Origin of the sequence: Roseibium sediminis, assembly GCF_008711325.1 — a bacterium.
Lineage (GTDB): Bacteria > Pseudomonadota > Alphaproteobacteria > Rhizobiales > Stappiaceae > Roseibium > Roseibium sediminis.
Genome location: NZ_VXDB01000028.1, coordinates 1 through 43,134, shown reverse-complemented (window position 1 = coordinate 43,134; position 43,134 = coordinate 1). Strand labels below are relative to the sequence as shown.

Below are 43,134 nucleotides of genomic sequence, written 5' to 3'. Positions count from 1 at the left end.
CCCAGGCTAATCATGCACTAACATTCAAACTGGACCGCTTAGGTGGGGCTGATCAGCCTATCGTAGATGAAGCGATTGACCTGATTAAAGAATGCATTGCCCAACGGGGACTGGAAAATTGCCAATATGCTGGCCCTGATACTGATGGCCGAATAACATATCGATCCCAAAATCTAACTGAGCCATACGATAGATATAGATATATAAAGAATTCTTCGAAAGGTGGAATTAGTATTATTCAAGATAAGGACGTAACTTTTATTTACTTTTTCGCTTATGACTTAAGCATATTCAAGGGTTCTAGTCTTGACGAAAACGGATTGTACAATGGAACCGGCGTTAAAGACGAAGGATATATACTCGTTTGCGAACTGGGTTGTAGTTGCAATGAAAAATTCAAAGGATGAGGTCGTGATATGACAGATTCAATTGCTTGCTCCAGTTCATCGGGATGGTTACTACCCTAACAAGACCACCATGCGCGGGATCCGAACTCTCATCTCCCTCGTCACACTTGGCCCTGACCAGAGCGTCCGTAAGCCTTTGAATTCGTTAGATCCGAGACACAAGGCCGAGGATGTTGGCAGAGGCTTTGGGCCCAGCAAAAATCGCCCTCACCGGCTATCGTTGTCGAACTGCCACTCACGCTGTTGACGGATCTTCTCGCCGATCAGGCAGTCATAGGGTTTTGAGAAGGTGATCTGCGCCTTCCAGACCTTCGGCTCGGCGGCATGGTTACCGATTTCGAGCACCAGCTTGCGCCGCACAGCATCCGGGAACTGCGGCCAGTTGGTGACCGGAACGACGAAACTTCCCGGTCCTCCGATCACGCAGCGCCGGTAATACTCATCCAGATCGTCGATATTGTACTGCGATCCGAGACCGCCACTGGTCATCAGCGGCAGGCCGTTGATCACGATGCCTCTGGCAACTGCCATGTCCCGCGCCTCGGTCACGGCCAGGCCCTGATTGTTGGGCCCATCGCCGGAAATGTCGATTACGAGGCGATCAGCGGGAAAAGGCACGTCGTTCAGCAGCAGCATTCCGGCCTGAATGGCCCCGGAAATGGAGGTGCGGCGCGCGCCGAGACTGTTTTCCTCCAACAGGCGGTTGGCAATGGAAACCGCATCAGCCTCGGTTTCAATAACCGTCCAGTCGATGATCTTCTGAAAATGATGATTGCCAGCCCATTCGAAGAAGGTCACGCCGATGCGACCATGCACTCCCTGCCCGATGGCACGCAGAACCTCCGGGCTGGAGATTGCCGCCGCATACCCCTGCCGCTGGATACGCAGTTCGTCAAAGGACATGGACCGAGAGACATCGACCGCCAGAACCAGTGCCACATCGACAGGCTCAGCAGCCTTTGCCGGGAGCCCCCAGCAAAGGACAAGCATGGCAGAAACAATCAGGCGGCATGGACCCATCTTGCGCATGACGGCAAGATTACCCCAAATTTGCCGCCCCGCCCAACAGGCTTTTGGGGCGACCTACCCCCGCCGACGGCCCCGGCGGCGACCGGAACCGCTGTCGGCTTCACGGGCTGCATCCGCTTCAAGATTTGGCGGAGAAACCAGCGGACCGATTTCCGCGATGATGGCTTCCAGTGTCGGGGGCTCGCCCTTCACATGGGCATCGAGCGCGGCGCGCATGGCAACGAGGTGACCGGCAGAGGTACCGCAGCAGCCGCCGATGATCCGCGCGCCTGCATCCAGCGCCATGTGGGTGTATTTGCCCATCAACTCCGGCGTTCCAGTGTAGACGACCTCATCGCCCCTGATTTGCGGAATGCCGCAATTCGCCTTGGCAACAACAATGGCCGAAGGATCGGCCTCCGTGATTTCGGAAATGGCCGCAAGAAGATCGGACGCCCCGACGCCGCAATTGGACCCGATAGCCACAGGCTCACAGGCGAACTCGGACTTCAGCTGCGCCATGCCCTTCGGAGACAGGCCCATCATGGTCTTGCCTGCGGTATCGAAACTGGCGGTGATCACCAGCGGCACGCCCTTGCCTTTTGCAGCTTCTGCAGCCGCCTTCATTTCTTCGGGCGCGGACATGGTCTCCACCCAGAGAATATCTGCTCCACCTTCGATGAGGCCGTCGATCTGCTCTGCAAAGGCCTCGACAGCCTCTTCATAGCTGAGTGCGCCGAGTGGCTGGAACAGCTCCCCGGTCGGGCCAATGGAACCGGCAATCAGAACGTCCCGATCCGCCTCTTCTGCCACCTCGCGAGCCAGACGAACGGCAGCTGCATTCAGCTCCGTCACTCGCCCTTCAGCACTGTGCAGCTTCAACCGGTGCCGGTTGGCCCCGAACGTGTTGGTGAGGATGATATCCGAACCGGCCTCTACAAAGCCGCGATGCAACGCCTTGATCTTCTCCGGCTCGTCAACGTTCCACAGTTCCGGTGCGTCCCCGGAGGTCAGCCCCTTTCCAAACAGGGTCGTTCCCGTTGCCCCATCCGCCAGAAGCGCGCCCTTGCTCGCCAGAAGGTCTTCAAATCTCGACATGTTTCTCTTGCCCGCCCAAGCAGCTTCCGCTGCGAAATTCATGCACCTAGCCAAATAGCAGAACCCGCGCAGATGTCCACGCGGGTTTTGGTATGTTGTGGTCCGCCCCGCCCCGGTCTTTAACCGGGGCCTCGATCCAATCGCAAGTATGCCCCGGATCGGTGTCCGGGGCGGCATCAAACTCACAGCCGTCATCCCGGCCAAGCACCGCGCGAGCCGGGATCGGAGAGCCCCGAACTTCACCTCGACCCTTCCGGGTTCGCCGATCCCCGATCAAGTCGGGGATGACGATGGAGGGATCGGGAACCTAGCTCCGCGGCTTCAGGTTTTCCGGGTCGTACAGCGGTGCGTAGCCGACGCCCATCACTTCGACCGGGTAGCTCTCGGAGAAATACTCCACCTGCAGCTTGCGGCCGACCTGGGCATAAGCCTGCGGCAGATAGGCGAGCGCGATGTTCTTGCCAATCGTCGGGCCATAAGCAACCGAGGTCGTGTAGGAAATGCGGCCCAGTTCATCGACCAGCGTCTTGCCGGTTTCCGGGTCCTGAACCGGCATCGCACCGACCGGGTAACGCTTGACGCCCGATGCATCGGTGTTTTCCGTGATCACCAGCGTGCAGAGCATGGCCGGCTGTTTGTCGCGGGCGCGGTATTCCAGATGCTTTGCCTTGCCCCGGAAGTCGGCTTCCTTGACCTTGGGGCGCGCCAGATCCGCTTCATAGAGATTGTACTGGGTCAAAAGGTCGGCATTCTGCAGACGCAGGGACTTTTCCATACGGCGGGAGTTTGCGTAGGTTTCAACACCAACTGCCATGATGCCGAGGCCGCGCAGCGCATCCCAGACCGCAAGGCCGTCCTCGTATTTCATGTGCAATTCCCAGCCCTGCTCGCCAACATAGGAAAGCCGCAGCGCAGTCACCTGCTTGCCCGCAATCTCGATCTGGCGAATACCCGCAAACGGGAAGTTTTCCGGGTCCAGCCCTGCCGGATCGCCCACCACCTTCTTCAGGTTCTCGCGGGCATTCGGCCCCCAGATGCCGATCGTAGTGAAGTCCTGGCTGACATCGGTGACGGTGACGTCGTAGCCCTTGTCCTCGGCCATGCGGCGCACATAGTGAAGATCGCGCGGCCCGGCATCCGCCCCATCCACGATGCGGCAGCGGTCTTCCATGCGGAAGACAGTCAGGTCCGCCCGCACCATGCCCTCGTCATCCAGGAAGTGGGTGTAGATGCCCTTGCCGATATTGGCGTCGCCGCCAATCTTGGCTGCACACAGCCATTCCATCAGCTCCACATGATCCGGCCCTGCCACATCGAACATGTAGAAATGCGACAGGTTGATGATGCCGCAATCCTCGCTGAGGGCGAGATGCTCGGCATTGGACACCCGCCAGAAATGGCGATTGTCCCACTCGTTCTCGCGGGTCGGAACCTTGTCGCCGTATTTCTCCAGAAGATGATTGTTGGCTGCATACCCATGGGCGCGTTCCCAGCCGCCAAGCTCCATGAAGTGTCCGCCAAGTTCCACTTCCCGCTCATAAAACGGCGATCGCTTGATGTTGCGGCCCGTTGCATAGGGCTCGCGCGGATGGATCGCGGGGAAATAGATCTTCTGCGCCGCTTCCCGGCACCGCCCCTCGATAAACTCTTCGGTCATCTGGTGATCATAGAACCGGGAATAGTCGATCGAGTTGTGATCGATCTCCGTCCGCCCATCGGTCATCCAGTCGGCAATCAGCTTGCCGTAGCCCGGGCCGTCCTTCACCCAGATGGCAACGCAGTACCAAAGGCCGCGCACCTTCTGGCTTTCTCCGCAGGATGGGCCACCAGCCGCAGACACCTGAAGGAGACCGTTGAAGGAGTGACCTTCATTATAGCCGAGTTCAGCAAGAATCGGCGTCAGCTCCATGGCGCGTTCCAGCCCCTCGATCACCTGCTCCATTTCAAGGTCGCGCTGGGACGGCGACAGGCGCGCCTGATCCTTTTCCAGAATGTCGCGCGGGTGGCACATGCGCGGGTTTTCCGGCTCATAGTAGCCCCATTCGATCTGCCCACCTTCCGCGGTTTTGGGATCGCCCGTGTCGCGCATATAGGCCGAGTTGCCCTGGTCGCGCAGCAGCGGATAACCAATGTCCTTGCCGGTGCCTTCAAACTCGTTGAACGGCCCGAAGAAGGTCAGAGGGTGGTCAACCGGCATCACCGGAAGATCTTCACCCACCATATTGGCAATCAGACGGCCCCAGATACCGGCGCAGACGACCACATGATCTGCCATGATGGTGCCGCGATGGGTTTTCACGCCCTTGATCTTGCCGCCCTCGACAATCAGGGACTGGGCGGGCGTGTTGGCGAAGGCCTTGAGTTTGCCCGTCTTTTCCGCTTCATCAACCAGCTTGCCTGCAACCGTCTGCGAGCGCGGGATGACGAGGCCCGCATCAGGATCAAACATGCCGCCCTGCACCTGATCTTCCTCGATCAGGGGGAACAATTCCTTGATTTCAGACGGGGTAACGAGGCGCACATTGGTGCCGAACGCCTTGCCGGAGGTCACCTTGCGCTTGATTTCCTCCATCCACGCATCGTCGCCGGTGCGAGCAACTTCCAGCCCGCCGACCCGCGCGTAGTGCCCCATCTTTTCAAAGAAATCGATGGAATATTGCGTGGTCCAGACAGACAGATAGTCATGGCTCGTCGTGTAGCAGAAGTCGGACGCATGGGCCGTGGAGCCGATATCGGTCGGAATGCCGGACTTGTCGATGCCGACGATATTGTCCCAGCCACGCTCGATGAGATGGTGGGCGATCGACGCGCCGACGATACCGCCAAGGCCAATGATGACTACTCGTGCCTTGTCAGGAAATGCTGACATGTCCTCTTCCTTTTCAATCAACCGGATCCCGGCTTTGATACGCGTTTTCGCCCCTCCTGCGGGGCACAAGCCTTTCAACGTCGCAGCTGACGACGCTGTGTGCTTCGTGAACATTTAGAAGACAGTATTGCGAGTGACCGACAGGGCAGATAGCGTATTTGCGTCACATCGGCATTATCGCCACGACACGACGCTGCCAAAATCAGGTCGGGGCACCGCCTGCAAAGCCGACTTGCAGTGACCAGCCAATGATGGGTGGTCAATTCGTATCATGCCGCAAATAGAGTAGGTTAAGACGGTTATGGGCCGCGACAATTCCCCAAGGCGCATAAGACTCGTTGCAACCATGACAGTTCACTTTTTCAGGGAGTCCATCCATGTCTGATGTCGCAGCATCTTCTGGCCGTCGCGGCAGGTCTGCACGCCGGGATCGCCGCATGACGGGCGGCGGACTGGTCACAACACCCTATATCAGCCGCAACATTCCGAACTATGAAGTCCTCAGTGACGAAGGCGCGGAACGTATCGAAGCCTATGCAGATCGCATTCTGGCCGAAATCGGCATCGAGTTCCGTGAAGATCCGGAAGTGCTTGAGATCTGGAAAAAGGCCGGCGCCGAAGTTACTGGCGAACTTGTCCGCTTTCCAAAAGGCATGCTGCAGGAACTGGTGAAAACCGCTCCTGCACAATTCACCCAGCACGCCCGCAACCCGGCGCGCAACGTGGAAATCGGCGGCAACAATCTGGTGCTCGCCCCGGTTTACGGCCCTCCCTTCGTCACCGACCTCGACAAGGGCCGCCGCTATGGCACGATCGAAGATTTCCGCAACTTTGTGAAACTGGCCTACATCTCGCCGTGGCTGCATCATTCGGGCGGAACTGTTTGTGAACCGGTCGACCTGCCGGTGAACAAGCGCCACTTCGACATGGTCTATTCCCACATCAAATATTCCGACAAGCCGTTCATGGGGTCGGTCACAGCGCCCGAACGTGCCGAAGATTCGGTCAAGATGGCTCAGCTTGTGTTTGGCGAGGAGTTTGTCGACCAGAACTGCGTGATGATCCAGCTGATCAACGCCAATTCGCCGCTGGTCTATGACGCGACCATGCTGGGCGCGCTGAAGTTCTATGCCAAGCACAATCAGGCCTGCATTGTTTCCCCGTTCATTCTGGCCGGAGCCATGAGCCCCGTCACAGTCGCCGGAACGCTGGCTCAGGTTCTGGCAGAAGCCCTTGCAGGCTGCGCCCTCACCCAGCTGATCCGTCCGGGCGCTCCTGTCGTCTTTGGTGCTTTCGTCAGCTCCATTTCCATGCAGTCCGGCGCACCGACCTTCGGCAGCCCGGAAGGCTCTCTCCTGCTCAACGGCGCAGCAAAGCTTGCCCGTCGCCAGAACCTGCCCTTCCGCTCCGGCGGGTCCTTCACGGCCTCCAAGGTTCCGGACGCGCAGTCAGCGCAAGAATCCGCGCAGACCATCACGGCGACCCTGCAGAGCGGCGTCAACTTCTGCCTGCACGCCGCAGGATGGCTGGAAGGCGGTCTGTGCTCGTCCTATGAGAAGTTCATCCTCGATGCCGACCAGCTGGGCATGATGCATGTTCTCGCCAGAGGCATTGATCTTTCCGACGAAGCCATGGCGATGGACGCACTGGAAGAAGTCGGTCCCGGTGGCCACTTCCTCGGCGCGGCCCACACCCAGCGCAACTTCGAAAGCGCCTTCTTCCGTTCGCAGATCGCCGACAACAACTCTTATGAGCAGTGGCTGGCGGATGGCGAACTGGACGCAGCCAAGCGCGCCAACAAGATCTGGAAGGAACAGCTGGCGTCCTATCGCGGCCCGGACCTTGACCCGGCCATCGACGAAGCGCTGCAGGACTTCATGACCCAACGCAAGGCCAGCTTCCCGGACAGCAACGTCTGATCAGCAGCCACTGAGCGTTTGAAAAACAAGGAACCCGGTCGCTGAAAAGTGGCCGGGATTTTTTGCATCTATTTTCGAGCAGCGCCACACTTACGAAGTGGTAACATGCCTCAGCGTCGCCTGAATTCAGGCTTGGTTTTCTTCATGTCTTCAATTTGAATTTGGGAGTTTCCATGCAACATGTCGGCGACATTGAAGTCCTTTCCGAACGCATTTTGGACGACCAGCTAACGGGCAGCGCATTTGTACGCGCTGGCGGACACCTGATCGTCAACGGCCAGATTTGCAGGGATCTGGTTGTGGATGAAGGCGGGACTGCAGTCGTCAACGGACAGGTTTGCGGAGATTTGCGCAACAATGGAACGGTGAAAATCAATGGCAGGTGTGCGGCCGATTGATTGACAGCAGTCACTCCCCATGAAATCTGCGTGGCCCTTGCCCTACCTGTTTCTATCCCCTTGCAGTGAGCTCCAGACTAATGACCTGGCAATGCGTAAAGCAGATCGTGAGCGCAGACGCTCAAAGCAAGGTGGAGTTCCAGACACTTCCGGAAAAGGGTCTTTGCCGTTGGCAGCACTTCGTGTGGTGGCATCCATGTGACATGGATGAGGGCGTGTTCGAGGATGGATTCTGGATGGTTCAGGACACATCAGGGTTGTTCGGCCAGCTACCCGACTGTGAAGTGGAGGCCAAATCAACAATTTCCTGGCTTCAGACAAGCCAATAGACCGGAGACCACCGACACTTCTTATTTACACTTCATCGATAGTTTCCGCAGGGTAATTAATTTTTTTACTGGAACGAAAATGCTTTCAAAGCCCCTGCAACTAGCAAAACCGGCCTTCGCAATCGCCCTGCTTCTGGCGGCGACACCCGCAGCGCTCGCCGATGAGCGCACAGAGCTTTTGCGCTGCGAGAAGCAGATTTGCCAGTCGGTCAATCGCTCGCTGACCAGCGGCAGTCTTTCCTGCCCGATCCGCAAGACATGGTCAGAGGCCGAACTGCAAAAGGCAGCGGCAAAGGCCGGGCTTGACTGGAGCTATGGAGGAGCCATCTGTTCGGTGCGCCTCAAGCTCCCGCGCAAGGACCTGACGGACGCCCTCACCTCGAAGTCAGCCGTCCTCACCTTTCCCGAGCATGTGTTGTCCTGCACCTCGGACAAGGGAGCGCAGTCACAACTTGCAAACGTGACCCTTGCCCCGACAGTTCAATTCCAGAACGGCCACGCGAACCAGACCACCTTCAACGTGGCAAAGATCGACGCGTCCTACGCAGTCAGCGGAGCCCTCTGGACAGCTGCCGGCCTGCACGACAACACCTCTATCTTCCAGGAAGACCTCGCCAGCGAAATCAACAAGCTGCTGCAGGTAAACTGCAAGAAATACGAATAGTTACAACCAGACCGCTCAGCTCCACTCGCGCAGGCAAGCCCTCACCCGGTCGGCAGTCCATCCCTCCGGCAGCCATTTTTCAAGGACCGGGACCGATTGCTCCGGTGCGATGCGCAAGATGAAGTCGTTCCCAACCTGTGTGATCGCAACGCTCGGCCAGCGCAGCAAGATGTCGCTTTTGGCGCCGATCAAGCGCAAGCCGTCCTTGCTGAGCCGCGCCGTCCCATCCTGTGAACTGGCGCGGAGAAACTCTGCGGGACCCGCCCATGCAAGCAGCCGGTCTTTAGCGTATTTCTGAAACCATCGATGGGCGAAATAGCCGATGTAAAAGGCGATCAGCTGGGATTGCGTCACCACCCCGAAAACGAACAGCACCGCGGGCAGAATGACCAGGCTGGAGCGCGCCAGTTCAACGACAAGATGATCTTTCGGGCTCTTCAGTCCCAACTTTCGCAATCGCCGCAGCGCGCGGGAGGCATCAATCTGCGAATACGTGATTTCAAGAGTGTCGTCTCGCTGTTCGTCTGCCAATGTCCTGACCTGCCATAACCTGAGGGGGCTTCCTGCCCCCCGATAGCCGACCAAGGCGATATTCCGCAACGGCAGACTTTCGAAAGCCCACCGAGACTTGTTGGTACATGTTGCACAAGAAGCGCTTTGCTACTGCAGTTTTCATCCTTGTAAATCAAAACAATTTGAATTTAATGGTACGTAGAAAAACGAAGACAGCTCAGGGAGCTTGGGAAGTGCTTGAAGAATTCAAGGCGTTTATCGCCAAGGGTAACGTAATGGACATGGCCGTGGGCATCATCATCGGTGCTGCGTTCACGGCAATCGTCAAATCCATGGTCGATGACCTGATCAACCCGATTATCGGCCTGTTTACCGGCGGTATCGATTTCACGAACAATTTCGTGGTCCTCAGCGGCGGCGAGGCAACCTATGCCTCCCTCGAAGCAGCGCGTGAGGCCGGTGCGGCGGTGTTTGCCTACGGCTCCTTCTTCATGGCCGTCTTCAACTTCCTGATCATTGCCTTCGTGGTGTTCATGCTGGTCAAGAACGTGAACCGGATCAAGGCCATGGCTGAAAAGGAAAAGGCCGAAGAGCCTGCAGCTCCGGCCGGTCCGAGCGAAATCGATCTGTTGACCGAAATTCGGGACGCATTGCGCAAGTAAGACATTTCGCCCTACGAATGTGCAAGAAGACCCGCCACCGCGCGGGTCTTTTTCGTTGTGCGTCCAAGGCGATTGGGGGCTCTCCGCCCTCGACCCGAACACCAAAACGGATTATCAGCGCGGCACACACGCGATTGTAACGTTTTGCGATACAATTCATCCAAATCAATTGCCGGAAAGCCCTGTCATGTCCCCTTCCGATCTCGTTTCCCAGGTCAAGGAAAAGACCAACCACCACCTTGCCTGGCTACGCGACGACGCGCTTCCGATCTGGGGCAGCGCCGGACGGATTGCCGAAACAGGCGGTTTTGCCGAAACGATCTCGCTGGAAGACAAGACGGCAACCAAGAGTGATTGCCGCGCGCGCGTCATGCCACGGCAGATCTATTCCTTTATCGAAGGCGGACGCCTCGGCTGGACCGGTGAGTGGACCACAATCAGCCGCACCGGATACGACTGGTATCTGAAGACCTATTTCAAGGCGGATGGAACGGTGATTTCCAGTGCCGCGCTGGATGGAACGGTCACGGACGACAGGTTCGACCTCTACAATCAGGCCTTTGCCCTGTTCGCCTTTGCCAATGTGGCGGCGATCTACGAGGACCTGCGGGAGGATGCACTTTCCCGAGCTCATACCATGATGGACTATCTGCAAGACTCGCTGGCTCACCCGGAAATCGGCTTTCGGGAGGATAATCCGGACCGTCTGCCGCTGTGTTCCAACCCGCACATGCATCTGTTTGAAGCCATGTTGGCGCTGGAAGCGGTGGAGCCGGATGCCCGCTGGACAGACGTTGCCGACATGATCGGTGAACTTGCCCTTACCCGTTTCATCGACCCGGTGAGCGGCGGCCTGCGCGAGTTCTTCGATCACGACTGGTCTCCCATGCCCGGCGAGAAGGGCCGGATCATGGAACCCGGCCACCAGTTTGAATGGTCATGGCTTCTGGCCCGCTGGGGCACGTCCCGCAAGGAGCCGATTGCCCTGCACGCTGCCCGCCGCCTGTACCAGATCGGCCGCACCCATGGCATCGACCGCGATCGGCAGGTCGCCATCATGTCGCTTTACGATGATTTCTCGGTTCATGATCCCCTTGCCCGCCTTTGGGGCCAGACGGAATGGATCAAAGCAGCCTGTGCGCTCGCCTGCCTGTCCTTCGGGGTGGAGCAGAGCGCATATCAGGAAGACATTGTCTCCGCCTGCGAGGCTTTGGAGGAGTATTACGCCGATGTTCCTGCCGGGCTCTGGTACGACAAGTTTCAGGCAGATGGCACCTTCAAGCAGGAACCGGCTCCTGCCAGCTCATTCTACCACATCGTCTGCGCGATCAGCGAACTGAAGGCCTACGCAGATACGCTTTAGGGGCACAACACCCCACAAGACCCTCATCAAAACGCGTTGATGACGAAAGTGCAGCAGGAAAAGACGCAAATCGTCTTTTCCTGCCGAAGCATGGCCTCTATAGACAGGCTCACATCCTCCTCCACCCGAAACCGAAAGCAGGCAGGGAACATGACAACAGCACAAGTCATTGACGGAAAAGCGGTTGCCGAGTCCGTTCGCGAAGAGATTACCCGCCGGTCGAAAGACCTCCTGGACAATCACGGCACCCGCCCCGGACTTGCTGTCGTCATCGTTGGTGAAGACCCTGCCAGCCAGGTCTACGTTCGCAACAAGCAGAAGACGGCAGAGGCCTGCGGCTTTCACTCAGTCAAGCACGCGCTCGCGGCAGAAACCTCGGAATCCGATTTGCTTGCCCTTGTCCAGAGCCTGAACGAGGACAAGGCCATTCACGGCATTCTGGTTCAGCTGCCTCTCCCCGGTCATATCGACGAGAGCAAGGTTCTGAACCTCATCAAGCCGGAAAAAGACGTCGACGGCTTCCATCCGATCAATGTCGGGCTTCTCACTGCCGGTGAACGCTCGTCCGCCCTTGTTCCCTGCACGCCTGCCGGCAGTCTCGTGCTGATCAAGCGCGCACTTGGCACGGACCTGTCCGGCAAGACCGCGGTGGTTGTTGGTCGCTCCAACATCGTCGGCAAGCCGATGGCCAGCTTGCTGCTTCAGGAAAGCTGCACGGTCACCATCGCCCACAGCCGTACGAAGGACCTGCCGGATGTCGTCCGCGCTGCAGACATCGTGGTCGCAGCTGTTGGTCGCCCGGAAATGGTCAGGGGCGACTGGATCAAGCCGGGTGCAACGGTCATTGATGTGGGTATCAACCGCGTTCCCACACCGGAAAAGGGCGAAGGCAAGTCCCGCCTCGTCGGCGACGTTGCCTACGAAGAAGCTGCGGCCCACGCTGGTGCCATCACGCCGGTTCCCGGCGGTGTCGGACCGATGACCATTGCCATGTTGATGGCCAACACGGTCACCGCCGCCCGCCGTCAGCTCGGCTTGCCGGAAGCTGAGCCGATCTTCTGATCGCCCTTTGCGGGTTACAATAGTGATGATTCATGGAGCTCGAACCTGTGCCGGTCGGGCTCCATTTTTTCCGCTGCGTCATTTTGGCAATTTTTCCCACGGACGTTACAAACGCTCGGGTAACAGAGATTTTTAACGCTCAATCCCTACGATTTCTGATAGGGATTTTTCAGGGCACACACTTTATAGTGCCATGATTGCCTGCGATGCAGGCGGGGATGGAGCCAACCCGTGTACAGGCGGCAGTGAGTGAAGAGTAGACCGTCGGAATTGAGCGTTTCGACCGGCAATCGCGAGAGCTTTTGCCGGAACGGTATTGCTGTGCTTTCCGAACGCACGAAACAGTCGGCCTCCCGTCTCGCAAAATCGGTGTTGCTGGCAGGAACTGCGCTCTTTCTCGCCTTTTCCGTCCCTTCCAGCCCGGCGCATGCCTTCGAGATCTTCGGACTGAAGTTTTTCGAGCCCGATCGGGACGAGACCCCAGCGGTTGAAGATCCGTTTGCCTATACCGCGGACCTGACTGTGACGGGCACAGCAGACTCGGGACTGGAAGAGACCCTGCGCTCCCGTTCTGGTCTTGTTTCGCAGGTCGAGACGCCGCCGTCCGGCGTTGCCGGCATGATTTCGCGCGCCCTGTCGGATCGCGAGCGACTGATCGGCCAGCTTTATTCGGAAGGCTATTACGGCGGCACGGTGAACATCCGTCTCAACGGCACGCCGCTTGAAACCGCTCTTGAAACCGGAAGTGTTCCTGGCGCCTCTCCTGCAAAGGTCGCCGTTTCCGTTGATCCCGGACCGCAGTTCCAGTTCGGCGATGTCTCCATCCAGTATGAAAGCCCGGACGGAGCGCAGCCCGATCTGCCGCAGAGCGCTGCCGATTGGGGCCTGCGCCCTGGTGCGATCGCCAAGTCTGGCGAAGTCCGCACGGCCGAGGGCCGCCTGACGACCGATCTGCGCGATCAGGGCTACCCCAAGGCCCGGATCGCGGAACGCATCATTGTTGCCGACCATGCGACAAAAACCCTTGATGTAACGCTCAAGGTCGTTCCCGGATCACAGGCGCATTTCGGCCCCGTCTCTGTATCGGGAACCGAAGTTACAGATCCCGATTTCGTGGCGACCTATGCGATGCTGCCGGAAGGCGCGCGCTATTCACCCGAAGAATTAGAAAAGGCGCGCAAGCGACTCAATGAACTCGGCATTTTCGGCTCTGTTCGCTTTGTCGAAGGCGATGAAGTCGGCCCCGACGGTTCTCTGCCCGTCACGATCGAAGTCACCGAGCGCAAGCGCCATGTGATCGGTGCCGGGGCTTCTTGGTCCAGTTCGGAAGGTGTTGGTCTGGAGGCCTATTGGCGCCGCCGGAACCTTTTCGGTCGAGGCGAGCTTTTGTCCGTTGAAGGATCGGTCGGACGGATCGGAAACAATGACATCGGCCAGATGGAATATTCGGCCCGTGTTGCCTTCGAAAAGCCCGGCGCCTTCGGTCCGCTGACGAAGTTCACGACAAGCCTGACGGCAAAACAGGAAAACCCGGATGCCTATACCAGTCGCTGGGTGACCTACGATGCCTATTACCATCGCCGGTTCAGCGAACAGCTGAACGGACGTCTCGGTGCTGCTGTCACCTATGCAAACGAGGAAGATGTCTTCGGGAATTCCGACTATCTTCTGGTCAGCACACCCGGCGACCTGACCTGGGACACGCGTGACGACAAGCTGAACCCGACCAAGGGTATTTTCAGTGTCATCGCCATTGAGCCCGCCTATGACACGCTTCAGCAAAACGCCATGCTGTTCGTGCGCGGAACAGCGTCCAGCTATGTCGCCCTTGATGACGCGAAACGCTTTGTCCTGGCAGGCAAGGTCTCAGCCGGCAGCGTTATAGGGCCGGACATTCAGGATATTCCAGCCAACCGGCGTTTCATTGCAGGCGGCGGCGGATCGATCCGCGGTTATGCCTATCGCAATGTCGGCCCGCGGGTGAACGGCGAGATTGTCGGCGGCCGGTCGCTGGTTGAACTCTCTGGCGAGGTCCGGATCAAGGTCACCGACACCATTGGCATCGTCGGCTTTGTGGACGCCGGTAACGCCTATGAAGACGAGGTTCCGGACTTTTCCGAACCGTTCAAGATCGGGGTTGGTGCGGGTATCCGCTACTTCACGCCGATCGGTCCCCTGCGTGTCGATGCGGCCATTCCGCTTGACCCGGGCAAGGACGATCCAGATTTCGCCCTATATGTAGGTTTAAGTCAGGCCTTCTGACACCCTTGATTCCTTTCGGCCCGTGGTCATGAAATTCTTGCGTCTGTTCTTTAAGCCTGTTTTCAAAGGCCTTCTCTGGCTTTTTGCTGCGGCCATTCTGCTGCCTGTCGTGGCGATTGGAATGCTGGTCGTCTTTCTGCAATTTCCCTACGGCCAGAAAACAACGGCAGGGCTCATCAGCTCGCTCGCCTCTGATCAGGCGCGCTCCGTCACCCTTGAGAGCCTGAAGGTCAGCCCGGGACTGAGCGACATTCAGCTGGCTGGTCTGGAGGTTGGCGACAAGAACGGCATCTGGCTTGATATCGACACCCTCGGCGTGTCGTGGTCGCCCCTGAAGCTCTTCAGCAGGACGGTTCATGTTGCTTCCATCGAAGCAGGCCAGATCGCAGTTGCCCGCCCGCCCCTGCCTTCGCCGGACGAGGCTCCGTCGTTTGAAGACGAAACAGCCACCCCGGATACGCTTCCTCTTGGGCTTAAACTGCAACTCGATTCCCTGTTGGTGAGAACACTCGACATCGGCGAAAGTTTTGCAGGCGAGCCCCTGTCATTTGAGGTCAGGGCCAAGGCAACTGCAGTGCCGTCCCCTCTGGCCGTTACCGGTGACCTTTCTCTGGCCCGTAACGACGGCATCGATGGCAGCATTGCCGCCAAGGCGACCTTTGTGCCTTCGGATCGCGTTCTCTCTTTTGACCTCGATGTCCATGAGCCGCGTGGCGGCCTCATTGCCGCCCTCGCACAGATGGAAGGGCTTCCGGCGCTGGATATCTCGCTGTCCGGCAGCGGTCCTGTCGAGGACTGGGCCGCCCAACTCGAAATCGCGCTGGATGGGCGAAAGACAGCCTACGGAACCGGCCGCATCGGCGAAACGACCAGCGGCTATGACGTCGATTTCGACCTGTCCGGAGAACTGGAACCGCTGGCGCCGCCTGCGTTTTCCGCATTTCTCCTCGGCACCACCATGGCCAAGGGCAAAGTGGCCCTGACGCCGGAATTCCTGCCTGTCAGCGGTAATGTCAACCTGTCGACCCAGACGGTGAAACTAAAGGGGGACGGTGCCTTCAACGCGAACACCCAAGCCCTTGAAGCCAAGGTCTTTTCGGAGATTTCTGCAGGCGAAGGCGCGCTGATCGCGCTGCAGCTTGCGGATCGCGACATTACTTTCGGGCCGCTACGCCTCGGCGTTCTGGCCAAGGGGGCGTTGTCAGACCTCAACTGGTCAGTCGACATGCAGTCCGATACGCTTGTTCTGGCGGAAGCCCGCTATCAATCAGCAACACTCGTTGCCTCCGGCAAGGGGGCCGCCGTGTCTAGCGAGGGTGTTGTTTCTCCGATCAAGATCAACGCAGCTGTCGACGGCTTGAAAGTGGACGGTATTGACCTGCCGACCTTTGACGGCAGTCTCAAGCTGGATGTCGATGGCACTTTGGAAACAGAGACCGAATCCGTCAATCTGGCAACTGCACGTCTGACCAGCAACCTTGCAACCGTCGACCTGACAAGCCTTGTCTTCACGCCGAATCAGGCGGATGTGAGCGGCAAACTAAGAATAGCAGACCTCTCCGCATTCAACGCCCTTTCAGGACAGACGCTTGCCGGTGCCATTGGCGGGAGGTTTGAGGCGAACGCCTGGCCGCAAGACAAGACATTCAAGGCGCGGATTGACCTGACAGGCCATGATGTCAAATCCGGATTTGCCCAAGTCGACGGCATTCTTGGTAGCCGGACCCATGTCAGCGCCGCCCTTGGCGTCAGCGGTCCCGACCGACTAGATCTTGAGTCCGTGTCTGTATCCGGCGATGCACTTTCGTCTGCCTTTTCCGGGCATATCGACAAGGATCAGCTGTCCCTGAACCTGAAAGGCCAGCTTTCTGACCTGTCGCGCATAGATCCGCAACTTGGCGGCTCAATTGATTTCGAAGCCGATGCCTCTGGTCTGGTGAGCGAACCTGATCTGGACGCAAAGGCGCAATCAAACCGGATCGTCCTGTCCGGTACGCCCCTCACCGACTTCGAACTGAACGCCAAAACCCACCTGTCGCGCGACAAGCCGACAGGATCCTTTGATATCGGCGGCCTGTTGGGAGAGCTTCCCCTCAAGGTCAAGGCTGATGTGGAACAGTCCGGTGAAGCCACCGCGATCAGCCCGATTCTGGCAAGCCTTGGCGCTAACAGGGCGGAAGGCCAGTTCAAGATCACGGACATGGCACGCGCGGTTGAAACCCTTGACGGGGAACTGACCATCACAGCGGAAAACCTGAGTGAGCTTTCTCCGCTGCTGCTGACAGAGATCGGCGGGACGTTGACCGGCAAGATCGTTGCCGGTGTCCAGGAAGGGGAGCATCAGATCAAGGTGTCCCTGCGCGGGAATGGACTGGACATTATCGACAACTCCGTCGCCAAGCTCTCGCTTGATGCCACCGTTCCGACCCCGATTGATCCGACCACCTTGCGGGCCCACATTCAGGCGACCGACATCTTTGCAGGATCACAGGCGATCCACTCCGCTGTTGTCACGGCAGAACCCGGTCCGTCCACAACGGCTCTCGCCGCAAAGGTTCAGCTTTATTCCGGCAACTCAGGCGACGGCCTTTCCGCCAAGGCCAACCTTGCCGCGATCGAGGATGGTATCGAGCTCGACCTGAAAGAGTTTCGGGGCAGTTTCGAGGGATTGAAGACCAGCCTGGCTGCACCGACAAAGATCGTCCAGCAAGCAGGCACAACCACCATTTCGCCCCTGGCCTTGGCCCTTGGAAGCGGGCAGCTCGTCTTGTCGGGCCGTGTCAGTGACACGCTGAATGTGGATGCGAAACTCAAGCAGATTCCAATTGCCCTTGCGAACGCTTTCAGTCCGGGCCTCGGCCTTGCAGGGACGCTCGACGGAACAGTTCAGGCGCAAGGCAGCACGAGCGCTCCCGTGGCCAGCTGGACGATTTCCGGCGCGGGCCTGACGGCAACACCGCTGAAGCAAAACGGGCTTTCGCCACTGGCGCTTTCGTCTTCCGGAAAGCTGGCGGACAACAAGGTCACACAGCAAACATCTATCTCCGGCTCAGATGGATTGAAGCTGGCCGCCAATGGCACCGTCGGCCTGACCGCCCCACAGCCGCTAAATCTGTCCGTGAACGGCTCGATTCCTCTCGCCAGCTTGAGAAAACCGCTCACGCAGGCAAGCCTTTCCGCAGTCGGGGCATTTACCGTCTCGGGATCAGTTAGCGGCAATGCAAAGGCACCGGCCTATGCACTCGATGTCAAACCGGCCACCGTCACCGTCACCAGCCTTGCCAACGGCATGAAGCTGCAGGACGTCGCCGGTGGCATTCGCGTCACGCAGGACGGAATTGCGGTAAATTCCGTAACGGCCAACCTCTCCACCGGCGGCAGCTTGTCCGCATCGGGAAGTGTCGGCCTAGGTGACGGAATGCCCGCTGATTTGACGGCAACCATTCGGGATGGACGCTATCTCCAACCCGGCCTGCTTGCGGCGACCGTGAACTCCCAGATCAGCCTCAAAGGCCCGCTCGCGAGCGCTGTGGCTTCCGCTCTGGTTCAAGGCAACATTCTGATAAACCGCGCAGATATCTCAATCCCCGAAAACCTGTCCGGGGCCGTTTCACCCGTTGCCATTCAACACGTCAACGCCCCCTCTGCGGTACAAAGGCAGTTCGAGGAAATGGGCGGTGAGAAACCCGATGCAAAGGCACGCGAGAGACGCAACGCCCCTCCTCGTCTCGATGTGACAGTGTCAGCTCCGGGGCGCATTTTTGTTCGCGGCCGCGGCCTTGATGCCGAGCTGGAAGGCAATTTGAGAATTGCCGGGACCACCGACAATCCGCAAGCCGTCGGCGCTTTCAATCTACGCCGTGGACAACTGGACATCCTGACACGCCGGATGCTGTTTTCGACCGGCACTGCCACCTTCTCCGGATCCTTTACGCCCGTGATCAATTTCGTGGCCACAACCACCGTGGCCAGCACCCAGATCAACGTCCGCGTGTCCGGCGAGGCCAGCGATCCGGAAATCTCCTTCACCTCGTCTCCAGAACGTCCTCAGGACGAAGTTCTCGCGCTCCTGCTATTCGGGAAGAGCGTCGGCAATCTTTCGGCGATACAGGTAGCTCAGCTTGCAGCTGCCATTCGCACTCTGACAGGCGGCAGCGACAATGGCCCACTGGCGCAGATCCGCCGTTCCTTGGGGCTCGATGCAATCGACATCAACACGGATAGCGATGGCGAAACATCGGTATCTGTCGGCAAGTACATCAACGAGAATATTTATCTCGGGGTGGAACAGGGGACCGGGTCGGACTCCAGCCGTGTTCAGGTCGACATCGATCTTGACCGGGGCCTCAAGTTGCGCGGCGAAGTTGGGGCCGACGGCTCCTCGAAAGCCGGTATCTTCTTTGAAAGAGAGTATTGACGCTGTCAATTTGCTCCATGGCATGCCCCATGTCCGTCATTACCTTGCGCAGGTCCGACACTGCGGTTGCAGCGCAGCTACACGACATGCAAGGGTGGCATTCACGACCGAAGGCTTGAAACTCCGAACCGAGTGTGGAGACTAGGGATGAACATAACCTATCTGAAGGAGTTACCAGAGACCGGCATGACTGAGTGCAGCGACTACACAATCGGAGAACGCATTTGCCGGGCTCGTGATGCTACCGGACTATCGACGGCGCAGCTTGCCAGACGGCTTGGCGTGAAGTCGTCAACCCTTCAGGGCTGGGAAAGCGATCGTTCGGAACCACGCTCAAACAAGCTGGTCTTGCTCGCAGGATTGCTGAATGTCAGCCCCACGTGGCTGCTCGTTGGGCGCGGTGCCTCGCCTGTGATGGATGAAACGGCGAGCGAAATCGAATTGCTGCGCCAATCCCTGGACAAGGTTCTGAAACAGGCTGCCACCCTGACTGAAGAACTCGCCCGCCTTAAAGCTCAGGTAGACGACCTCACCTGATTGCATCTGCGGCAAAGCGACAGGAACAATCTTTCCTTTGCTTTCGACCTTGCGAACTTATTGTCCCCCGCCTATCACTTTAGTCAGATAATGTGATCACAAAGCCGCTGGGCTTGTGACAAGGCACGGGAGTGAAGAATGTCGCTTGATCCGACACTGGTGAGGAATGCCAATTTCATCAATGGTTCGTGGAAGGAAGCACAAGGCGGCAATACGCTTGCAGTGACCAACCCGGCGACAGGTGCGGCTATCGGTCAAATCCCGAAATTTGGCCGAGCAGAAACGGCAGACGCGATAGCAGCAGCACATGACGCGCAAAAAGCATGGCGACGCCTGACTGCCGATGCGCGCGCCGAACATATGCACCGGCTTTGCGACGCAATCATGAACCAGATCGATGATCTGGCGATCCTCTTGACCACGGAAATGGGCAAACCCTTGGCTGAAGCCAAGGGGGAGATTGCGCTTGGCGTAAAGTACATCCGCTTCTATGCCGAAGAAGGCAAGCGAATCTACGGCGACACAATTCCTTCCCCCTGGGCGGATCGCCGTTTGCTGGTGACCAAGGAGCCAGTCGGAGTTGCCGGTGCAATCACGCCGTGGAACTTCCCGAACTCCATGATTGCCCGCAAGCTTGGGGCAGCCCTTGCTGCCGGTTGCACGATTGTGATCAAGCCTTCCGAATTTACTCCCTACTCTGCCCTCGCCTTCGGTGTCATGGCGGAGAAGGTCGGACTGCCGAAGGGTGTGATCAACATTGTGACCGGTGACGCTGCCGCCATTGGCGACGAGATGTGCGAAAATCCGAAGCTGCGCAAGATCACGTTCACGGGCTCGACCCGCGTCGGCAAGCTTCTGGCGGAGAAAGCCGGTCGCCACATGAAGAAGATATCGATGGAGCTGGGCGGCAATGCACCCTTCATCGTGTTTGACGATGCAGATCTGGACAAGGCTGTGGCAGGCGCCATTGCCTCCAAGTTCCGCAACAGCGGGCAGACCTGCGTGTGCGCAAATCGGGTTTACGTTCAGTCCGGTGTCTACGACGCCTTTGCTGCAAAACTGACGGCCGCAATTGAAGCGGAGTTGAAGCCGGGCAACGGGCTGGAAGCTGGAGTAACCCAAGGCCCGCTCATCAACGAAGCTGCCGTGGAAAAGGTAGAAGCCCATCTCAAGGATGCACTCGATAAGGGTGGCAAGCTGCAGACCGGCGGCTCCCGCGTTGGAAATGTCGGCACTTTCTTTGCCCCAACCCTCGTCACCAATGCATCCACCACCATGCGCGTTGCACGGGAAGAGACATTCGGTCCGCTTGCTGTTCTCTTCAAGTTCGAAACCGAAGAAGAAGCAATTGCGCTGGCCAATGACACCGAATACGGGCTTGCCTGCTATTTCTACACCAGTGACCTTGGCCGCTCCTTCCGAGTGATGGAAGGCCTTGAATACGGGCTTGTGGGCGTAAACGAAGGTGTGATCACCACTGAAGTTGCTCCGTTCGGCGGTTTCAAGGACAGTGGCATCGGCAACGAAGGCTCAAAATACGGGCTGGATGATTACCTGAACATCAAATACGCCTGTATTGGCGGCCTGGGCATCTAGTCATCACGCACGCCTAATAAAAAAGGTTCGCCGGGGCTCTTCGGCGAACCTTTTTTGTTTTCCCTGCAATTGAAGTGCTTAGCGCGACGCCACCGATTTCAGTTCAAGGGTCGCTGCCTCGGGCCGAGCCAGATTGTAGTTCTTGCAGAATGAAGCAAGGTCCATGGGCCTGCCATAAAGATAGCCCTGCCCGAGATCACAACCAAGTTCACGAAGCAACAAGTGCTGCGCTTCCGTCTCGACACCCTCGGCAACCACCTTGAGCTCAAAGGCGGCAGCCAGATCGACAATTGTCCTGACCAAGGCGTAGTGAGACTTGGAAGTTTCCATGTCATCGACAAACGCACGATCGATCTTGATCCAGGAGAACGGGAACCAGCTCAGTTGTGATAGACCGGAATATCCCGTTCCAAAGTCATCCAGCGCAAACTGGCATCCCAGTTCCCTGATGCCGTCAATTCGCATCTGGAGATCATCCGTCTTGCCGACAAACATGGATTCGGTGATTTCGAGCTTCAAACGTTCGGACGGGAACTTCGTCGTATCAAGGCATCTTTTAACAACGTCGTAGAATCCTTTTTGCGCAAATTGTAGCGGCGATACGTTCACTGACAGAAGCAAGTCATTGCCGAGGCCGACAAGATCGCTCGTCGCCCTGTTCAGAACCCATTCGCCAATATCCAGGATCATGCCACTTTCTTCGGCGATCGGAATGAACTCACCGGGAGAAATCGGGCCAAGTTCTGCGTGGTTCCACCGCACCAAGGCCTCGACACCCAAAAGGTTCTTGTGATCGAAACCGACCTGCGGCTGATAGAAGACACTCAGCTCATCGCGCTCCAGAGCCCGATAGAGTTCAATTTCCAGTTCACGGCGCCGGATCAGGCTCTTTTCCATGTGCAGCTCAAAGCGAACCTTCGCAGAGCGCATGTCAAGTTTCGCCTTCGACAAAGCGTTGGCGGCCTGGCGAATAAGATCACTGGCAGCTTCATACTCGGATTCCAAGGTGCCAGTCACCGCATACCCAACACTGACGGTCAGCGGCACACGGTTGCCATCAAGCTGAAACTCCTCGGAAATCCCGTCACGGAGCCGCGACACCCAACCATCAGCACAGCCTGTTTCCGGAGACAAAGACATGAAGACCGCAAACGAGTCGTCATGCAGAACGCCGGCATAGGCATCGTCACCAATGCATCTGCGTATATCCGCCGCCACAAATTTCAGAAGCTCATCCGAGTAGGCCAGACCAAGAGAAGCCTTCACGGCATCAAGTTCGTCTACAACGAGGCAGATCACGCAATATCGGTCTTCAGGATCCGCTGTTTCAAGACGGACGTCGCAATCCATCTCGAATGCATTTCGGTTCAAAAGACCAGTGAGCGGGTCATGACGCGCCAGATAAGCGAGGCGCTCACGGGCCTCTCTCTCTGTGGTAATGTCACGGCAGGTGACGCATGCGAGATAGGATGCATCTCCATCCGTGTAAGCCTTACCGGTCTCCTTGACCTGGCTTGTAGTCGTCACGACATATTCAATATACCGCTCACGGCCCTCGGGCGTCTTATGCCGGACAGTCTTTCGCAAACTGGAATAAGCGGAGCTATCTGCTGCAAGTGCAGTCTCCACTTCTTCAACGATAGCCGCTGGCAGACAGACAGAAGCATGGCTTCCCTCCTGGAACGGCTGATCGAAGACGGCAGAGGCCTTGTGACTTGCCATTCTGACAGCCAGATCCGGGTCAACCAGAATGATTGCATCAAAGCTGTCGTCAAAGACCTGCTTCAACATCTGCTCTGTGTTTTCGGCCCGTCTTTGTGAGATGATCGCCAGGATTTTCTGAAAGCTGATCTGGCGGGTCAAAACGTAAATCGCCGCTAGACCTACGAAAACATGTGCTGCGCTTGTATCCGGAATAACCGGGGCGGTCCTTTGAAGTGCATAGGCACCAATTTCTACGAGCACCGCAAGTCCGGCCATTGCAGAGATCCGGATCATCCAGTTGAGACGATCAAGCAGAACCAGCGGAAGGACCAAAAGAGCCGCGAGAACCAGGATTTCCGCCGCCCAAGACACCTGAAGTGCCCTGTCCTGCAAAATGGATTCCGCTGCCAGAACCTGAATGATACCTCCAGGCAGAAGACCATAGAGAGGAACGGAAAAGAGATCACGCAGCTCTTGTGCAGTCGCGCATACAATAACGGTCTTGCCTTGAAACTGCTCCGCGCTGGCCCGACCCTTTATGACATCAACAAAGGATACTTTTTTCAGCAAACGGGGATCGATTGAATAGTCGATCCACAGCGAACCGTTTGTCCTGGATTCAGTACCCGACATGATAGTCGAAAGTGACGGCTCAGGTACGCCGTCAAGACTGTCCCCATATAACCCCTGCCAGATCATGCCATCAGTGGAGAGCGGTACGCTTACGACGCCCGGCCAAGCATGCTCGGTAAACATGTCCAGGGGGCGATTGACGATGCGGGTGTTCTCCTGCTCGGAGGAAAAAGCAGCTTTCTGACCAAACATCGCGAGTGAAACGGCACCTTCGGACCGCTCGAGGGCATCGGCGAATGCCTGATCCTGCTCGGGCGAAGACCTCGTGCTGAAATCGACGTCAAAGACAATCTGTTCAGCACCCAGTTCCATCAGATTATCGACCAGCTGGGCATGAAGACCGCGTGGCCATGGCCAAACCCCCACCTCGGACAGGCTTCGGGCATCAATTTCTACGACAACGATCTCTCCGGAGGGCTCCTTGGGATCAAGGGAATACCTTCCCTCAAGCGAGATGCGAAAAATCGGGTCAAGTCCACCTGCCGATTGAATTGAACCAACAATCAGAAGAAGCAACCCAAAAGCCAGAAATGCCTTTAGTATTCGTCGGACAGATCTTTCCGAAGACAGTTCCCAAATGGCTTTGGCATATTTACTGATCGACAAGGTTCTACGCCTTCCAGGTCAATGGCGGGACTAACTCAGGTTCTTGGCTCAAGGCCTATTTTTTGCCGTTGCCTTTGCCGTTCCCATTGCCGCCACCGTTCCCGTTACCGCCGCCGTTTCCGTTCCCATTGCCGCCAGCATTGCTGTTGCCATTGCCGCCGCCGTTGCCGTTCCCGTTGCCGCCGGCATTGCTGTTGCCATTGCCGCCGCCGTTCCCGTTCCCGTTGCCGCCGGCATTGCTGTAGCCATTGCCGCCGCCGTTCCCGTTGCCGCCGGCATTGCTGTTGCCATTGCCGCCGCCGTTGCCGTTCCCATTGCCACCGGCATTGCTGTTGCCATTGCCGTTGCCGTTCCCGCCAGCATTGCTGTTGCCCTTGCCGCCGCCGTTGCCGTTCCCACCGGCATTGCTGTTGCCATTGCCGCCACCGTTTCCGTTGCCACCGGCATTGCTGTTAGCGCTGCCACCGCCGTTGCCTTTACCGTTGCCGCCAGCATTGCCGTTACCATTTCCGCGGCCGTTGTTTGATTTTTGTGATTGCTGTGCTCCACCGAACAGGCTTTCAAGAACGCCGCCATTGTTTTTCGCGGAATTGCCGCGTTGGCGTGACGTTCCCGGAATTGCCTGGGGGACATTTGCAACCGGCGGCGTCTGGAATACAGGCGCCTTGGGCTGCCCACGCACCACCTGCGGCTTTGTGGCACCATCAACCTGCAGACCTACGTTTCTGGAAGGATTGGTGGATGCGCTTTGCCCCGCACCAACATTTGCACGGTCACCTGAAGCAAAATCGTCAACCTGAACAAGACCACGCTCGACGGCGACACGCGCAGTTGACGATCCAACCCGTACGGTGAACTTGGTGCCTTTGACGACAGCCGCCATGTAAGGCGTTTCCACCGTAAAGTGTGGCTGAGCCCGCTTTTTTACGTCGACTTCCACCAGACCGGACGTCTGTAAAAGCGTGGTCTTGACTTCAGAACTGCGATACTTCGAAAGGGCAACCTTCGTATTTGGGCCAACGAAGATCGTTTCTTCACCTCGGGCGATGAGTGCCTTTGCCCGATCCTTCGTTGCGACGGTCATTCCCGGCTGCAGCACCATTCCGGACTTTGCTCGAAAGGCTTCGACGCCGGGCGCAACCAGATAGACTTTGCCTGTCGCACGCTTGACTACCCAGTCAGCAGCCAACACAGGCCCGCCCGCCAGCATGATCCAGACGAGCATCGCGATCGGCAAATAGAATTTGCAGAAGAAGCCTGAGTGCTTCACATCGCGCGAAGCCACACTGACCCTGACGAAATTTTTCGTGGAACTCGATACAAACATCACGAACACCTGACGTAAAAACTGAAATCGCAGGCACTACACAACCCGCCTTGCAACTCACTTTACGTCAGAATTTTTAACAAGGATTGAAACCGGCCTTATAAACTCCGGGGTATCTGTAAATTTAGAGACAAATTTCTCTGCTTATTTTGCAAAATTGTTGCTGTAGAATATCAATTCACGTAGTTAAAAAGTAGTGAACTCGCACTGATAAATACAATCGCTCCATGTTCAAAATCCCTCGATCCATATAATCTTCGTAGCATTCCTGTAGGCGCGTAGGGAAACAACGAAAGCAAAGCCAGCGCTTCCTATTTAGTCTCTATCACCTTTATCCCGACCACCTTTCTTTCCACGCCCCTCACCGTCCCGTCCACGGTCTTCGCGGTCCTTGCCACGTCCACCATCGCGGCCATCCTGGCTCTTGCCCCCCCCTCGATCATCATTGCGGGAGTCGTTTTTCTTTCCGCCGTCATCATTCTTGCCGCCACGGCCCCCATCGCTTTCATTGCGGCCGCCACCGTGATCCCGACTCTCGCCACGATCATTCCCTCGACTTTCGTTTCTATCACCACGACTTTCAGCGCGGCTATCACGATCATCCCCCGCACGGTCCCGGCCGCCACCTTTACCGCGGTTATCAGCCCGGTTGTCTTGGTCGAAGCTTTCATTCCCGCGCGAAGAAGTCCGGCTTTCTCGCCCCTTCTTGTCGCGCCCGTCATCACGCTTTTCATTGCGCCCATCTTCGCGCTTTCTGTCGCGACCGCGATCAGGCGAGAACTGCTCCTCGGAGAAGAACCGGTCTCTTGCGGACCTGCCGCCACCTTGCGTTGGGCTTGACACCTCAGGAGCAGCTTGAGGGGCTCCTGGCAATGCAGGAGCTTCGAAAACGGGTGCACTTCGCGGCCCCTGAGTGACGGCTGGAGTTGTGTTCCCCCCCACCTGCAGACCGACCGATCGCGAAGGTTCCGAGGCTGCGCTTTCTCCTGCACCCACATTGGCCCTATCTCCGGAGGAATGATCGCTAACCTCAACGAGACCGCGCGAGACATCAACTCGAGCAGAACGGTCGGAGACACGAACGTCGAATTTTGTCCCCTTTACAATCGCAGCAAGAAACGGTGTCTCCACCTTGAAATGTGGTTTTGCCCGGCGTTGGACGTCGATTTGCAAATGACCGGAGGCTTGCAAGAGTGTCGTATTGATCGACGTGCTGCGGTATTTGGAAAGCGCAAAACGCGTGTCAGGCCCCACAAAAATCGACTCTTCGCCGCGCATGATCAACGCTTTCGCGCCAGCCTTCGTGGCGACGGTATAGCCTGGTTCGATACGCATCCCGGGCTTGGCCAGAAATGCCTGAACTCCAGGGGCAACGAGGTAGACCTTTCCAAAGACCCGCTTCACAACCCAATCGTTTGCAAGAGCAGTTGCAGCACCTGACAAAAGCAAGGCAATGACCAATGCTGCCGTCAGGCATATCTTGCTTGCAGACAAGCAAATTGGAGCGCGGGACGCTGATAACTTAGAGTCAGCCATAGCATATTTCATAGTCCCGCCCCCTTTGGCGCGCCTGGGGGCAACCCCCTTCATTTCCCTTACGTAACTAGATTTAAAAAACACATAAGACCGGATCAAAGCCCGAACTCTTGACCTAAAATCTGGAAGAATGGAGCCTCTCTGCTTCTCAACTCCATCCAGATTGATCAGTCGTCGTCATCATCGTCGTCATCGTCGTCATCGTCATCGTCGTCGTCATCGCCATCATCATCGCCGCTGTTATTCCCGGAGTTACCGCCGGAAGAAGAACCATTTCCGCGATTTCCACCTTCCCCTTGTCCGCCGCTGCTGCCACGTGAGGAATTGGAATTGCCCGATCGAGCCTCTCTCTCCGCGTTGGAATTCCGGCTGCTGCTTGAGTCTCCACCGTTACTGTTGCCATGTTCGTAGCTGTTTCGTGCCGAGAGGAGATCGCCACCAAGCAGCGATCCACGCAGGGAATTTGACCGAGTTGCTGCAGGTGCGGTTTTTGGCTGGGGGAGAGCGGCTTGTGTCTGGAATACGGGTGCTTTCTTGGGACCGGCGACGACTGCCGGAGGAGTCGCGCCACCAACCATCAGCCCGGACGCCCTGTTTGGCTCTGACGCAGCACTTTCACCGGCCCCGACATTGGCATGGTCGCCAGACAGATTGTCGCTGACCTGAACCAGGCCGCGAACGACATCTACACGAGCGGATGTTTTGTTCACCCGTACATCAAACTTGGTGCCCTTGACGATCGCTGCAAGGAACGGAGTTTCGACCCTGAAATGAGGCTGAGCACGTTTTTTTACATCGACCTGCAGGTGACCGGTTTCCTGCAACAACGTGGTGTTGACTTCCGTACTACGATACTTCGAAAGTGCAAATTTCGTATCAGGGCCGACAAATATAGATTCTTCGCCGCGCATGATAAGCGCTTTGGATCGCGCCTTTGTTGCGACGGTGTAACCCGGCTCAATTTTCATTCCAGGCTTTGCCCGAAACGCCTGCACACCCGGCGCAACAAGATACACTTTACCGAAGACGCGCTTGACAACCCATTCACTGGAATAGGCCGCATCGGATCCGGCAAGCAAGGTAGCTGAACTCACCAAGGCAAACAGTAGCGCAGTGAATACCGCACGATAAACAACAGATCGAGCCGAAATACAGGTAAGACAACCAGGAATTTTACTCATCGAACGCGGACACCCTGAGATAGTATTCGGCAGCACTCGCCTCGGGTAACCTTACGTAAGAACTTTTAACAATGAATAAAACGCGGCGCAGAGACTCGCCTGCATGCCATTAACAGGTCAGTAGAAATTCGCTTCAACTGCTCGAAATTTGTCGACATGATCAATGTTCATCTGATCAATTCCCAGTTTGACCGCCTTTGAAAAAACGCGCTCCTCTTCGCCATCATAAAAGAGCTGAGTGATCAGTTGTGCGGCTTTCGCTTCCTGCACCAAATCGGGAGTCAGATCTCCTTCGTGGAACTCAAGGATGGCAGCCCCTTCCGCAACTGCCGCGCGAACACTGCCAACATGCTCAAACAGAACCATGCGTCTGAAATCAGGGGTCCGGACTCGCGTCGCCTTGCGTATGTCCGGATCGAAGGAAAAGGTCCACGCAGTTTCAAGGAGCCCTTCCGCCTGCAGCATGTCCCGAACTAAAACCGGATCCGCGTCCTTTATTTCGGCATATGTAGCTATGCGGCCGGAGCAGGCTTTGAGGAAGACATCGAGACGCGGAATTCTCTCGCCGGCATATCGGGGATCAAACCAGCTACCGGCATCCAGCGTGTCGATCACTGATGAGTGGGTTTCAGCAAATCGCACGGAGCCGTTGCTTGTCCGTTCCAAAGTCTCATCGTGAAATACATACAAGACCCCGTCGGCGCTTTGCCGAACATCGAACTCGATCACGTCGGCGCAAAGAGCCACCGCTCCGTCCAGGGCGGCGATCGTGTTTTCCGGCGCCGTCAAACAGGCACCGCGATGACAGACTACCTTCGCATTTCTCATAATGTGAGTACCTGAAATAGCAAATTTTGACTTCCTGCATCTACGTCAAACCAGGATAGAAATTGCCGACAATGAACCAGACTGATGATGCAGGTTTCAGAGCCAGAATGTGTTATCCGGCAAAGAGATAACCGCTTGTTTAAGGGTCGCTGCGCGGCGCTGGTTCCGTCAAGCACCGGAATTGTCCACCCATCGTGAACGGTCAGTCAAATTGCATCATCGAAATTTGCTATTAAGTAGGTTCTGTCAGCGCCTACAAACGCTCCAAACAGATTTCCTTGAGAGGATGGATTATGAAACGTTTCGCAGTGACAGCGATTGCAATGACACTTCTGGCAGGCTCTGCCGCCGCCGAACCGGTCGCCTATACTTTCGACAAATCCCACTCCAATCTTGCCTTCTCCTACAACCATCTTGGCTTCTCGACAACCGATGGCCGTTTTGATGACTGGGACGGGACACTTCTTATTGACGAGGCAACACCTGCAAATTCTTCAATCGAATTTACGGTGAATATCGATAGCCTCGACACATTCTGGGGCAAGCGTGACGCTCACCTCAAAAGCCCCGACTTCTTTGATGTGGCCAATTTCCCTAAGGCGACTTTCAAAAGCACATCCGTTGAAAAGGTGGGAGACCGTCAGCTTTCCGTCACGGGCGATCTGACTATCCGCGACATTACAAAACATGCGACTATCGTCGTTGATGTTGTTGGCCAAGGCGAACACCCAATGGCCAAGAAGCCCGCATATGGTTTCAAGGTGTCCACGACAATCAAAAGGTCGGATTTCGGCATGAGCACCTATGTTCCCTACGTGGGTGACGAGATTTCAATCGTCTTTCACTCTGAAACACTCAAGGCAGACGCCGCCAACTGACGCTTCTTAGCAGTCGGCGGATACCGTTTGCATGTATTCGCCGACAGCCTGATGCAAAAGGCTAATTCGCCGGGATTTTCCAGTTTACCTTGTCCACGGTGCATCAGTAGAGGGATTGGCCATGTTTCGTAATACCAAATCCGGCTATGGCTGGATATCGATTGGCTTCCACTGGGTCATGGCTCTCCTCATGGTCGGAACGCTGGGCCTTGGCATATACATGCATGATCTGCCGCCAAGTGCTCCTGAAACCTTCGAGCTCTACCAGCTCCATAAGTCGTTCGGTTTTGTCATTCTTGGCCTGGCGCTCCTTCGACTGGTATGGCGGAGCATCAACCCCTCACCCCGATTGCCGGACGGAATGAAGAACTGGGAAAGGACTCTGGCTCATTTGGGTCATGCAGGTCTCTACGCTGCTTTGTTTGCCTTGCCGCTGACCGGGTGGATCATGGTCTCCGCTTCTCCCTGGGGCATTCCCACCGTCGTGTTCAACACGATACATGTTCCGCATTTTCCGGTTTCCGACTGGACAGGCAATCGGGACACCGTGGAGACGCTCTTCCAGTCCCTGCACGAATATATGGCGTGGTTTACGGTCTTGCTCCTGATCGGGCATGTAGCTGCCGCTCTCAAACACCACTTTATCCTGCGCGACACCACACTCCGCCGAATGATATCAACTGGTCCTGCGCGATCGTCAAAATGAGGAATTCAGGAGGCGTCATGTTTAGACTTCTTGCCATTTCAATCACTGCAACAACACTGACCCTGGGTAACGGACCCGCAATCGCTGCAGAATGGGTGGTCGACTATGCAAAAAGTCAATTGGAATTCGAGGTTGTTCAGGGAGATAGCACCCTCAAGGGCAAAATCGCCAACTGGTCAGCGGCTATCGACTTTGATTCCGGGTCTCCCGAAAACGCCAAGATATCCGCCACCATTGACACCGGCTCGATGAGTACCGGCAATGCACAAGTCGATGGAATGCTACCCACGCCTCAATGGCTTGACGTCGCCATCTTCCCCGCAGCAGAATTTCGTTCGAAAACTGTTCAGGCCCTGTCTGAAAACTCCTATCAGGTGGAAGGCACCCTCACACTCAGAGGGGTTCAAAAGGATATTGTCCTTGTTTTTGACCTCAATGAGAATGGAAAGAGCGCAACCGCCAAAATGAGTACATCCCTGGCAAGGTTGGACTTCGATATAGGGAACGGGGTTGGCGTGGGCTATGTAGAAAACAATATATCAGTAACCGGGTATATTTCCGCATCAACGAAATAGTAACGTTGGCCAAAACTAACTGCCCTTCCTTTGATAGTTCTCACGTTGGTTACAGTTTTTTTTACATATCTTCACGTAGGGTGACCTCACACAAATGAGGATCTCGTGATGAAACGTTCTCCAAAAGCGCAAGTTCAATTACTCCGAAAAGATGAAAAAGGGGTAGTTGCAATTATGTTTGGCCTTCTCTTTTTCCTGCTAATTGCGTTAATTTCCATAGGGATAGATCTTTCTTTCGTCTACAACAAGAAAGACAAGGCCCAATTGATTGCCGACGAAGCCGTTCTCTATGCAATAAATTATTACAAAAACAAAGTCGAAGAAGGAAACTCAAAGGCAAGTTCCATGAAAATGGCGAAAGCCGCTGCCCAACAGTATATCGATGGTAGGCAACAACTTGCGGACGGGTCGATTACATCAAGCAAAATTCAAATGCAGTTCACTGATGCAGATCAGAAGGGCGTGAAAACCTGGGCGCATCTGGAGGGTAACCACGAGTCCTTTATGACACAGGCGATCGGGTTCAAAAATATACCCTTTAAGGTAGCAGCTGAGGCAAAAATCGCATTCGGCGACGGCAAATACGAGTTCATCTTCCTTGTTGACGTGTCCCCTTCCATGGGGATTGGCGCAAGCACAAGTGACCGCCAGATCATGCAAAGAGCGATTGGATGCCAATTTGCCTGCCATGAGCCTTGGTATAGCACTGTTAGCCGCGCAAAAGCGGCAGGTGCACAACTTCGAATTGATGTTGTGAAGAACTCTCTAAAATCACTGGTGACCCAATTGGAAGATGGCACTGACGTGGATTTGAAAACCGCACTCTACAGTTTTTCCAACCATTTGCACATTCAAACGGGTCTGAATGAAGACATCTCGATATTCAAGCGGCATGCCGAAAATATCTCCATTCACCGTGAATTTCTCCGCGGCGGCGGAACAAACATCCACGGAGTTTTCCGAGATTTTAGCGGTGTTCTGCAAACCTTGAAGCCGAAGTCTGATGTGAAACAACACATCATCATTATCTCTGACGCGACAAACGTTTTAAACGTAAAAAGCGGCAGAACCACGCACATCTTTAACTCCACGCCGGGTTGGCGGCGGTACAACAACAGCTTCAATCCCAAATGGTGCGATGACTTCAAAAAAAATGAAGCGAGAACGGTACACACAATGTTGGTGGAACCAGACAATAGACATTACCTAAAAGATTCGACCAGTTCGATGAAAGGGTGCGCGACGGGAGAAGAGTATTTCTACAGAGCGAACTCTGCTGCCGAAATCGATAAAGCGTTCAAGGATCTTTTCGAAAACATTCTGAAGTCGGTCTACCTGTCCAGCTGATTAGCAGGCTGCAAAACCAACCTCAGCAGATGAGAACCTGCCATCTGAGATTGGGATAGCACTCCGAATGAGAAAACCTGCCCATCGTCACCGATGCGGCGGGTTTACTTTTGGCTGATAACCGACTTTTCGGCAGTGAATTTTCTGGAAATCATGCGAACCGGACTGACATCGGGAACCGTAAGCGGAACGGTTTCCGAAGGGCGACCAGGCAAGAAGCCCTGCAGATAATCGCAGCTCAACGATTTGAGAAGACGGCGCTGGGTCTCGGTTTCCACCCCTTCGGCAACCACGTACAGCCGCAAGGCATGCGCCAGATCAATCATGGCGCGGACCATTGTGAGCTTATCCGTGGACGTTGCGATGTCTGCGACAAAGGACTTGTCTATCTTCAGCGCCTTGAAGGGCAACTGGTTCAGAATCTGGAGATTGGAATAACCTGTACCAAAGTCATCGAGAAGGAACTCTATGCCATGCGCATTTAGCTCCAGCATCAGTTCCCTTGCTGCGACCGGGTCGCTGATGATGGCAGATTCCGTCACCTCGAAACGAACCTTGCGAGGGTCGATACCGAGCTCGGCAACCATGTTCATCACGAATTCCGGCAGATGGCTGTCTGAAAGATCCCGCTCGGCAAGATTGATCGAAATCCAGTCGAGAGTGCCCTCGCGTAGTGCCGAGGCAACGGTCTTCAGGCTGCGTTCGATAATCCGACACGTCAGCTCGCCATGCAGCCCTCGTTCAGCTGCGGCCGTCAACGTGTCGAGCGGAGAAATAGGCCCGTGCTCCTCATGGCACCAGCGCAAGAGAGCTTCACACCCGTTCGCCCTGTCTGCCTGAAGAGACACAATCGGCTGAAGGTGGACCGAGATTGCCCCCTTGGCGAGGTCCCGCTCCAGCTCGCCGCCAATAGCAACACGCAGGCGATAGGCCGCCGCCATATGCTGTTCGAAGGCAATAGAGCAGCCCTTTCCTGCGTCCTTTGCCTGATAAAGCGCGAGATCGGCACACACTTGAATTTCGTCAAAATCACAGGAATCTTGCGGACAAAGCGCGTAGCCGATGGACGTGAAGCATTCAAGGAAATGCGCACCGATCTTGAACGGAAGCGCCATGATATCCTGCAATTTCTTGCAGAAGCCCTCGACCCTCTCGGCGCTGTCATCCCCGACCAGCAGGACCGCAAACTCATCACCGCCCAACCTTGCCGCCAGATCGTTCTCCCGCAAGGAACTGTAGAGACGATCGGCAACGATTTTCAGCGTCGCATCGCCAGCGGCATGACCATAGGTGTCATTGAGCTTCTTGAAGCCATCAAGATCCAGCAGCAAAAGCGCAAAATGCGTTTCTTCCGCCTTTGCTTCCTTGACCAGCTTCTTCAGACGCCGCGAGAAGCAGAGCCTGTTGGCCAGCCCGGTCAGGTAGTCGCTTTCGGCGAGATGAATGGCACGCCTGCGCTCTTCATCAAGAGCTTTCGTCCGCTCCTGAATGCGATGTTCCAGTGTCTGGTTGAGCTTGATCAGGCTTTGGTTGGCCTCAAACAGTTCTCGGCTCTTGCCTTCCAGCACGGTTTCGGCAGTCAAACGCGCCTCGCGCTCGCGGCGCACCTTGCGCTCGAGCCTCGATACCGCTGATACCAAATCCGCCAGTTCCTGTTCCATCAGTCCCTTCTTTGGTTCGTAAAGCCTAGGCCGCCGCCTTTTTGATGATGATGTCCGAATACTGGCCACCAGAATCCTCTCCTCGGGAGAGGGTAATCTCGATAGGCACCTTGAAATAACCGGCCGATGCCTCGATCAACCCGCAGGCAAGCTGCTCCAGGCAGCGCATGCTCCGATAGCGCAGTGTCGCGGTGTCCCCCGCCCGGTCGACCATCTTGAGGCTCGGCAACTCCGCGTCCGGATAGAGTTTCTGCACCTCGATATGAATGTGCTTCTCCACACTGTCCAGAAAGTCGAACAGGTCGTCTTGCTGCTCGAAAAACATCTGAAACTTGTCCTGAAACGACCCGCCCAGATGCACCCCGAAACCGTGGATCAAATCGGAGGCCGGAACGCTTGTTGCCTTCGACAAGCCGGTGACAAGGGCGACCATTTCCTGAAAGTCATAGGTTCCCACCGACGTGTAGGCGCCGCCGCTGGGCAGGTCCGCTTCCTCGATGACATCATCTACGACATCTTCCCCAAATGCAGCCTCGGCATGATCGATGAATTCCGTGAAAACAACACCCTTCATTGTAAACTCCCGCAGCACCACACACACCTTATGCGAGCATATTAGCAGGCATTACTTAATCATTAGTAGGTAGTAATGATTGTTACTTCTTACGATTGTATATTTGCCATGAGAGATAAATACTCACGCAAACTGACGCGGACTGCAGGTGTTGAAACACGGCGCATTCGACAAACTGCATAGAGCTTGCCCCTACCCTTTTTGCAGAATTCCTATAAACAACACTGACATAAGCAACCCGGTCTGCCTCAGGGGGAAACCGGGAAAAAGCAGTCTGCCAGTTTGCGAAAAAGGTTTTCCAGATGACCGCATCCGATACGCCGCCCCTCTATCAGCACAGCGCGCTTTTCCCTCACGGTGAAGACAAGACGCCCTATCGCAAGCTGACTTCAGATCATGTTCGTACCGCCGACTTCAACGGCGAAGAGGTTCTGGTAGTGGAACCGGAGGGCCTGCGCCTGCTGGCCGAAGAAGCCTTCAAGGACATCAACCACTTTTTGCGCCCCGGGCATCTGGAGCAGCTGCAGAAGATCCTGAATGATCCGGAAGCCACCGAAAACGACAAGTTCGTCGCCTTCGACCTATTGAAAAACGCCAACATTGCCTCCCACGGCGTCCTGCCGATGTGTCAGGACACGGGCACTGCCATCATCATGGGCAAGAAGGGCCGCCGGGTCTGGACTGACGGCTCGGATGAATCTGCCCTCGGCGAAGGCGCGCGCGATGCCTATTTCAAGAAGAACCTGCGCTATTCGCAGCTCGCGCCGATCTCCATGTTCGAGGAGAAGAACACCAAGAACAACATGCCGGCGCAGATCGAGCTCTATGCCGAGGGTGATGATGCCTACAAGTTCCTGTTCATGGCAAAGGGTGGCGGATCCGCGAACAAGACCTTCCTGTTTCAGGGCACCCCGTCGCTCCTGACCCATGATCGCATGATCGAGTTCCTGAAGGAAAAGATCCTGACGCTCGGAACGGCAGCCTGCCCGCCCTATCACCTTGCCATCGTGATTGGCGGCACCTCGGCTGAGTCCAATCTCAAGACCGCAAAGCTCGCCTCAGCCCGTTATCTCGACACCATTCCAACGCAAGGATCGGAGGCAGGTCACGCCTTCCGCGATCTGGCAATGGAAGAAGAGATCCTCAAGCTTACGCAGGCCACCGGTGTCGGGGCGCAGTTCGGCGGCAAGTATTTCTGCCACGATGTGCGCGTCATCCGCCTGCCGCGCCACGGCGCATCCCTGCCGATCGGCCTTGCCGTGTCTTGCTCTGCTGACCGTCAGGCCGTCGGCAAGATCACCAAGGATGGCATCTTCCTTGAGCAGCTGGAAATGCACCCGGAAAAATACCTTCCGGAAATCACCGACGACAATCTCTCCGACAATGTGGTCAAGGTCGACCTGACCCGTCCGATGTCGGAAATCCTCGGCGAGTTGACAAGGCACCCGATCAAGACCCGCCTGTCCCTGACCGGCCCGCTGATCGTGGCGCGTGACCTTGCCCATTCCAAGCTGCGCGACCGGCTGGAAAGCGGCGAGCCCCTGCCCGACTATTTCAAGAACCACCCGATCTACTACGCAGGCCCTGCCAAAACACCGGAAGGCATGCCCTCCGGCTCCTTCGGCCCGACCACGGCAGGCCGCATGGATGCCTATGTGGACCAGTTCCAGGCAGCAGGCGGCTCCATGGTCATGCTGGCCAAGGGCAATCGCTCGGCTCAAGTCCGCCGCGCCTGTCAGGCCCATGGCGGCTTCTACCTCGGCTCCATCGGCGGCCCGGCTGCCCGCCTTGCCCAGGACTGCATCAAGAAGGTGGAAGTGGTGGAGTTCGAAGAACTCGGCATGGAAGCCGTCTGGCGCATCGAAGTCGAAGACTTCCCCGCCTTCATCGTCATCGACGACAAGGGCAACGACTTCTTCAAGGAACTGAACCTGGGCTAAGCCCGGTTCCCCGCAATTGCCGCCCCGGACACCGATCCGGGGCCTTTTTCAGTCCGTTCAAAGGTCCCGGCTCAAGGCCGGGACGGCAGAAAAACGCACATCACCTCTCCATCGTCATCCCGCACTTGATGCGGGATCGGCGAGCCCGGACCTTGCTTGGAAGCACGCGTCTTGGGGCACAGGTTCCCCGATCCCGGCTCGCGTGATGCTTGGCCGGGAGGACACCAGAGAGTAATGACACAAGCGGATCAGCTCGCTCTCGGCGCCGCCCCGGACACCGGTCCGGGGCCTTTTCAGTCCGTTCAAAGATCCCGGCTCAAGGCCGGGACGGCGGAAAAATGCACTTCACCTCTCCATCGTCATCCCGCACTTGATGCGGGATCGGCGAGCCCGGATCTCGCTTGAAAGCAAAAATCTTGAGGTCCAGAGTTCCCCGATCCCGGCTCGCGCGATTCTTGGCCGGGAGGACCAACTGGAAAGAGCAGCACCAAACACGCAACCTCACTTGAATGAGCATTCACTTCGGTGCCAGAAGCGCCAATACCACAACAATCAGCATGGAAAGCGCCATGGCGATGTTGACGCGGCGCTGGATGTGGGGGGCGAGGTTCATCTTGTGCAGGGTCATGCCCAGATAGAGCCATGCGAAGTGGATCGGCAACCAGATGGTGTTCATGATCGCGAATTTCAGCGCGGTCTCGACCACAAGACTATCCGGCCAGAAGGCAAAGCCTGTCAAAAGCGCCGTGTTGACCGCATAGGCCTTGGGATTGACGATCTGCAGGAAAATGCCGGAGCGAATGCCCGGCGCGGTGTCGGCCGCCTTGAAGGCGATTTTTGATCCGGCAAAGGCAATCCTCGACGCCAGATAGACCAGATACCCGACCGAAAGCACCAACAGGATCAGCCGGAGTTTTTCGTTAGCGAGCAGGATGGTCGCCAGCCCGAAGACCACGGCAAGGGCAACCAGATTCGTGCCGATGAAGAGGCCCGCGATATAGCGTGCCCCTGCCCTGAAGCCGAAGGCAGAGCCAACCCCGGCAACGGAGAGAACTCCGGGGCCCGGAGTGATGATGAGGAAGAAAACCGCCGATGCAAATGTAAGCATGACTTTTCGTAAGCGAGTGACGCGAAGCGGTCAACACCTCCCCCAAGGCGCATCCAACTCCCGACCTGCATTAGCAAAAAGAACACTCATTACGTGCTACTTCTGGGTTACCCTAACCCAAATACAGTCAAAACACCCTACTCGCGAGAAGTTCGGACGTGTTCTGGCACCTTTTATTCAATGAACTTTAAGAGTTTTAAAGGACTTTTGTGTACCGTAAGGTCACAAGTTCCTCATGTAATGAGTTGGATGGCACGTGTCTGATTCTAACGAATCCCGCAAGCTGGTAGACAGCTCCTATATCCATCGCGAACGGCGTTTGAGCGTTCAGCGTGAGGGTAAGGTGTTGCTGCAAAACCGGACCATCGCCATTCCCGTTCATGTCCAGAACGTTTCGACCGAAGGGGCCAAGCTGCTGTTCGAGCAGTTTCAGCTGCTGCCACGCCACTTCGAACTTCAGCTGGACGAAGACGCCCTGCCCGTTACCTGCGAAAAGCGCTGGGAAGACGGCAAGACCTGCGGTGTGGCCTTCATCGATCAGAAGCCGGTCATCAAGGCCGCTCCCAAGCAAGGCGAAGCGCCCGCCAAGCCCGCGACAAAACCCGTTCTCGGACAGATTTTCGCGCCGGTCGACTGGTTCGACGACTGACAGCCTTCCTGCTTTCGTCATCGAAATATAACGCTGCGCAAATTCCCTTGCCGGACCGATTACCTGCGCCTATTCAGGTAAGAGAGGAACGACGACGGGAGTAATCATGGCAGAGCCACGTGATGCAGCTGCGCGCCGCGCAATAAAACCGGTTATCTGCTACCCCACGGATACGCTGCCAAAACCCTCCCTCAGCCTGTATCAGGACGCGGCCAGAACCGCGACCAAGGTCAGCGAAATTATTGTTTCTCCACGAGAGGCAGCATCCATCGATGTACCAGCTGGCCATTTCCTGAAAATCAGCTGCATCGACGGTCCGCAGGTTGGCGACCTCAACCTCTTCAACAGCGCCAACCTCACTGAGCGGTTCTTTTCCGGCAAGACACGAGCCCTGCACGGCACCCATGTCACCACCGGCGACCAGCTGTGGTCGTGCTTCCCGTATCTCCGTCCAATGGCCACGGTTTCCAACGATACGCTCGGCTGGTACGGAATCGACGAATTCGGCGGATCGGTTCATGACGTGATTGGCACGCGCTGTGATCCTTACACCGGCAAGGTTCTCGGCGGCACAGATTATCATCATTGCTGCCATTCCAATCTCACCCGCGCGCTTTCCGATGCCCGCGGTCTGTCGCTTCAGGAAGCAGAGCCACTCGTTCACGACGTGCTCAACGTCTTCATGTGCACGGGCTTCACCCGGGATACCGGACAATATTTCATGAAGGCCAGTCCGGTGCGCCCCGGCGACTATCTCGAACTCTTTGCCGAAATCGATCTTCTGGCAGTGATGAGCGCCTGTCCGGGCGGAGATTGCGGCAGCGAGCATTCCAGCGATACCGCCGCCTGTCACCCGATGCTGATGGAAGTCTGGAAACCGGCCGAGGGCAGCCTCCAGGGCTGGTCCTCTCCCCCGCTCAACAGCTATGACCGAACCCACGGCCGCTGATCAAGGCTGCGGCGGCAATAAAAAACCCCGGCAGTTTGCCGGGGTTTTAAGTTTGTTGGACACGTCTTTATGGCTTGGTTACGCGTTAGCGAGCGCTGAGCGGTCCCGGTCATATCCCTGGAACAGGGCACCGTTGGGAGCCTGATAGCCCTTGCTCAGGTAGTGACCGTCGAAGGAGTCACGGTTCGCACCCGAGATCATCACGCCGTTGTCGTCAATCACCAGATCGACCTTTTCCGTGCCGAACTGGGTCCAGAACAGGTGCTGTCCGTCAGCAGTCTGGCCCATGTAGATCACGTTCCAGCCCTGGTTGGCCGTGGTCACGTCACCGGCCTTGTCGAAGTAGTAGACGTTACCGACTTCCAGCTTGTCCGTGTTCGGGTTGAACGGAGCACGGTCACCTTCAACCGAAGTGCCACCGCCAACTGTCACGGAACCCGGAGCAGCAAAGGCGAAATCGGTCGGCTTCATGCCCGAGCCGTGCCAGCCGCTGATGGAAAGACCACCGACAGACTGATACATGGCGTCGAAGTCATCTGCGCCAAGAACATCAAGGCGGGCTTTTACGGCCACGGTCACAACTGCGGACGCACACTCCATGGCGTAACGCTGCGGGTTGTCCCAGAGGTCCTGGATCGCGTCGCTGGCCTTTACGCCCTGCTTGACGACCATCACGCCGTTCTTGTTTTCCCAGAAGGGGCTTTCACCCTTTACCTTGGAAAGACCACCTTCACCGAGGAACTCCCATGCGCCGTTCTGGAAGGCCATGGCATTGTCAACCATCGCAGCCTGAAGCAGGTCATCGTATTTCTCGGCAATGTTGCCTGGGTTCGGACCGGGGTTCGGGCCAGGGCCAGGATTCGGGCCGGGGCCAGGACCTGGGTTCGGACCAGGACCAGGATTCGGGCCAGGGCCTGGGTTCGGGCCAGGGCCAGGATTCGGGCCGGGGCCAGGACCTGGGTTCGGACCAGGACCAGGATTCGGGCCAGGGCCTGGGTTCGGGCCAGGGCCAGGATTCGGGCCGGGGCCAGGACCTGGGTTCGGACCAGGACCAGGATTCGGGCCAGGGCCTGGGTTCGGGCCGGGACCCCCTGCGGCGTTTCCGACAACACCTACGGAACCATAGTTCCCGAAGCCACCATTGTGCACGAGGCCAAGCGGAGTGTCGTCAGCCGGGATGTTGTCTGCGGTGTAAACCGGCAGGCCCTGCAGTTTTTCAGTCAACTTCTGGGAAAGCGCAGGCTTGCCCCAGATCATGACGCTCTGGATCTTGCCGTCCTGTACGAAGATACGGCTGCCGCCTTCGCGGGTATCAGCGCCATTTGCGTTGACCAGCTTGATGTTGCCGCCGGTTGCGTTGTTGATCAGGTTGGCAATCTTGGTGAGGGACGCATTGGTCAGCTGGCCGCCACCATTGTTGCCGCCAACGCCCGTGTTGCCACCTGCACCGGTATTACCACCGACGCCGCCTTTGCCGCCGCCGTTGTTACCGCCGAGCTGCACCAGTTCCCAAACGCCGTTGTTATTGACCAGCGTCCAGCCACCGTTGTTGCCGTTTGCTGGAACTTTCTGGTTCATGCCGGTAACAAAGGCGCTTGCACCATTGTTGTTGCCGCCGCCGTTGAACGCCGTAACGAAATCGTTTACCGCGCCGCCAGCCTGCTGCTGACCACCACCATTCATCATTACAACAAAGGCGCTCTGGCCATTTGCGTTACCGGTGCCGCCGGCACCACCGAAGCTGTTCACGAATGCACTGACCGGAAGGGTCGTCTGGGCCGGAGCACCTGCGCCGTTCATGGCCATGACAAACGGGCTTGTTGCAGGAGCCTGATAGGCAGCGCCCTGGGCAGCACCGCCACCGAAGGAAGCGAACTGGGAAGCCGCATGTCCTGCATCTCTGAGGCCGGTCTGCGCATTGACAAACGCGCTAGCGCCGCCACCGCCGCCCTGTGCCATGACAAAAGCGCTCTGCTGACCACCAGCCTGCGGCTGCTGGTTCATGGTGTTGTTCAGGACGGTGTTGAATTTACCGCCAGTGTTTCCGCCTGGACCATTCGGCTTCGGCTGTTGAGGAGGAACTCGGCAAATCATCTTGTACACTCCAGAATGATCAGCATCCAATGGATGGAAATGTTCACGTTGGAGACAACCTAACTTTTCAAGCCTTTCTTCACAATTTGGAGTGATTGCGGAGATCTCTACGTAGTACCGATGCAAACAAGCACAAAACTGAGCGTTTGATTGGGTTTATCGGCATTTTTCATTAAGACTTGTGGCGGGAGGGCGACCGATTCTACAATTCCTGATGGGAAGCACCTGACATCGGCCAACGACCGGGAAAGAGAAAAAATTTACTCATATGGTCAATGTTTCTCTAGTCATTTTGGATAACTCTGGGTTAGTAGGTACACATACCTATGAACCTTGGCGGGCTCCTTAATCAGAATTGTCATCTTGGGGGACGTAATGAGATTTTTTTATGCGGCACTGGCCGCAGCCCTGGTTACTTTTTCAGCCAGCACCGCATTTGCGCAGGCTGGAAGCCAGTTCTTCGATCCGAACACTCGTACTTGGGTCTCTTACGGCCCGCAGCATGGAAACCCGAGCGGCAAGTCGCCAATCAAGCGTCAGATGGTCAAATATGACGGCCCACACGCTCCGGGCACCATCATCATCGACACGTCCGAGCGCCGCCTCTATCACGTTCGCCCGAATGGCAAGGCCATGAAATACGGCGTTGGCGTTGGCAAGGAAGGCTTCCAGTGGGCTGGCACCAATCGCATCACGCGCAAGGCCGAGTGGCCGGATTGGACGCCGCCGCCGCAGATGATCGCGCGCGAACGTGCCAAGGGTCGTATCCTGCCTGCCCACATGAAGGGCGGCCCAAACAATCCGCTGGGTGCGCGCGCCATGTATATCGGCAGCACGCTGTATCGTATTCACGGCACCAATCAGCCCTGGACCATCGGCAGTGCCGTGTCCTCAGGCTGCATTCGCCTTGCAAATGATGATGTTACGCATCTCTATGACAACGTCACTGTCGGGTCGAAGATTATCGTCAAGCGCTGACCCGCAGGGCATTACAATCAAAAAGGTCGGCTATTCAGCCGGCCTTTTTTGCATCCTTTCCATCTTGCAGGAGCGGGTTGGTCAGAGGCATCATGCCAATGACGCGAGCCAAGAGACTTCATGATGGAAACAGTCGGCATACCTAGAACGGCGTTTCAACGCAGTGCCCGGCCGGCACTTGTTGCATCAACGCTTTGTGCCATTCTTTTCCTTCCGCACAGTGCGACTGCCGAAAGCGAGCTCACACGGCAAGGATTGGTCCTCTCCCAGCAACATTGCTCCCGTTGCCATATTGTTGCAAAGGACCGCTTTGCGGGAATAGCCTCCTCCCCGTCGTTCAAGATCATGATCGAGGTTCTGGAAGACTGGGAAGACAGATTTGCGACCTTCATGGCCCGAAACCCTCACCCGGCCCACATGCGCCTTGAAGGTGACAATGAACGCCCTGACGATCTGCCCAGCACGATCAAGGAAGTTATTCTGACCCATGACGAGGTCGAGGCAATTCTGGCTTATGTGGACCAGATGGCTGTGGATCTCGGGCGGAAATAGCACCCTTGAATCACCCTCTCAAATTATGCAACCTAACGATTGAAATTATTAATCTTTTTCGCGATTTCGGACATCACTTTCAAAGTCAGCTAACCCATAATCTCACCTTACTGACTCAGCTGCACTAAGCAGATTCGGCGCCAAACTCATGATCCTCCCCCTTTGAATTGGTCCGCCCCTATAGTTAGGAAACGGAGGATCAGA

General features: G+C 56.6%; 34 protein-coding genes and 1 pseudogene. 21 read left to right on the top strand and 14 right to left on the bottom strand.

Annotated elements, in window-relative coordinates; all coding sequences use genetic code 11:
• On the top strand, positions 1-407 hold a 407-nt coding region (locus F0155_RS23480), incomplete at its 5' end, for a hypothetical protein (protein WP_161599855.1).
• 207 nt (positions 408-614) lie between these two features.
• Here F0155_RS23480 and F0155_RS20380 read toward each other — a convergent pair.
• From F0155_RS20380 to F0155_RS20370, 3 genes are all read right to left on the bottom strand, one after another.
• Entirely contained in the window at positions 615-1,436 is an 822-nt protein-coding gene (locus F0155_RS20380; protein ID WP_244303556.1) for a DUF1194 domain-containing protein, read from the bottom strand.
• A gap of 54 nt (positions 1,437-1,490) precedes the next feature.
• Positions 1,491-2,513 (bottom strand): betaine--homocysteine S-methyltransferase, encoded by a 1,023-nt coding sequence (gene bmt, locus F0155_RS20375; protein ID WP_150526413.1) that lies wholly within the window; start codon positions 2,511-2,513, stop codon positions 1,491-1,493.
• Positions 2,514-2,820: 307 nt separating this feature from the next.
• A complete protein-coding gene (locus F0155_RS20370; protein ID WP_150526409.1) occupies positions 2,821-5,382 on the bottom strand; it encodes a GcvT family protein in 2,562 nt (853 codons plus the stop codon).
• A gap of 377 nt (positions 5,383-5,759) precedes the next feature.
• Between F0155_RS20370 and F0155_RS20365 the strand changes: the two genes are divergently transcribed.
• From F0155_RS20365 to F0155_RS20350, 4 genes are all read left to right on the top strand, one after another.
• Positions 5,760-7,301 (top strand): trimethylamine methyltransferase family protein, encoded by a 1,542-nt coding sequence (locus F0155_RS20365; protein ID WP_150526408.1) that lies wholly within the window; start codon positions 5,760-5,762, stop codon positions 7,299-7,301.
• A 173-nt stretch (positions 7,302-7,474) separates the two neighbouring features.
• On the top strand, positions 7,475-7,699 hold the full coding sequence (locus F0155_RS20360; RefSeq protein ID WP_150526407.1) for a hypothetical protein: 225 nt from the start codon (positions 7,475-7,477) through the stop codon (positions 7,697-7,699).
• Between the two features lie 80 nt (positions 7,700-7,779).
• Positions 7,780-8,028 carry a hypothetical protein gene (locus tag F0155_RS20355; protein ID WP_150526406.1) on the top strand — a complete coding sequence of 83 codons (249 nt, stop codon included), beginning with the start codon at positions 7,780-7,782 and terminating at the stop codon, positions 8,026-8,028.
• Positions 8,029-8,107: 79 nt separating this feature from the next.
• Positions 8,108-8,692: a hypothetical protein gene (locus tag F0155_RS20350; protein ID WP_150526405.1), complete on the top strand. Its 585-nt coding sequence runs from the start codon at positions 8,108-8,110 to the stop codon at positions 8,690-8,692.
• Positions 8,693-8,707: 15 nt separating this feature from the next.
• Here the strand turns inward: F0155_RS20350 and F0155_RS20345 are convergent, their stop codons facing one another.
• Positions 8,708-9,223 (bottom strand): hypothetical protein, encoded by a 516-nt coding sequence (locus F0155_RS20345; RefSeq protein WP_150526404.1) that lies wholly within the window; start codon positions 9,221-9,223, stop codon positions 8,708-8,710.
• A 215-nt stretch (positions 9,224-9,438) separates the two neighbouring features.
• On the opposite strand from F0155_RS20345, the gene mscL reads away from it, so the two are divergent.
• From mscL to F0155_RS20310, 7 genes are all read left to right on the top strand, one after another.
• Positions 9,439-9,867 (top strand): large conductance mechanosensitive channel protein MscL, encoded by a 429-nt coding sequence (mscL, locus tag F0155_RS20340; protein ID WP_150526403.1) that lies wholly within the window; start codon positions 9,439-9,441, stop codon positions 9,865-9,867.
• Positions 9,868-10,054: 187 nt separating this feature from the next.
• The gene (locus tag F0155_RS20335; RefSeq protein ID WP_150526402.1) at positions 10,055-11,230 is read left to right on the top strand and encodes an AGE family epimerase/isomerase; all 1,176 of its coding nucleotides are present in this window, start codon (positions 10,055-10,057) and stop codon (positions 11,228-11,230) included.
• Between the two features lie 150 nt (positions 11,231-11,380).
• Positions 11,381-12,292, top strand: a complete 912-nt coding sequence (folD, locus tag F0155_RS20330; RefSeq protein WP_150526401.1) for a bifunctional methylenetetrahydrofolate dehydrogenase/methenyltetrahydrofolate cyclohydrolase FolD — start codon at positions 11,381-11,383, stop codon at positions 12,290-12,292.
• Between the two features lie 249 nt (positions 12,293-12,541).
• The gene (locus F0155_RS20325; protein WP_208999396.1) at positions 12,542-14,554 is read left to right on the top strand and encodes an autotransporter assembly complex protein TamA; all 2,013 of its coding nucleotides are present in this window, start codon (positions 12,542-12,544) and stop codon (positions 14,552-14,554) included.
• Positions 14,555-14,582: 28 nt separating this feature from the next.
• Positions 14,583-18,971 (top strand): translocation/assembly module TamB domain-containing protein, encoded by a 4,389-nt coding sequence (locus tag F0155_RS20320; RefSeq protein WP_150526400.1) that lies wholly within the window; start codon positions 14,583-14,585, stop codon positions 18,969-18,971.
• A 147-nt stretch (positions 18,972-19,118) separates the two neighbouring features.
• A complete protein-coding gene (locus F0155_RS20315) occupies positions 19,119-19,508 on the top strand; it encodes a helix-turn-helix domain-containing protein (RefSeq protein WP_150526399.1) in 390 nt (129 codons plus the stop codon).
• 138 nt (positions 19,509-19,646) lie between these two features.
• Positions 19,647-21,104 (top strand): NAD-dependent succinate-semialdehyde dehydrogenase, encoded by a 1,458-nt coding sequence (locus F0155_RS20310; protein ID WP_150526398.1) that lies wholly within the window; start codon positions 19,647-19,649, stop codon positions 21,102-21,104.
• A 78-nt stretch (positions 21,105-21,182) separates the two neighbouring features.
• Here the strand turns inward: F0155_RS20310 and F0155_RS20305 are convergent, their stop codons facing one another.
• The 6 genes and pseudogenes from F0155_RS20305 to F0155_RS20285 all read right to left on the bottom strand — a co-directional run bounded on the left by F0155_RS20305 (position 21,183) and on the right by F0155_RS20285 (position 28,919).
• Positions 21,183-24,047, bottom strand: a complete 2,865-nt coding sequence (locus tag F0155_RS20305; RefSeq protein WP_150526397.1) for an EAL domain-containing protein — start codon at positions 24,045-24,047, stop codon at positions 21,183-21,185.
• A gap of 55 nt (positions 24,048-24,102) precedes the next feature.
• Positions 24,103-25,374 (bottom strand): FecR domain-containing protein, encoded by a 1,272-nt coding sequence (locus F0155_RS20300; protein ID WP_150526396.1) that lies wholly within the window; start codon positions 25,372-25,374, stop codon positions 24,103-24,105.
• Positions 25,375-25,685: 311 nt separating this feature from the next.
• Positions 25,686-26,108, bottom strand: a complete 423-nt coding sequence (locus F0155_RS23960) for a hypothetical protein (protein WP_244303557.1) — start codon at positions 26,106-26,108, stop codon at positions 25,686-25,688.
• Positions 26,109-26,415: 307 nt separating this feature from the next.
• Positions 26,416-26,709: pseudogene (locus tag F0155_RS24170) on the bottom strand (FecR domain-containing protein); the annotation flags it as partial.
• A 368-nt stretch (positions 26,710-27,077) separates the two neighbouring features.
• Positions 27,078-28,127 carry a FecR family protein gene (locus F0155_RS20290; protein ID WP_208999394.1) on the bottom strand — a complete coding sequence of 350 codons (1,050 nt, stop codon included), beginning with the start codon at positions 28,125-28,127 and terminating at the stop codon, positions 27,078-27,080.
• A gap of 81 nt (positions 28,128-28,208) precedes the next feature.
• Positions 28,209-28,919 (bottom strand): glycerophosphodiester phosphodiesterase, encoded by a 711-nt coding sequence (locus tag F0155_RS20285; RefSeq protein WP_150526395.1) that lies wholly within the window; start codon positions 28,917-28,919, stop codon positions 28,209-28,211.
• Positions 28,920-29,212: 293 nt separating this feature from the next.
• Between F0155_RS20285 and F0155_RS20280 the strand changes: the two genes are divergently transcribed.
• The 4 genes from F0155_RS20280 (at position 29,213) to F0155_RS20265 (ending at position 32,425) form a co-directional block, all read left to right on the top strand.
• Positions 29,213-29,797, top strand: a complete 585-nt coding sequence (locus tag F0155_RS20280) for a YceI family protein (protein ID WP_150526394.1) — start codon at positions 29,213-29,215, stop codon at positions 29,795-29,797.
• Positions 29,798-29,918: 121 nt separating this feature from the next.
• Positions 29,919-30,503 (top strand): cytochrome b, encoded by a 585-nt coding sequence (locus F0155_RS20275; protein WP_150526393.1) that lies wholly within the window; start codon positions 29,919-29,921, stop codon positions 30,501-30,503.
• A gap of 17 nt (positions 30,504-30,520) precedes the next feature.
• Positions 30,521-31,078 (top strand): YceI family protein, encoded by a 558-nt coding sequence (locus F0155_RS20270; RefSeq protein ID WP_161599854.1) that lies wholly within the window; start codon positions 30,521-30,523, stop codon positions 31,076-31,078.
• Between the two features lie 108 nt (positions 31,079-31,186).
• Positions 31,187-32,425, top strand: a complete 1,239-nt coding sequence (locus F0155_RS20265; protein WP_150526391.1) for a vWA domain-containing protein — start codon at positions 31,187-31,189, stop codon at positions 32,423-32,425.
• A gap of 104 nt (positions 32,426-32,529) precedes the next feature.
• Here the strand turns inward: F0155_RS20265 and F0155_RS20260 are convergent, their stop codons facing one another.
• Both F0155_RS20260 and F0155_RS20255 read right to left on the bottom strand, forming a co-directional pair.
• On the bottom strand, positions 32,530-34,086 hold the full coding sequence (locus tag F0155_RS20260; protein ID WP_150526390.1) for a putative bifunctional diguanylate cyclase/phosphodiesterase: 1,557 nt from the start codon (positions 34,084-34,086) through the stop codon (positions 32,530-32,532).
• 25 nt (positions 34,087-34,111) lie between these two features.
• Positions 34,112-34,660 (bottom strand): heme NO-binding domain-containing protein, encoded by a 549-nt coding sequence (locus F0155_RS20255; RefSeq protein ID WP_150526389.1) that lies wholly within the window; start codon positions 34,658-34,660, stop codon positions 34,112-34,114.
• Between the two features lie 302 nt (positions 34,661-34,962).
• Here F0155_RS20255 and F0155_RS20250 point away from each other — a divergent pair, with 302 nt between their 5' ends.
• Complete coding sequence (locus F0155_RS20250; RefSeq protein WP_150526388.1) at positions 34,963-36,600, top strand: fumarate hydratase; 1,638 nt, start codon at positions 34,963-34,965, stop codon at positions 36,598-36,600.
• 517 nt (positions 36,601-37,117) lie between these two features.
• Here the strand turns inward: F0155_RS20250 and F0155_RS20245 are convergent.
• Positions 37,118-37,708 (bottom strand): LysE family translocator, encoded by a 591-nt coding sequence (locus tag F0155_RS20245; protein WP_150526387.1) that lies wholly within the window; start codon positions 37,706-37,708, stop codon positions 37,118-37,120.
• Positions 37,709-37,964: 256 nt separating this feature from the next.
• Here F0155_RS20245 and F0155_RS20240 point away from each other — a divergent pair, with 256 nt between their 5' ends.
• Together F0155_RS20240 and F0155_RS20235 are read left to right on the top strand one after the other, a co-directional pair.
• Positions 37,965-38,357: a hypothetical protein gene (locus F0155_RS20240; protein ID WP_150526386.1), complete on the top strand. Its 393-nt coding sequence runs from the start codon at positions 37,965-37,967 to the stop codon at positions 38,355-38,357.
• Between the two features lie 106 nt (positions 38,358-38,463).
• The gene (locus tag F0155_RS20235; RefSeq protein WP_150526385.1) at positions 38,464-39,306 is read left to right on the top strand and encodes an urea carboxylase-associated family protein; all 843 of its coding nucleotides are present in this window, start codon (positions 38,464-38,466) and stop codon (positions 39,304-39,306) included.
• A gap of 78 nt (positions 39,307-39,384) precedes the next feature.
• Here F0155_RS20235 and F0155_RS23475 read toward each other — a convergent pair whose 3' ends face one another.
• Positions 39,385-41,310 carry a hypothetical protein gene (locus tag F0155_RS23475; protein WP_161599853.1) on the bottom strand — a complete coding sequence of 642 codons (1,926 nt, stop codon included), beginning with the start codon at positions 41,308-41,310 and terminating at the stop codon, positions 39,385-39,387.
• 465 nt (positions 41,311-41,775) lie between these two features.
• Between F0155_RS23475 and F0155_RS20225 the strand changes: the two genes are divergently transcribed.
• Together F0155_RS20225 and F0155_RS20220 are read left to right on the top strand one after the other, a co-directional pair.
• Entirely contained in the window at positions 41,776-42,378 is a 603-nt protein-coding gene (locus F0155_RS20225) for a L,D-transpeptidase (RefSeq protein WP_150526384.1), read from the top strand.
• Between the two features lie 120 nt (positions 42,379-42,498).
• Complete coding sequence (locus F0155_RS20220; RefSeq protein ID WP_150526383.1) at positions 42,499-42,930, top strand: cytochrome c; 432 nt, start codon at positions 42,499-42,501, stop codon at positions 42,928-42,930.
• Positions 42,931-43,134 lie beyond the last annotated feature (204 nt).

Excerpts from the sequence above, each read along its gene's own strand:
- F0155_RS20265 (WP_150526391.1), top strand. The coding sequence starts at position 31,187 with ATGAAACGTTCTCCAAAAGCGCAAGTTCAATTACTCCGAAAAGATGAA.
- F0155_RS20300 (WP_150526396.1), bottom strand. The coding sequence starts at position 25,374 with ATGTTTGTATCGAGTTCCACGAAAAATTTCGTCAGGGTCAGTGTGGCT.
- F0155_RS20355 (WP_150526406.1), top strand. The coding sequence starts at position 7,780 with ATGACCTGGCAATGCGTAAAGCAGATCGTGAGCGCAGACGCTCAAAGC.
- F0155_RS20220 (WP_150526383.1), top strand. The coding sequence starts at position 42,499 with ATGATGGAAACAGTCGGCATACCTAGAACGGCGTTTCAACGCAGTGCC.
- F0155_RS20280 (WP_150526394.1), top strand. The coding sequence starts at position 29,213 with ATGAAACGTTTCGCAGTGACAGCGATTGCAATGACACTTCTGGCAGGC.
- F0155_RS20270 (WP_161599854.1), top strand. The coding sequence starts at position 30,521 with ATGTTTAGACTTCTTGCCATTTCAATCACTGCAACAACACTGACCCTG.
- F0155_RS20235 (WP_150526385.1), top strand. The coding sequence starts at position 38,464 with ATGGCAGAGCCACGTGATGCAGCTGCGCGCCGCGCAATAAAACCGGTT.
- F0155_RS20320 (WP_150526400.1), top strand. The coding sequence starts at position 14,583 with ATGAAATTCTTGCGTCTGTTCTTTAAGCCTGTTTTCAAAGGCCTTCTC.
- F0155_RS20310 (WP_150526398.1), top strand. The coding sequence starts at position 19,647 with ATGTCGCTTGATCCGACACTGGTGAGGAATGCCAATTTCATCAATGGT.
- F0155_RS20285 (WP_150526395.1), bottom strand. The coding sequence starts at position 28,919 with ATGAGAAATGCGAAGGTAGTCTGTCATCGCGGTGCCTGTTTGACGGCG.
- F0155_RS20275 (WP_150526393.1), top strand. The coding sequence starts at position 29,919 with ATGTTTCGTAATACCAAATCCGGCTATGGCTGGATATCGATTGGCTTC.
- F0155_RS20360 (WP_150526407.1), top strand. The coding sequence starts at position 7,475 with ATGCAACATGTCGGCGACATTGAAGTCCTTTCCGAACGCATTTTGGAC.
- bmt (WP_150526413.1), bottom strand. The coding sequence starts at position 2,513 with ATGTCGAGATTTGAAGACCTTCTGGCGAGCAAGGGCGCGCTTCTGGCG.
- F0155_RS20370 (WP_150526409.1), bottom strand. The coding sequence starts at position 5,382 with ATGTCAGCATTTCCTGACAAGGCACGAGTAGTCATCATTGGCCTTGGC.
- F0155_RS20350 (WP_150526405.1), top strand. The coding sequence starts at position 8,108 with ATGCTTTCAAAGCCCCTGCAACTAGCAAAACCGGCCTTCGCAATCGCC.
- F0155_RS20365 (WP_150526408.1), top strand. The coding sequence starts at position 5,760 with ATGTCTGATGTCGCAGCATCTTCTGGCCGTCGCGGCAGGTCTGCACGC.
- F0155_RS20335 (WP_150526402.1), top strand. The coding sequence starts at position 10,055 with ATGTCCCCTTCCGATCTCGTTTCCCAGGTCAAGGAAAAGACCAACCAC.
- F0155_RS20225 (WP_150526384.1), top strand. The coding sequence starts at position 41,776 with ATGAGATTTTTTTATGCGGCACTGGCCGCAGCCCTGGTTACTTTTTCA.
- folD (WP_150526401.1), top strand. The coding sequence starts at position 11,381 with ATGACAACAGCACAAGTCATTGACGGAAAAGCGGTTGCCGAGTCCGTT.
- F0155_RS20245 (WP_150526387.1), bottom strand. The coding sequence starts at position 37,708 with ATGCTTACATTTGCATCGGCGGTTTTCTTCCTCATCATCACTCCGGGC.
- F0155_RS20250 (WP_150526388.1), top strand. The coding sequence starts at position 34,963 with ATGACCGCATCCGATACGCCGCCCCTCTATCAGCACAGCGCGCTTTTC.
- F0155_RS23960 (WP_244303557.1), bottom strand. The coding sequence starts at position 26,108 with ATGAAAAGCGTGATGACGGGCGCGACAAGAAGGGGCGAGAAAGCCGGA.
- F0155_RS20255 (WP_150526389.1), bottom strand. The coding sequence starts at position 34,660 with ATGAAGGGTGTTGTTTTCACGGAATTCATCGATCATGCCGAGGCTGCA.
- F0155_RS20380 (WP_244303556.1), bottom strand. The coding sequence starts at position 1,436 with ATGCGCAAGATGGGTCCATGCCGCCTGATTGTTTCTGCCATGCTTGTC.
- F0155_RS20260 (WP_150526390.1), bottom strand. The coding sequence starts at position 34,086 with ATGGAACAGGAACTGGCGGATTTGGTATCAGCGGTATCGAGGCTCGAG.
- F0155_RS23475 (WP_161599853.1), bottom strand. The coding sequence starts at position 41,310 with ATGAACCAGCAGCCGCAGGCTGGTGGTCAGCAGAGCGCTTTTGTCATG.
- F0155_RS20315 (WP_150526399.1), top strand. The coding sequence starts at position 19,119 with ATGAACATAACCTATCTGAAGGAGTTACCAGAGACCGGCATGACTGAG.